This is a genomic window from uncultured Bacteroides sp. (assembly GCF_910578895.1).
Classification (GTDB): Bacteria; Bacteroidota; Bacteroidia; order Bacteroidales; family Bacteroidaceae; genus Bacteroides.
The window spans coordinates 1-57,671 of the sequence record NZ_CAJTSC010000018.1 but is presented as its reverse complement, the minus strand read 5'-3'; the positions used below and the strand labels follow the sequence as shown (position 1 = coordinate 57,671).

Here is a 57,671-nt window from a genome sequence, read left to right as displayed (position 1 = left end):
CAACTGCTCTTCGTACGATGCCAAGAAATACGGCGCTTACTGGGCTGCCTACGATGTTCCCCGGCACTTGTGGCATTTCACCCCCGATACTATCAACCAATTGGGTTTCAATCATGGCTTTATTCTGACGGAATGCCACCCCATGCCATTCGACGCTTTTTATGTGTCGATGCTGACAGAGAAGAACATGCATCGTTCGTGCCCGTTTGTACGCGGAATGATAACCGGCACGCTGGCGTGGTTTCATGCTTTGGTAAAAAAAGAGCGCAGCAGTTCCATGATTTACGTATTCCGTAAAAAAAAGAGCGGGAATACGATAGAGTGATAAATGTGATAAGGTATTGGCAATGAAAAAGAAAGCTAAAAATAACGCTGTATCCTACTTTGACATGCAGTTCATCACGTCCAGCATAAGCACTACGTTGGTATTGCTGCTGCTGGGATTAGTGGTATTCTTCGTATTGGGAGCTCACAATCTTTCCGTATACGTAAAGGAGAACATCAACTTTTCCATTCTCATCAGTGATGATATGAAAGAGAGCGATATCCTGAAATTGCAGAAAAGGCTTGATAAAGAACCGTTTGTAAAGGAGACTGAGTATATCTCCAAGAAGCAGGCGCTTCGCGAACAGACCGAAGCAATGGGAACAGACCCGCAGGAGTTTCTCGGCTATAATCCCTTTACGGCGTCCATCGAGATTAAATTGCATTCCGGTTACACCAATTCGGACAGCATTGCCAAGATAGAAAAGAAAATCAAGAAGAATACCAATATCCAGGAAGTCCTCTATCAGAAAGACCTGATAGATGCAGTGAACGATAACATACGCAACATCAGCCTGATGCTATTGGGACTTGCCGTTATCTTGACGTTCATCTCCTTTGCACTGATAAACAATACAATCCGTCTGACAATTTATTCCAAAAGATTCCTCATCCATACAATGAAGCTGGTGGGGGCAAGCTGGGGTTTCATCAGACGTCCGTTCCTGAGGCGCAACTTCTGGATAGGAGTTCTGTCGGCAGCCATTGCCGATGCCGTTTTGTGGGGAGCCGCTTATTGGCTGGTGTCTTACGAACCGGAACTAATCAGGGTAATCACCACCGAGGTGATGTTGCTGGTGTCTGTTGCCGTATTGGCATTCGGAGTACTTATTACTTGGTTGTGCGCATTGCTTTCCATCAATAAATATCTGAAAATGAAAGCAAGCACCTTGTATTATATATAAATGGGATTTCAGATGTATGCCATGCGGCGTATGATGAGTTGCAATCGTATCAATTATAAATCAATAAATAAATGAGTAAACAGAAGTTCGCTTTTGACAAGACCAATTTTATTTTACTTGCCGTCGGCATGGCAATAGTGATACTTGGTTTTATTTTAATGACCGGTCCTGTGTCTACACCTACACACTTTGAACCGGATATCTTTAGTGTAAGACGTATTAAAGTAGCTCCGGCAGTCTGCCTGCTGGGTTTTGTATTCATGATATATGCCGTATTGCGTAAACCGAAAGCGGACGAAGAGTAGTTCAGTTGACGAATTGACGAGGGAACAAGTTGACGAGTGGACAAGGCTTTCTCCTTGTACCCTCGTTCCCTTGTCCCCTTGTCAACTCACAAATAAATAAGGAGAAAGAAAAATGGATTGGTTTGAGGCGCTTATTCTTGGGCTTATTCAAGGATTGACGGAATATTTGCCGGTCAGCAGCAGCGGACATCTGGCTATAGGGTCCGCACTGTTCGGAATTCAGGGAGAAGAAAATCTGGCTTTTACGATAGTAGTCCATGTAGCTACCGTATTCAGTACATTGGTAGTGCTCTGGAAAGAGGTAGAATGGATTTTCCGCGGATTGTTCAAATGGGAAATGAATGCAGAAACCCGCTATGTCATCAACATTCTGATATCTATGATACCCATTGGCATTGTAGGAGTGTTTTTTAAGGATGAAGTGGAGAAGATTTTCGGTTCGGGACTGCTTATCGTGGGTTGCTGCCTGTTGCTCACTGCTTTATTGCTTGGTTTCTCCTATTATTATAAACCGAAACAGAAAGAAAAGATTTCCATGAAAGATGCGTTCGTCATCGGACTGGCTCAAGCTTGTGCGGTGCTTCCTGGACTTTCGCGCTCGGGCAGCACCATTGCCACCGGTCTGCTGTTGGGAGACAACAAGGCTAAATTGGCGCAATTCTCTTTCCTCATGGTGATACCGCCTATCTTGGGTGAGGCACTGCTGGACAGCGTCAAGATGATGAAGGGCGAGGACATCGCAGGAGATATTCCGGGTATCTCACTGGTTATAGGCTTTTTGGCTGCCTTCATTTCAGGTTGCCTTGCCTGCAAGTGGATGATTAATATAGTAAAGAAAGGCAAGTTGATTTACTTTGCCATATATTGTGCCATAGCCGGTATCGTTACGCTGGCGGTTTCACAAATGCAGGGATGAAGCAGATGAATTTTAAAGAAGGAGAAGTTCTGTATTTCAATAAACCGTTGGGATGGACATCGTTCAAGGTTGTAGGACATGCACGTTACCACATCTGCCGGCGGATGAAAGTAAAGAAACTGAAAGTAGGCCATGCCGGCACTCTCGACCCGCTTGCTACGGGAGTGATGATAGTATGTACCGGCAAGGCAACAAAACGGATTGAAGAGTTCCAGTATCACACAAAGGAGTATATCGCCACTATCCGGTTGGGTGCCACCACTCCTTCCTATGATTTGGAACATGAGATAGATGCCACCTATCCCACGGAACATATCACGCGGGAATTGGTAGAGGAGACTTTGAAAAGGTTCATAGGTGAGATACAACAGGTTCCGCCTGCTTTCTCGGCATGTATGGTGAACGGCAAGCGTGCTTACGACCTTGCCCGGAAAGGTGAGGAAGTGGAACTGAAACCCAAATTGCTGGTGATTGATGAAATAGAACTGTTGGAATGCAACTTGCCGGAAATCAAAATCCGGGTAGTGTGCAGCAAAGGCACTTACATCCGCGCTTTGGCACGTGACATCGGTGAAGCGCTGCATAGCGGCGCCCATCTTACAGCATTGGAGCGTACCCGCGTAGGAGATATCCGCATAGAAGATTGCCTCAATCCGCTCGATTTCAAAGAGTGGATAGACGGACAAGAAATTGCGGCCAACGAAGAGCCAAGTTGACAAGGAAACAAGTTACAAAGGAAACAAGCTACAAGGAAACGAGTTGACGAAGAAGCAAACAACTAACGAACTAAAAAACTTAAAAACCCAAAAATATGAAACTGTCGCAATTTAAATTTAAGCTTCCTGAAGAGAAGATTGCCCTACATCCTGCAAGATACAGGGACGAGTCGCGTTTGATGGTATTACACAGAAAGACGGGCGAAATCGAACACCGTATGTTCAAGGATATTCTGGAGTATTTCGATGACAAGGACGTATTTATCTTCAACGATACAAAGGTATTTCCCGCCCGCCTGTATGGCAACAAGGAGAAGACCGGCGCACGTATCGAGGTATTTTTGTTGCGTGAGTTGAATGAGGAGTTGCGTTTATGGGATGTGTTGGTAGACCCTGCCCGCAAAATCCGTATCGGCAACAAGCTTTATTTCGGTGAAGACGATTCGATGGTCGCCGAAGTGATTGACAATACCACTTCACGCGGACGTACACTCCGTTTCCTTTACGACGGTCCGCACGATGAATTCAAGAAGGCACTGTACGCATTGGGCGAAACGCCGCTGCCGCACAGCATCATCAACCGCCCTGTAGAACCGGAAGATTCGGAACGTTTCCAATCTATCTTTGCCCGTAACGAAGGTGCGGTGACGGCTCCTACGGCAAGCCTGCACTTCAGCCGAGAACTGATGAAGCGCATGGAAATCAAGGGAGTAGACTTTGCCTACATCACGTTGCATGCCGGTTTGGGCAACTTCCGCGATATTGATGTCGAGGACCTTACCAAGCATAAGACGGATTCCGAGCAAATGATTGTTGCGGAGGAAGCCGTAAAAATCGTAAACCGTGCCAAGGATTTGAATAGGCAAGTATGTGCCGTAGGCACCACGGTGATGCGTGCGATAGAGAGCACCGTCAGCACGGACGGCCATCTGAAAGAGTACGAAGGTTGGACAAACAAATTCATCTTCCCGCCGTATGACTTTACGGTAGCAAATGCGATGGTGTCCAATTTCCACATGCCACTTTCCACCCTGCTGATGATTGTTGCCGCTTTCGGCGGTTACGAACAGGTAATGGAAGCCTACGATATAGCATTGAAAGAGGATTACCGTTTCGGTACTTACGGTGACGCAATGCTGATTACGGATAAATAAAATAGCAGTCGGACCGGACTGTTTTATTGATGTACGTTTACTTTAGTTTAGGAACCAATCTCGGCAACAAGGAGCACAATCTCCGTCTTGCCGTTCAAAAAATAGAAGAGCGGGTAGGGAAATTGATTTCCCTGTCCGCTTTTTATGCTACCGCTCCGTGGGGATTTTCTTCCGAGAATACATTCCTGAACGCGGCGGCTTGCGTGGAGACGCTTCTTCCGCCCATGTCCGTGCTTTATCTCACTCAGGAGATAGAACGCGAAATAGGACGTACGCATAAATCCGTCGACGGGGCATATAGCGACCGGGTGATAGATATAGACCTGCTCCTATACGATGACCGGGTGATGGATACTCCCGAATTGAAGCTGCCTCACCCGTTGATGCACGAACGTCGCTTCGTGATGGAGCCGTTGGTAGAGATTGCGCCGGATTTGGTTCATCCGGTACTCAAGAAAAAGATGATGGACCTGCTATAACAGTTGCATACCTTTCCCCGCGTACGATATTACCATATAATCGTCCTATTTTTATATTTATAATAGTTGCCTGCCCCTATTTTTGCTACTATTCAATAAGGTTGCCGAATGTTACCTTAAAGCCTGTTCTATTTTTGTTCCGCACTATTTTGAAAGCTCCTTTTACAGAGATTCAAAAGAGACCGGATAAGGAGCCTCCTGAAGAAAACTGAAACAGGCTGTCAGTTAAACAAACTGCTATATTCGGCATACTTCAGGAATAATTAATAAGTTTGTTCGACTATTAAAGCAGGCGGTTATATGTATAAGAAATATTTTTCTCTCCTTTTATCCTTCATGGTTACCCTTTCGTTTGCACAGAACATACATTTTCAGGCAATCGGAGTGGAAGATGGCATTTCGCAACCGACGGTGACATCTATCTATCAGGATGAATTCGGAATTATCTGGATAGGAACCAAAGATGGGCTGAATCGTTATAACGGCACGGATTTTTACGTTTTTCGTCCCGTAGAGAACGACAAAAACAGCCTGTACAATAATAATATAGGTACAATCTGCGGCGACAAGCAAGGACATATTTACATCCGTTGCAAATACGCGGTTACCGAATATGACATAAAGAAAAACACTTTCCATACAATTCGCGACAATGACATTCAAGCCATCGCTTACGGCAACGCACGACTGTGGGCTTGTACAAAGGACTCTTTATTCACTTACAACCGCATAACGGATAAGCTCGACTATTACTACAACCTGAATGGCGTACGTATATCCTGTGTGACCGAAGACAGTGACGGCAATTTGTATGTGGGCACCATGAACAATGGTTTATACATGATAGACAGCAATAAGAAATGGCTGAATTATCTCCCAAAGAAAGATATTACATGTGTCTACGAAGATTCCAAGAAGAGCATCTGGGTAGGAACGAAAAACGACGGACTTTTCCGCTTGGATAGAAACGGAGGGATAACCGCCTATGGAAGTGCTTCTCATCAGAATATGCTTTCCAGTAGCTATGTCCGCTGCATTGTGGAGGATAACCTGGGGAATTATTGGATAGGGACTTTCAAGGGTTTGGACAAACTGGATGTCACGACCGGCACTTTCACCCATTATAGCAAAGACAACAAGCAATATAGCCTGAGTAACTCTTCCATCATCTGTATGATGAAAGACCGGCAGGGCACTTTTTGGATTGGGACTTATTATGGCGGAATCAACCTGTTCAATCCCGACTATGAGATATACACCTATTACTATCCGGATGAATCAGAAAAAGGAAAACTGACCTCTCCATTTGCCGGAAGGATGATAGAGGACTCCAAAGGCGGCATCTGGATTGCAACGGAAGGCGGCGGAATGAACTATCTCGATAAGAAAACCAGAACCTTTACCGAATACAAGCATGACGCAACCAAAAATTCGCTTGCATCCAATACGGTCCAGAGCCTATTTATGGATGAAGACAACCGGGTTTTGTGGATAGGCACCTTACGGGGCGGATTAGACCGCCTGGACCTGAAAACATACCGGTTTACCAATTACCGCCATAATGCCGAGAAAACAAATTCATTGATTAGCAACATAGTCCGTAAGATTATTCCCTATAAAGGCAATCTGTTGCTGGCTACCCACAACGGAATCGGACTTTTCAATCCTGCTACCGGGGAGTGCATGAAGTTATTGAACGACAGCAGGCTCAACAACAGGCAAATCATAGACATGCTTGTCGACAGGGATAATAACCTCTGGTTTTCTTATCCGTTAGGATTGGTGAAGTATAATCTCGAGACCCGGAAACGCAATGAGTATTTCGTTCCCAACACTTCGAAGCAAGCCATCGGGTCCAATCTTATCAATGTGCTTTTCGAAGACAAGAAAGGCAATATCTGGGCAGGCTCTTCGGGCGACGGCATATTCCTGTACGAGCAGGAGTCCGATACGTTCAAATCGTTCAACTCACACAATTCGGATTTAATCAACGATTATATACTCGATATCAAAGAGTCGCTTTCCGGCTATCTCCTGATAGCCAGCAATCAAGGATTCTCACGTTTCGATATGGAGAGCCAACGCTTTTACAACTACAACAAGCAGAATGGTTTTCCTATGACGGCATTGAATCCTTACGGACTGTTCGTGGCGAGCGACAACGAGATATATCTTTCCGGTCCCAAAATGATGATTTCTTTCTTTGAGAAAGAGTTGAATTCGTATGTAAAGCCCTATCAGCTGAATTTCACTTCATTGGAAGTAAACAACCGGCAAATCCTGCCCAATGACGGCTCGGGCATTCTTACGGAGTCGATTCTATATCAACCGCAGATTACCTTAAACCATAATCATTCCATCATAACCATCAACTTCTCACTATCCAATTATGTATCGGTACTGAAGAACAAAATCTATTACAAGCTGGAAGGCTTCGATAAAGACTGGATGAGTGCGGGCTATCGCAAGGCGATTACCTATACCAACCTCAACCCGGGCAAGTATAAGTTACTGATTAAAAGTTCGGAAGAGTATTCCGGCAAAGAGAGCATCTGTAAAGAGATAGATATTATAGTAAAGCCTCCTTTCTATAAGTCCGCTTGGGCATATTGGATTTATATCATTGCCGGTATCCTGTCCGCCTATCTGATAATGAGCTTCTATTCATCGAAACTGAAACTGAGGGCTTCGCTGGAGTATGAAAAGAAAGAAAAGAAGCAGATAGAAGAACTGAACCAGTCCAAACTCCGCTTCTTTACCAATATATCGCATGAATTCCGCACTCCGCTCACATTGATTGTGAGCCAGTTGGAAATGCTGATGGAAAGAAACGACATCCAGCCTCTGGTATATGGCAAGCTTGTGAATATTCATCGGAACACACTGCGTATGAAACGCTTGATAACCGAACTGTTGGACTTCAGGAAACAAGAGCAAGGTTTTGAAAAGTTCAAATACAGCAAGCAGGATATTTACGCTTTCCTGGATGAAATCTACCTCTCTTTCAAAGAATATGCACGGGGCAAGCAGATTAATCTGGAGTTTCTGAATAAAGACAAGAATCTGGAAGTGTGGTTCGATGTGGTGCAATTGGAAAAGGTGATTTACAATTTACTGTCCAATGCTTTCAAATATACTCCGTCGGGTGGCACCATTTCACTGTCCGTACAAGAATATGGCAATAGTGTCCTGGTCGCGGTATCGGATACAGGAGTAGGCATTGCCCAAGAGAGCCTGGATAAGATATTCGACCGCTTCTATCAAGCAGACAGCATGGACAACCAGAAAGGTACGGGCATAGGCCTGGCACTTGCAAAGAGTATCATAAAAGCCCATCAAGGAAAAATCAGTGTACGGAGCATGGAAGGCAAGGGGACGACTTTCGCGGTCGAACTGCCTTTGGGAGACGGCCACATTGCCGATTCACAGAAAATAGCCACTCCCGACATCGATTCATCGTGCATTTCCGAACTTACGGTATATGGTCCGCAAATGACAACCGACATGGCGGATGATGAAAATACAGACAACCGCCCGGCAGAGGCAAGGAGCAAGATTCTTATTGTAGAGGACAATGAAGAGCTCAGAAACCTGTTGGCACGTTTGTTTTCCAAAATATATGCCGTTTACGAGGCTCAGGATGGCGAGGAAGGATTTGAAAAGACCAAAGAAGTGCAACCCGATATCGTGCTGAGCGATATCATGATGCCCAAAATGTCCGGCATAGAAATGTGCAGGAAGATAAAGAGCAATTTCGAGACCTCCCACATTCCCGTGATATTGCTAACGGCACAAACTGCCGAAGAATATACCATGCAAGGGTTAAAAATGGGAGCGGATGACTATGTTACCAAACCTTTTAACGTGAAACATTTGTTTATGCGTTGTAACAACCTGGTGAACAGTAGAAAGCTGTTGCAACAGAAATATGCGAAACAAATGGATAACAATGTCGATATACTTGCCACCAACAGTGCGGACTATCAGTTCATGGAACAATGTGTGGCCTGCGTCGAACAGAACCTGGATAATCCGGATTTTGACGTGAATATGTTTGCCCAAACCATGAACACAGGGCGTACCAAACTCTTCCTGAAAGTGAAGGGCATTACAGGGCAGACTCCGAATGACTTTATTCTGAACATCCGCCTGAAGAAAGCGCAGATGCTCCTCAAGCAAACGGATACGAAAACCGTCTCGGAAATAGCGTATGAAGTGGGCTTCAACTCTCCAAGCTATTTCATCAAGCGTTTTAGAGAGCTGTTCGGAATGACTCCCGCCCAATACCAGAAAGGTGAAGAATGACTCGTTCGCTCTTTTATGAAGAGCAAAACAGACCGGAAAGAAAGTCAAAAGAAGCTGAAGAAAAACTTTTGAAGAAAATTCAAACAGTCCCTAAAACTTTATCCGAAGCTGCATCTGCACATCCGCCTTCTTGTTTCCCGCTATCAAGTCATTGCCGGAACCAATCGTTTCGCGATTGAAATAAACCGTTTGTCCGAACTTGACAAGAAACATAAACGCTTTGCTCAAATCATAGCGCACACGGGCGGAATAACGAAGCCCCTTGCCATAGAAAGAGGGAGTATAAAAGGTATAAAGCAGACCTTTCTCGGAAGCATAAATCCGCGAATCATAATCGTCCGTATGGAAATAAGTGCCTTGTGCGGATATCGCCAAAGGCACTCCGAAACCGGAAAAGGTATAGGCGCAAGACTGGGTGCACTGCCATCCCTGCCTCGCCTCGAACACATATCCTTCCCCGTTCTGCTGGCGAAAATGATTGTAGTCAATCGTAGTACGATACGAGAAATCTCCCGGCGTGTAAGCAAGCCTGCAACGGAGTTTGTGGTGACGGACCGGCAATGTGACCTTCCCGCCCGTTGCCGTCACATCCCTCTCCTTCCGTTTATAACGGTAGTCAAGATATACCGACAGGTTCTCTTTCGGAGAATACGTAGCCCGGAACATGCCGTCTGTCCCTTGCGAAGGCATACTGACGCGATATCTCCACCAAGGGAAAGAGAACAAGTCCAGCGAAGCGAAAAACCTCCAATGCGCCCAAGGAGCGGCTTCCGCAGCCAGATACCAGCCGTTTTCGTTTTGCAACGTGCTGCCTTCCCCAAACGACCGTCCGAAGAAAGACCAATAATCATGAGCGTAATAACGATGAATTAACAGCAGTTGATAACCTGTTAATATATTATATTTCAATTGGTTCAGCAAAGCATATCCCTGTTTGCCAACCGCTCCCTCTCCCGTCCATGCCAACTTGCCGAAACGATATTTATAGTCTATTCCCACATTGTAAAAATCATTCCCGTGCAGGTTATATTTCGCATACTTCCTCAAATCGGGTTCATAAGGGTGATTGAAAAAATAATAAATGCCGGTCACTCCCATTCTCAGCCTTTTTCCCTCGTAGGTCAGGTTGCCGCCCATCGCCTGCATGGCAAACACATTCATCTTGTCCGCTTCTTTCTCCGTGCGATGCAACCCCGTCTTGTAGACAGAGGTGATTTTCCCGTCTTCTATCACCCCGTCCATCGAACGGTGCGAATAGAAGGCGGAAAGTTCCAGGAAACGAAAAAGTTCCACCGTAGCAGCCATCCCGCGGAAATAATTGTATTCGTCCGTAGAGCCGTGTTTCCGGATTTTCCCTGCACGATATTCCGATGCGGACATGGAGTAAGTCTTGCCTAAACGGAAATCGGTGCCGAGCACCAATCCTTCGCCGAAACTCAACTTATAATTGCCCATCGCCAAAGCCTTCAGCCGTCCCCGGTTTTTGAGCAGGCAGTAAAAAGAATAGTAATCATACCCTTTCCTGTCGTGCAGGGCGAAAAACGGTTCGCCGGCATCTTTCTCTCCCGTTATTCCTGCCTGAAGATAATCTCCGTAGCGAAAGGCATAGCGCAACGAATGATATACAGCCGGACCCAAATAGCTTTTCCCGTATCCTTTACGGGTATACAGCGGAACATCCATGCGCATCAATACTTCCTGCCTGCCGTCTTTCAACATCGTTTTCAAGGACGGACGGCGGGAACCGCCATCAACCGCCTTCACACAAACAAAAGGCAGCAGCATGCCGATGGTCCGCTTATCCATCGCTTCCACCAGTTGCAACTCATAAAGGGTCTGCATTTCTCCATGTATATACACATACGCCAGAATATTCTCTATTTGAAAATCGGTCAGGAAAGGAAATTCTTCCAATTGCCGTTTGGTAGCGGCATTGAGGTTGACCGGTTCTTGCAGACGGTTGGAAAGTTCTTCCAGTTCATCTTCCCAGTTCTTCTCTTCCTCGTCCGTGGAGAGTTGTTCGAAATTCTCTTCCCACAAGGATAACGCTGCGTTTTGAGCTACAAGCATAGGAGTTATTAACAACATACTTATAAAAACTCCTATCTTGATTATTGCCATCTATGATAATAGGGTGTTTACGGATTATGGTTAACAAAACTACGCAAAATCTTCGGAAAAAGGTTAATAACTTGTTTAATTTTTCTCCGGAATGCCACGGCTTTTGCATTTATGGAAATCAGAGGAGCAGGTCCGTGTCATGGTTAAGTATTAACCCTGCCCGCCATACTTGCAGGCAAGGCGGGGAAACAGGCAGCCTAAGGCGTCAGGCAACGGTTGCCTGTTTGTTCCCAGCTTGTTGGGAACAAATTCCCACCCTCTTGGGAAAACGTTCCCAACAAGCAGGGAACACTTTCCCAACGGGGTGGGAAAAACAGAAAAGGAAAAGCCGCACCGGGCTGCCAATGCTCCGTGATTAGCTTAAATTCGTTAATTGAACAAGGAAAAACAAAAGCGATGCAACAACATTACACGGAATGGTGTACTTTTGTGGTATGGACAAGCGGTTTAATATAGCAATACTCATCGTATTCCTCTCAATGGGAAGTCCGGCATGCCATGCCCAGCAACAATCCCGTACCGCCGCATCCAAAAGCATCTACCTCACCCCTATGTGCGTGTACGACGGCGATACCATCCCTTACGTGAAACTGCCTACCGTCTATATCTTCAAGCCGCTTAAGTTCAAGAACAAACGCGAAATGTCAAAGTACTACAAACTGGTTCGTGACGTGAAGAAAGTGCTTCCCATTTCAAAGGAAATCAACCGGGCGATTATCGAGACTTACGAATATCTGCAAACCCTTCCCAACCAAAAAGAACGGCAAAAGCACCTGCAAGCGGTAGAAAAAGGATTGAAAGAACAGTATACCCCCCGGATGAAGAAACTCTCCTTTGCCCAGGGAAAGCTGTTGATAAAACTGGTGGACCGGCAGACCAATTCCACCACTTACGAACTGGTGAAAGCATTCATGGGACCTTTTAAAGCCGGATTTTACCAGACTTTCGCCGCATTGTTCGGTGCCAGCCTGAAGAAACAATACGACCCGGAAGGAGACGACGCACTTACCGAAAGGGTTATTTTAATGGTGGAAAGCGGACAACTCTGATGCCGATACGGGAAACCGGGCGCTAATGCAGTTTCTTGAACAAGTCCCAGATTACGATACCTGCCGTCACCGATACATTCAAAGAGTGCTTCGTACCGTATTGCGGGATTTCAATACATCCGTGCGAATGGTCGATAACTTCCTGTTGAACACCTTTCACTTCGTTTCCCATAACCACGGCATACTTCTTGTTTCTGTCTAAAGTCAACTCGTTCAACATAATACTGCCTTCCGCCTGCTCTACGGAATAGACCGTATAGCCCTCATCCTTGAGGTTATCAACAACTTCAACAGTGTTATCAACATACTTCCAGTCGACAGTAAATTCCGCCCCCAAAGCCGTTTTGTGCATTTCGGGGTGGGGAGGAGTCGCCGTAATGCCGCACAGATAGATGCATTCAATACGAAAAGCATCCGAAGTACGGAACACGGAACCTATATTGTGCAAACTGCGGATATTGTCCAACACAACTACAAGCGGCAACTTCTCCGCTTCCTTAAATTCCTCTGTGCTAATGCGATTCAGTTCGGTTATCTTCAGTTTTCTATTCATAATCAAGATGTGTTACAAGATACAAGCAATTCTCAATTTATTCCTTTGCCAGCTATGCGCCACAAAGATACTTCTTTCCGTTCACATCCCTGTTAATAACCGTTGAAAAGGTGTCAATAGCCTATGGAAAGATTTTTAAAAATAAAAGTTGCATTATTCAAAGTAACGCATAATAGGCTTGCACAACGAACAAACCAAAAAAGTTAGCCTAAACTTTCAAAGGCTGTATAAACACATTTTTAAGTAGTATTTAGCTGATTAATCCCTCTAAAGTTATTAACTTTGCGGTTTATCAACAAGATGTTAATGAAGTGAGTTTAGGGTAGAGTAGAAAGCTTATTATCAGGAGATATGACTTTGATTTCTTACGTTAATAACCTAAGGATAAAGTTTTGCCTTGCACTAATAACTTCATGGGCAAGAAAAACAGGATTTATTTGTCCACACTATTAACCGCCTATTATCACTATCAAAAGGATTTTTAGAAAAAGAAGAGAAACTAAAATTATTATTATGGATAATCTGATAGAAGCTATCAAGCAGCTGAAGAAAGAGAAGAACGCGGTCATTCTAGGACACTATTACCAGAAAGGCGAGATACAGGACATAGCCGATTACGTGGGCGACAGCCTGGCACTGGCGCAATGGGCGGCAAAGACGGAAGCCGACATCATTGTGATGTGCGGGGTTCACTTTATGGGTGAGACGGCAAAGGTGCTTTGTCCTGAAAAGAAGGTGTTGGTTCCCGACATGGCGGCGGGCTGTTCGCTTGCCGACAGTTGTCCGGCAGACAAGTTTGCACAGTTTGTCAAAGAGCATCCCGGGCATACGGTGATATCCTACGTGAATACGACGGCTGCCGTAAAGGCTGTTACCGACGTGGTGGTGACTTCCACCAATGCCAGGCAGATTGTTGAAAGCTTTCCCAAAGATGAGAAAATAATTTTCGGTCCCGACAGGAATCTGGGAAATTATATCAACTCCGTTACCGGCAGGAATATGTTATTATGGGACGGAGCTTGCCATGTACATGAGCAATTCTCGGTTGAAAAGATTGTTGAAATAAAAAGGCAGCATCCGGGTGCGGTGGTGCTGGCACATCCCGAATGCAAGAGCACGGTTCTGAAGCTGGCGGATGTGGTAGGTTCTACGGCTGCATTGTTGAAGTATGCGGTGGCGCATCCCGAAAAGGAGTATATCGTTGCCACGGAATCGGGCATCTTGCATGAGATGCAGAAGAAGTGTCCGCAGACGAAGTTCATTCCGGCTCCGCCCAACGACAGTACTTGTGCCTGCAACGAATGCAACTTCATGCGCTTGAACACATTGGAAAAGCTTTATGATTGCCTGAAAAACGAGTCTCCTGAAATCAAGGTGGATGCGGAAGTGGCGGAAAAAGCGGTGAAACCGATCAAGAGGATGTTGGAGATTTCTGCAAAATTGGGATTGTAGTCCGTTCCGTTTCCTGTTATTCTCCTTTACGGAAGTTAGAGGGAGAAAGAGAAGGAGTCAAGAAGGTGTGTCGGAACACCTAAAATATAGAAATTCCCCCTGTCCCAGATATGAAGTGCCCCCAAAAAGTTTTATGTCTAACTTTTTGGGGGCACTTCATATCTGGGACAGGGGAGATTTGGTTAATAAGAGAGTTTTGATATCTTCTCTTTATCACTTTGACAGGAACTTGCAAAGTTTGTTCGTCGCCACTGCCCGGTGGCTGATTTTATTCTTCAGTTCGTTCCCCATTTCGGCATACGTCTGCGTATATCCTTCGGGAATGAAGACGGGGTCGTATCCGAAACCGGAAGTGCCGTGCCTGTATTTCGTTATTTCGCCTTTTACGATGCCTTCGAACAGATGTTCCTTGCCGTCGACGATAAGGGCAAAAACGGTACGGAATCGGGCTTTACGGTTCTCTACGCCTTCCATATCCTGCAACAGTTTCTGCATATTGGCTTCCGAATTGTGCGCATCGCCGGCATAGCGTGCCGAATACACGCCGGGCGCCCCGTCCAGGGCTTCCACTTCCAGGCCCGTATCGTCGGCGAAGCAATCCGTTTGGTAATTCTCAAAGATATATCTTGCCTTCAGCAGAGCGTTTCCTTCGAGCGTGTCGGCTGTTTCGGGGATGTCTGCATGGCAATCGATGTCTTTCATGCTGAGAAGCTCTATCTTGTCTCCTAAGATAGCGGTCACTTCTTCCAGCTTATGGGCGTTGTTGGTTGCAAATACAAATCTCTTTTTCATTTTCCTTTCAATTTATCGAAACCTTCTCCATACACGCCGATGACGGAACTTTGCGAGATAAAGGCATTCGGGTCGATATCCTTCACCAGGCGGAATATCTCTATGGACTGGCGTTTATAGGCAAGCACCACCAACACTTTCACGTTGCGCTTGCTGTACCAGCCTATGCCGTCCAGCACGGTTACGCCGCGGTGCGTCTCTTTGGTGATGCGGTCGGCAATCTTTTCGTACTCTTTGGAAAAGATGAAGAACTGCACCGACTGGCGTGCACCGTTTACGATATAGTCCAGTACAATGCCGATGACGAACAGCGTTACAAAACCGAAGATGACCCGCCGCCAGTCGTTGAATATGAAGTAGCAGGAAGTGATGATGACAACATCGCAAATCATAATCATACGGCCCAAAGTGACGTCACGGTATTTGTGGATAATGGCGGCGATGATATCCGTACCGCCCGTGCTGCCGTTGCAGTTGAACACCACGCCCAACCCTACGCCGCACATGGCGGCGCCTATCAGGCAAGCCATGAAGTCCTGTCCGGGACCCAATACCAGTGGCGGCACTCCGTCCGCCCCGTTCACCAACAACTGGAAAAACCAGAGAAGGAACGTCAGCATAAAGATTGCATACGTGGTCTTGATGCTGAATTTGGGTCCGAGGAGCTTGATGGCAAACGTCATCAAGACCGCATTGATGATGAAATACGACCACTGGATGGGAAATCCCGTGGCATAATAGATGATGGCTCCGATACCTGTAGTACCGCCTGTCGTAATCTGGTAGGGGATAAGGAACGCAGCCCATCCCATCGCATAGGAGATTAATCCGAAAGTGATGAAGATATAGTCTCTCAACTCTCTCGTCACTTCTGCTTTGGTCGGTTTCTTGATTTGCATCCTCTTCATAACTTATAAACTTATTTGATAACAATGTTTACAATCTTCTTGGGCACTACGATTACCTTGACAATGCTCTTTCCGTCTATCCATTTCACGGAACGTTCGTCTGCCAGCACAGCTTCCTGGATGGCGTCCGATGCCGCATCGGTGGGGAACTCCATGTTGAAGCGCGCCTTTCCGTTGAATGAAATGGTATAGTTCACCGTATTTTCCACCAGATACTCCTCGTTGTATGCAGGCCATTGTGCGTCGCATACCGATCCCGCATTGCCCAATGTTTCCCACAACTCCTCGCATACGTGCGGGGCGAAGGGAGCCAGCGTCACGGTGAGCAGGTTCAATATCTCCTTTTTGCTGCATTTCAGTGCCGACAGCTCGTTGACACAGATCATAAAGGCGCTGATGCTGGTGTTGTAAGAGAATTGTTCGATGTCTCCCGTCACCTTCTTGATAAGCTTGTGCAGCGATTTCAATTCCTCTTTACTTGCAGGTGCATCGGTCACCAGGTAGTTGCCGCTACGGTCGTAGAACAGCGACCAGAACTTCTTGATGAAGCGGTGCACGCCGTCTATGCCGTTCGTATCCCACGGTTTGGATTGTTCTACCGGACCGAGGAACATTTCGTACATACGCAACGTGTCTGCGCCGTATTTCTCTACAATCATATCGGGATTGACCACGTTGAACATGGATTTGCTCATCTTCTCGACTGCCCAGCCGCAGATATATTTGCCCTCTTCCAGGATAAACTCTGCCGTGGCATATTCGGGACGCCATGCTTTGAAGGCTTCCGTATCGAGCACGTCGTTGGATACGATATTGACATCCACATGGAGCGGGGTAGTGTCGTACTGCTCTTTCAGGTTCAGCGATACGAAGGTGTTGGTATCTTTGATGCGGTACACGAAGTTGCTTCGTCCCTGTATCATGCCCTGGTTCACCAACTTCTGGAACGGTTCTTCAACGGCAGATACGCCGATGTCGTGCAGGAACTTGTTCCAGAAACGGGAGTAAATCAAGTGACCTGTGGCATGCTCCGTACCTCCTACATAGAGGTCTACGTTGCGCCAGTATTCGTCTGTTTTCTTGTCAATGAGCGCGGTATGGTTGCGCGGGTCCATATAGCGCAGGTAGTATGCGCTCGAGCCTGCAAAGCCCGGCATGGTGTTCAACTCCAGCGGGAAGACGGTAGCGTTATCGATTTTTTCGTTATCCACCACGCATTTGTTCACCGTGTCCCAAGCCCATTTGGCGGCGTGTCCCAACGGCGGTTCGCCCGTTTCCGTAGGCAGGAACTTGGCTACTTCGGGCAGTTCCAGCGGCAGGCAACTTTCGTCAATCATATAAGGCATGCCGTCCTTGTAGTAGACAGGGAACGGTTCGCCCCAGTAGCGCTGGCGCGAGAAGATGGCATCGCGCAGGCGGAAGTTCACTTTTACACGGCCCAAGTTGTGCTCTTTCACATATTTCTTGGTAGCGGCGATGGCTTCTTTGATGGTCAGTCCGTTCAGGATTAAATCGCAATAAGGTTTTACGTCTGCTTTCGGCGAGTTGCACACAATGCCCTCTTTGGCATCGAAACTCTCCTCGCTCACATCGCAGCCTTCCACCAGCGGAACGATAGGCAGGTTGAAATGCTTGGCAAAAGCATAGTCGCGGCTGTCGTGTGCAGGCACTGCCATGATGGCGCCCGTACCGTATCCCGCCAGCACATAGTCGCTGATCCAGATGGGCACTGCTTCACCCGTGAAAGGGTTGATGGCATAGCTGCCCGAGAATACCCCCGTCACGCTACGGTCGGAGATACGTTCGCGTTCGGTGCGTTTCTTGGTGCGTTCCAAGTAAGCATCCACTTCCGCTTTCTGTTCCTCTGTGGTTACTTGCGCCACCAGTTCGCTTTCGGGAGCCAGTACCATGAAGGTGACGCCGAACATCGTGTCCGCACGGGTGGTGAAGATGGTAAATTCCAAGTCGCTGTCCTTTACCTTGAACTGGACTTCGGCACCTTCGCTGCGGCCTATCCAATTCTTCTGTGTCTCTTTCAGCGATTCGGTCCAGTCAATCGTATCGAGTCCGTCCAGCAGACGTTGTGCGTAGGCAGACACACGCAAGCACCATTGGCGCATCTTTTTCTGAACTACGGGGAAGCCGCCGCGTTCCGATACGCCGTCCACCACTTCGTCGTTGGCAAGCACGGTGCCGAGTTGCGGGCACCAGTTCACCATCGTCTCGCCCAAGTAGGCGATACGGTAGTTCATCAGCACTTCCTGTTGCTGTTTTTCATTCATTGCGTTCCACTCGTCGGCAGTGAAGTGCAGCTCTTCGCTGCATGCGGCGTTCAGTCCTTCGTTTCCGTATTTTGGGAAAGCTTCTATTAGTTCTTGAATGGGGCGTGCCTGTTTTTCGTCGTTGCAGTAGTAGCTGTTGAACATCTGCTGGAAAGCCCATTGCGTCCAGTGGTAGTATTCCGGGTCGCAAGTGCGGATTTCGCGGTTCCAGTCGAAAGAGAAACCTATCTTGTCCAGCTGTTCGCGATAGCGGTTGATGTTGTTCACAGTGGTGATTGCCGGGTGCTGTCCCGTCTGTATGGCATATTGTTCTGCGGGAAGCCCGTAAGCGTCGTATCCCATCGGATTCAGGACATTGAAACCTTGCAGTCGTTTGTAACGGGCGTAAATGTCCGAAGCGATGTAACCCAACGGATGTCCCACGTGCAAGCCTGCGCCGCTGGGGTAGGGGAACATGTTCAGTACATAATATTTTTGCTTTGTTTCGTCTTCCGTCACCTGGTAGGTTTTGTTCTCTACCCACCGTTGCCGCCATTTCTTTTCAATCTCTCTGAAATTGTATTCCATAATGGTTCGTTGTTATTATAGTTGAAAACTTGTTTATATGCTTGTTAATACTTGTTGATAATTTGCCTAATCCGGTTTATTTCCTGTTGATTAAACGGTACAAAGTTAAAGGTTTATTTTCAGATTTGTAGTGAAGTGGGGTAAAAAAACACACTCTTTATTTATACTGCAAAATGAATGTGTTTGTATTTGTTGTGTTATCAATCCCTAAAACACAAAATAATAAACCAACAAATAAAATATAGAACATTATACCTCAAAATATTTGAACTATTGCTATTTTTGTATCATATAGATAAATTCATGACGCATGAATAGAGAGTTGAATAAGCTAAAAGGAGTACTTGTTGAAACGAAACGTACCAACGGCTGGCGGAACAATTAGCAAAGATCAAGCAACTGTTTCCAAATGGTGCACTAACACCAGTCAACCGAGCCTTGAGACATTATTCCAAATAGCGGAATATTTAGGCGTTACAGTCCAGGATTTGATTAGTAAGAATAGTACTAAAAACCATGAGTAACATACAGAATATAGATTTGCACATAATAGTAGATGTTGCTGAACGCATTGAACGGCTGGTAGAGGATGCTCGGACGCATGTTGGCAAAATCGTAAACATTACCGAAGTTATTACCAAATATGAAATTGGGCATATTATTGTTGAGGTTGTGCAGGAAGGAAAAGAACGCGCGACATATGGCAAGCAGCTATTAAGGGGTGTATCATCCATATTAACTGACAAATATGAATCCGGTTGGTCAGTGGATACATTGGAAAAGTGTAGGACTTTATATTTGCTTTATTCAAAATCCGCAACAGTGTCTCGGAAATTGGATTCAACATATCCTTTTACTCTATCATGGTCTCATTATTTGATATTGATGCGTATTGAATCCGATGATGAGCGTAACTTCTACGAAATTGAGGCTCAAAAACAAAATTGGAGTGTACGTCAACTGCAACGACAGTACAATTCAAGTCTATATGAGCGTTTAGCTCTCAGTAAAGACAAAGATTCAGTCTTGCGTTTAGCCCAAGAAGGGCAAACAATCAATAAACCGGATGATATTATAAAGAATCCTTTAACTTTAGAGTTCTTAGGGCTAAAACCTGATATTTCTTATTCGGAGACCAAACTGGAAAATGCCATAATTGACAAACTGCAACAATTTCTATTGGAACTTGGAAAAGGATTTTTGTTCGAAGCACGTCAGAAAAGAGTTACCTTCGATGAAGAAAACTTCTATGTTGACTTAGTCTTTTACAACAGGCTTTTACAGTGTTATGTACTCATAGACTTGAAAGTGGATAAACTGGCTCATCAAGATTTGGGGCAAATGCAGATGTATGTCAATTATTATGATCGATATGTCAAGCAAGATTTTGAAAAACCTACAATTGGAATTTTGCTTTGCAAAGAAAAGAAGGATGCGTTAGTTGAACTCACTCTTCCAAAAAACTCTAATATTTATGCGCAGCAATATGCGTTATATCTTCCTGACAAACAGTTGCTACAGAAAAAATTAAGAGAGTGGATAGAGGAACAGGATTAATATAAATAACTTACAGAAAAAAGGCGGAATCAATCTTCGTAAAATTCTGCAAATATGTGGATGAATCTATTTGTCCTATAAGGGCATGATACGGATAACATAGATAATGCAAACGACACGAATAACGCAGATTTTTCTTGATTTATCTGCGCCACCCGTGTCATCTGCGGTTGAAAAATGTGAGTATATAAGCCTTTTATCGTTCCGATACACGCCTTTTGTCAGCCTATGTCCTGAGAAAATTCCGGAACAGGGTTGCTTCGTCTATTCGAGTACGATGTCCGGGCTTGCAAACAATGCGTTCAGGTTCGGGAATGACTTCTTGTAGACTTTTCCGTTATCCTCATACTTGAACTCTATCTCATCGGCATACCAGTTGAAATTATATTCTTTGCGCAAGCGCAATTCATACCTGCCGTCTGCCGTGACTGCCACCGCACCGATACGGTTGTTGTTGCGGGTAAGTTCGAAAGAGACGAAAGCCCTGTTGGGGATATCCACTTCCGAGCCGTCTTCCTTTTTATACCGGAGCGACCCTGTAATCGGCGTGTTTGTCACTTTGAATGTCTTGGCAAGGTAGACCACCATTTCTTCATCGGACGAAACGGTGATGTTGCCGGCACTTACGATGTTCTTTGTTTTGAACGGAAGGCGTTTGCGCTCGCCCGCCTGGTCCACTCTGCCGGGAGAGTTATCTTTGTTTACAACGTCCAGCCCGGAAGCGCCGTATTTGCGTTCGTCGTCACGCTTGGCATCCACCGTATAGATGAAGCGTCCGGGGATGTTGGGATCTTCTTTCAGTTTATTGCCATCAAGGTTGCATGCGCTCAAGCGGCTTGCATCTATCTCCAGCATGGGAGCATCGATGTATATTTCGAACGATTGCCCGAAAGGATCGACAGACTCATACTTGTTTTCATCCGTATTCGGGTCCGGATTGACGTTTTTCACTCCTCTGAAACTGGTGACATCGAACTCGATGTCTACCGGTAGCCCGGGTTCGTAGCTCCATGCCAGGTTGGTCACCGTCTCGGGTGTCTCGGGTGTCTCGCCTGTGGTGGCATCGGTTACGCCTTCGAGCGCTCCGTTGTTCCACTTGACACCTGCCGCAAAACGGAACGGGGCATAGTTGGCAAGTTCGAAAATGGTGCTGCGGTAGGTCAGGCCCTTGTACATGCCGTTTGCAATCGGATTGCCGTCTTCATCCTTATCACTGCCGTTGCTGCCGTCTGCGGACAGTACCGGAGGCATGGTAGGTAGGTTCGAAGCGATACGCACCGTTTCCGCACTCTTGGCTTTGGTGGTATACATATAGATGCGGTATACGCCTTTTTCTCCCGATACGGGATCTTGGGTGCCCCAAGTACGCGGTTTAAACATACATACCTGTCCCATATTGGGTTGCTTGCCCGACCATGCTTCGGCGTCATCGTGGTAGAACCGGCAGTCGAAATCATTTTCTGACTTAAGTCCCGCTTCGGCAAATTCGCTGTCTGCATAGTGGTACAAGTTCTGGTTGTATACCAGGAATTCGTCAAACTCCCCGACATTGATACGCGTTGTAGGTTTGTAGGCTTCATTCATTTCAAACATTTCCATGTAGAACATCACCTTTGCCCTTTTCTTCTGCGGCACCATGCGGTAGTAGATAAGCTCATCTTGAGGACCGGCATCGCCCGTTGCGTTATAGGTTGACAACCGTGGCATGACGATGGCTCTGTTCTTCTGCGAGAAGTAGAAGTCCAACGTCATTGTCTCGAAGTGTTTCGCTTCGATGATTACCTTGCGCTTGTTCATTTCCTCCTGGTTGAGGATACTCTCGAAGTAGATGCGCTGCACGCCGGGAGCTTTCGCGGTATAGACATACTTATATCCCCAATCGTTGTCTTCGCCGTAGTCGGGTTCTCCTTTGTTGATGAGGTCGAGCTTCATGCCCGAGGAGTAACGGATGTCGAGGTCGTTTGCCGAAATCAGCACGCGCATGGGGAAGAGCTCCTGCGGACAACTTTCGGGAATGGTGAATACCGCCGTGGCTTTCGGGCGATTGGTATTGCTGTTGATTGTACCGTAGAGCTGCGCGCCCATCCATGCGGGGGCAAACGACTGCTGCTTCACTGTAATCACCTTGATTTTGCGTTGCAGGCGTTTATACTTCACAAGCAATTCACCCTCCAGCTTGTTGTTGCTGCCCAGCGGCAGCGGAGTGATGGTGACGGTTCCGTTTCCGGTGTTTCCGCTGACGGTAAATTCGTTTCTTATCTCGTTTCGTGCCACGTTGTTCGACAGCCAGGTCACATCGGGTTTGTCGTCAACGGTAATCCGGGTCGTGCCTTTGCCCGTCAGGGTATAAGGCAGGGTGAATGCCGTGCCGGTGGCTTCTTCTGGCAACACATAGTAGGTGCTTTCCACCGTCAGTTTGCGGTTGTTGTCTTCCACCTCTTTCACCTCATCGGAGACGAGGATCCACACGTTGTTGGTGGCAGCGGCGGTAAGTGCCGCTTCAAACGAATCTTGCCCGTAGTTCAGTGCTCCGGCAATCTGCAGGATGTAGTGGTGGTTGCGGCGTATCAGCAGTTGCTCGCCTTCTTCGTCCACCAGCATCACGCGATACCATTTGTCGTCGGCTTCCGTTTCGTTCGGCAGATGTCCTTTGATGATTACGCTTACGGGATTGTCGATGCTGTTTTCGCTCTCGAATACATAATCTTCCGGTGCCGTGTCCACCACCGTCAGGTCGTCTATCTTCGCATCGTTCTTGGGGATGGTGACGAAATCGGAACCGGTAAAGTCTTCCCATTTCATGTCAAAACCCAACTGGGGATGATAGGGTGCCACGGTGCCGAAAGCGTTGGTGTTGACAACGGCGAAGCCTGTCACCTGCAGATGGGCGGTATTCCAATCTGCGATGGATATCATGGCGTGGTTGCGTATCATTCTCACTACATGGTCTTTCAGCTGCTCGGCTATGTTTGCCTCTTTCTCTTTATCGCAAGCGAAGCGTGCCCAGTAAATCATTCTGCCGGACGAGCTTTCGAGCATAGCCATGATTTGTGCTTCGGACTTGTTGCGGAAATCGTCTTCCTTAAAGTCTGTCATGTTCTGGTTGCCCACAAAGTGCACGGTACGGGTATTGTCCGGCACGATGGCTTTGAATGTGCCTTCTGTCTGGCTGTTGCTGTTTATCTCTGCGGTGACGGTAGAGATAAACAGTCCGTAAGTGTCGAAACAGAACAGGGTCATGGTCTGTACGCCCATACCGTCTGCATCTACCGCGCGGGTGGTGACATCCTGCATGGCGGGGATGTTGGTGTTGAAATGCAGGGTTACATAGCCGTCGGGAACAACGGGCGTTTCCAAGTTATATTCGTCCCGGCAGGAGACGAGCGTCACCGATATAGCCAGCAGGGCTATCATGGTATGTATTGCTTTCTTTATCATAAGCGGATGATTAAGTATTTAATAAGATTATCATTAATACTTGGTTGTATATTTGCATACAATTATGGGTTGGCGGGGGTGTCGTTGTAGGCATCGCGGATGCAGCGGATGGCAGTATTATTAGTTCCTTGACCGAGGTCAACTGTTTCCCTTGCACTATAATAATAACGATAGGTAAGTACTACATCCATTGCAGACCCTTCTTTACGTTGGAATTCCGAAATGATTTGTAATTCCGCCGTTGTCGGTAGTCGCCAGTCATTGTATACTTTGCCATTTTTGGCGACTTCTACATACTGTTCGCAATGGCTTGCTGCCATTTCTATACTATTAGCTGTAAAAACAGCTCCTAATTGGGACGCGAGCATAAATGAGGGCGACACTAATTTTGCATTATCCGCTCCCGGATCTGTTTTACCGTTTGTGATACGAGGCTTGCCTAATGTATAATCGCCTGATGAAGCGGTAATCTTTACATGATACATTCGGGCATTGTTAAGTCCATTAATACTTTGCGTTCTAAATTCGGTACTATTTGTTCGATTGTAATAGTAGTATGAAATAGTAGATTTTCCTTTATTATCGCCCGATGTAATTTCTTCCGCGACTTTGGAAGTGAAGAAACCACTTGTACTTGTTGCCGAATAAGTCCATGTTTTTGTATCGCTATTATAGCTGGTTGCACTGACCCGTTTATCTGAGTTTGGAGTTATATTGGGGTTCTCCCAGTGTGTTCCATTGAAGTCATCCCGATACGAATACCACCCCTGTATATTCGTGATATACTCCAACGGATATTGTGCAACCGTCACTTCGCGCGGAGTTGCACCGTCTTCATTCGTCACATTCAGCTTAATGTAGCGTATGGCATTGTTCGTTGGCTTCGGGCTGTAAATCCTGATGCTTCCCGCCAATCCTTTTTCCGGTGTTGCCGTAATTCCTAAGTTGTTGATGTTCACATTCTGTTCCTGCCCGAATTTGTCGATATAGTATGCACGCGTCACGGTTGCCGTTACGGGCGACGACGAGTTGAACCGCAGCGTGGTCTCGTCCGTATCCATATTGTGCATTTCCATTTCCTCTTCGTTCACGTACAGGAACTGCACTTCTTCTTGTTCGCCTCCTACGGAGATAGTCCGCTCTTCCCACGGCACTACGGAATAGTGCAGGTCGGTCAGTTCCGTGGGCTTCGAGGGGTCTACTCCGCCCAAGGCGTTCACCGTTGCCTTTACCTCGTAATAGGTGTTGCGTGCCAACTTCTTGCTTTCGCTTACCGGAACCTGATACCAGTTGTTGCCTTCTTCCTTGGAGTTGTCCGGATTGTTGGGGTCTGTATACTTCAGCGGGATATTGATTACCATACGCACCTTGTTTTGGAAATCGCTTCCCGTTCCCCATTTATGGGCATACGCGTAGGCGGTGACCGTTATTTCGTCCGGTGTCCATTTCAGATAGTCGCCACTGATGCTTTTGGGAGGTATTCTCAGCGAGGGTGTGGCATCTACGCCTGCTATGATGGAAGTGGTATAAGGCATGTTCCGCAAGTAATAAGCCGGTATTTCGTTTCCCGAGCCTTCGTTGAATGTGACTTTGTCTCCTTTGGAAATCCGGACCACAATCTTTGCGGCGGCACGGCGCAAGGTCACTTTCAGGAGCCTGTCGGTGGTGGCATCCTTGTGGAGCACCACTGCGGCGGGAGCAGACGGTTCGTTTGCCCCTTCGTATGCCACGCCGTCCATCAGGAAAGTCATGGGCGCATCCGTCGCGTTCTCGAGTCCGGTTATATGGATGTTCTCGGTGGTCTCCGTCATTCCTCTCAGCGCGTCCAGGTTTGCCAGGTCTGCGAAGACCTGTTCCGCATGGGTACTATTGGCAATGAGGTATACCCAATACTTCGCGTCTTTTGCAAACTCGTCGCTGCCTTTTGTCAAAGTGATGGTGCCCGTATTTGCCCGGGAGTTCACTTTGGCGCGCTCGTGGTAGGCTTTTATGCCGTTTTCCTCGAAAACCAGCACATCGATGTGGCTCACCGCTATTTCCGCTCCGGTGGCTTCCACCGTTGCGCGGCTCACCGGCAACGTTCCCGAAGCTATGTCAATAATGATGTTGTTGCCTGCCGTTTCCGCCTTGCCGGGCATGTCATCGTCACTGTGGCAGGCGGCAAGAAGCAGCAGTGACGCGCAACATGCCGTTAACTTATATATTATCCGTTTCATCATTCATCCGTTTATGGAGGTTAATCAAATCTGTTCGGTTTGTTTTATCACAATTATTACCGGGTCCTCACTTCCTTTCCAAGATGAGGCTCCGGGATGTCCGTTAATCATCAGCAACGAACTGCTCGACGAGTCCTCCCATGAGGGCGTAAACGCGATGCCTAATTTCACCGTTCTGCCCACATTTCCGGGTTTCAGTGCCTTTACCCTGATTTCAAACGGTTGGGGGGAAGCTATCGGGTTGTCTATCCTGTTTCCGTCCTGATACACTTCCACCGTGAAATCGTCTGTGGTGGCATCCAGCAACGTAGCCTGCCATGCCTGCTTGTCAGGACCTGTCAGCGTGAAAGAGAAGCGGAACGTGCCGTCCAGGGAGTTTTCATCGGGGTTGTAGGATACTGTGGGCTGTTCATACGGCGGGTCAACCGTTGTGCCCCACGGCTTCAGCGGATTTACGTACGTGGGATAATCGAATTCAAGATTATATTCAGGTGCCTGTTCCCAGTCCGCCACCTGCATTTCTATCACCAATCCCGCCTTTGTCAGGATGGCGCATACCTGATAGACATTACCTGCATTGAGCGTCACCTTGCCGGTATCGTCCTTGCCTGCAATGGCGGCAGTGTACGTCTTCTCAATGTTGTCGTCTACTTTTACGGTGACGGCAAGTGCGGGCACGTTGTTGCTTGTCTGCTCCTGCACGGTGCGATAGGTGTAGAAACTGCCGCGCAGGAATTTGTCCAGCTGCCAGAGCAGGGCATTGTCTCCTTCGAAGGTTTCCAACGAGGGAGTGTCGCCGGCTTCGGGAGTAAATGTGTTGACGGCGTCGAACTCCGGTGTTCCGGGCAAATCCACCTTGCCCGCCTCATATTTCAGTGTGGTGTTCTTTACACCGCCGTAGAATTCCACTTTGGTGACTTTTACGTCGGCGTCCCAGCCCGGTGTCTTGAATACGAACACATCCACGCGGGCGGCAAGGCGCTTCAGCAACAGGTCTACCACTATGTGCTCGTCCTCGCCGATGCCTTCCTTGAAGGTGAAGCCGGTGGCTTCGCCCGTCATCAGTATGTTGCCGGCTCCTAAAGCGGTTTTTCCTTCCGCATTCGCCACTATTGCCTTGACGGCGGCTTCCGGAAGTCCTTCCTTCAGTTGCTCTTTCAAATCCTCGTAGGCGGCGTAGTTGGCAATTGCCAGCAGTTTCTTTACGTTTATTCCGCAATTGAAGGCGGGAGTGACGTACGTGTTTACCGTTCCTCCCTCCGGCGTAAACGGATAGTGCGCCAGAAACTCTCCTTTTTCGCCGAAGGCATATACAATCAGGCTGCCGAAACGGTCGTCGTCGTCCCGTATCAAGGCATCGTCACCGGTGGCACGCGTGCCTGCGCGGAGTTTCACCGTGACCTCTTCTGCCATGCCGTTCGCCATATTCTCTTCCCCGGTACACGCCGCCAGCATGCCGAGCATGACGAAGAGCAGCATCATGCGCGTCGGGGAATAATTTCTTGCTATATAATTCATGATGATAAATGCTGTTTGCTGATAGGGTTTACAGGTCGGGGTCTATTTTTACCGGTACCCATCCGTTGATGGTGATGGACGCGTTTCCGCTCTGGCTGGTCCGGAACACGAAGTCGTATGTGTCTTCGCGGTCCAGGTCCTCTTGCGTGGTGTACGCTCCGGTTGCTTGCAGGAGTCTTATCAGGTCGGCATCCAGCACGGTTTTCCCGGTATCGTTTTTCTTTATCAGCAGTCGGAGAGGACGGTCGGTCGTCAGACGGAGCAGGTCAAGCTCCGCTACCAGCTTTCCGGCTGAGATATGGGTTTCGTGAGGGATGTTGACAATCTGCCGGCAGTTCTTTCCGAAGCCGTTGCCTGCCAGGTAGCGTCCGTTGGTTGCCGTGCACGTTATTCCGTAGGGCGGTTCCTCCGCACGTGCGGTTTCCGGCACGATGCCTGTGTCTTCTACCGTAACGGTGAGGCGGTTGGTGTTTTTCATCAGTTCTACGGTGGTTGCCTGCACGGGCTGGTAGACGGATGTTACTTCCGCCTTGCCGTGATAGAGCGCGTCCAGCTTGCCCAGCGCCGCTCCGTCTTCTTTTTCCGCTGTCAGCATGAAGTCGTCAATGTGCGTAACCCCTTTTTTCAACCCGCTCTGAAATGCTGTCTCGTCGGCATTTTTCTCGCCCGTGCGATAGGTGCCGAGCGTTCCGCCCCAGGTGACGGTGGTGTAGTTGCCCGCCGGCAAGGGCAGGAACATCTGCCAGTCGTTGGTCAGCCGGCTGCCGTTTTCGGAATAGCTGTCGTAGTATCTTCCCTGCTCGTCGAAGACGTACACGGTAACCGCATCTACTTCCTCTCCGAAGAGGTTGGTGTGTGCCGTATTGAGCGAGTAGTCATACTTCAGCAATACTCCGGGGTTACATTCGGAGCGGTCGTCCTTGATGCAGCCCGAAAGGCAGGCGGACAAGAACAGTGCCGGAAGCATTTTGGTAAATGAATATTTCATCGCAGTGGTTTCTAAAGTATAAATAAGCACTAATGATTAATTGTCTGATTACTGCCTGTCATTCCGGGCGCAACGGAGAACCTCTTCTCTGAAGGCGTAAGAAGAGAGGTGAGAGAGAGGCCAATCTCCTCTCTTTGCGTATATGCAGCGAAGCGATTCTCCGCTGCGCTCCGAATGGCGGACAGCCGGTGGTATAAACCGGTTTTCAACATCTTCTTCCGTTGCTTTACGAAAGGATTATTTGGAGAAGTCGGGTGTGATAGGCACCGACCGCCATGCAAGTACTCTTATCTGTGCAGACACCGTCTTGGTTCCTTCGTAGGGAACGTCCACCAGGTTGGAAGCATCGAAAATGAGGTTGTCAATCTGGTATACGTTGCCTCTTGCTGTTTTATCCAAATTGGTCTCTCCGTCTTTATACTTTTGTACAACAAGGTATTTTTCTTCCTTTTTTCCTACTCCGTCATCATATATGACATCCAGTTTGATTACAAGGTGCGGAGCGTTTCCGGGAAGCAGTTGGTAGCCCCACCATTTATTGGTTTCGGTAGGCTTTGCTGTACAGATGTATGTTTCGTCAACGAGGCCCGTAGTAACGTAAGTGAAGCTGGTGGAAATACCATCATCGCACATATAGCTGAAGTCGTATTCTTTTGTTGTGTTGTTATAGGTATATTCTATAGCTTTATATTTATCGGCACTGTAATTGTCTCGGTCGTTTCCTCTTGCGATGACGTAATGATCCTCAATCTCTTGTCCACTCAAAATCCCCCACGGATAGAAACGGTTTATGTAGATGCCTTTCACTTCGAACGATTTGATTTCGGCTCCTGCCCAGTCTGCGGGTTTTTGCTTTGCCGTAAAGTCTTTCAGTTCGAAACGGCAGGTAACTGGGGTCAGTGTGGCGTTTATCACATCACCTTCTTCTATTTCTCCCGTATCCATGCTGGTCAATGTGCTGTTCAGGCAATCTTTCTGCGAACTTAAGAGAATGTGCGAAGCTTTGGCTTTGCCGATAGAGGACATGTCGATACCTTCTTCATTGCCGGTTTGTGCAGGCTGGTTGGCAACAATATATACCTGAGTGGCATAGTTGGGAACGCCTTTTATCTCAAGCGTGGCCTCATTCTTTTTTTGTAAATCAGTTACCGCCGTCTTAATGGCATCTACATTATCGTACGTGCCGTTCTCGTCCGTGTAAGTATCCGGGATGTCCACATAGTTGCCTTGTGCGTTGTAGAAATTGATCACCAAATCATTTATTTTATTATATTTCGTTGCCACACTCTCGCCCAATCCTCTGGTCTCGGCTTTTCCCAACGACAACCGGATGATTGCCTTGTCCTGTTTCCTTACTTCAGGAACACCTTCTTCGTTGCTACATGCTGCAAATGCCAAACCTGCCAATCCCAGCATAAAATACTTGTTTAACTTCATACTCTGAAAAATTAATTAATATATGGTTGTTTAGTTTTTAGTTCTCTGTACGTATATTATCGCTTCCTACAAGTCCGCCACCACACCCGCCAACTGTTGCAGGTTGGTCTGCGCATCCGCGCTGCCGCCTTTCGCGGCACGCTCCAGCGCATCCTTTGCCCGGTCGTACTGCTTGTCTTTGGCGTATGCCACGCCCAGGATGTTCAGCACGGTGGTGTTCTCCTTCACTTCGCTGTTCTCCAGCAGGGCGATTGCTCCTGCTACATCGCCCTGTTCCATCTTTGTGCGGGCGGCGTTCACCACGGCGGGCACGTTTTTCGGATAGGTGCGGGCGGCAACCGCTACGGCGTCATTGTATCCGGCGCTGCCTTTGCCATACGAGTCGGCAACCATGTAGATTTCCTCCACGCTCAGCAGGTCGGGACGGGTCTTCAGCAGTTTCTCCGCCTCTTCCAGCGTGAAGTTCTTTACATTATATTCTATACGGTATTCGTTGCGGCGCAGGGGGGCGTACACCTCTTTCAGTATGCGTTGATACACTTCGGGAGATACGGCATCGCGGATACGCTTTTCGCAGCGGTCCTTGTCGCCGTCGCACGCATCGATGATTTTCCGTATGTGGTCCATCTGTGGGAAGTCCGGATGCTTCTTCACTTCTTCGCGCAAGCCTTCCCAGTCTTCGCCCGCACCCGTCACGTGCCACAGCGATGCGTCTACCTCCGTGTCCTTCTGTGCGTATGCCGCCAGTGCTTCGGCACGTCTTTCCGAAAGCGTCCGGTTGTAGCTGGCGGAGGCTTCGGGCGAGGCATATCCGGTGATGTAAACGCCTGTTATGCTCAGGTCGGGATTGGTCTTTACCAGTTCGATGGAGCTGCTTACGGTGGACAGTTCCGAACCGTTGTTCTTGTATCCCGGTTCTATCTTGTAGCTGTTTTGGCGGAACTGGAGCCGTGCCACGCGCACCTCGTTGCGCACCTTCACCGTCTCCTTGTCCGGCTGTACGAAAGCCGTAACGTAGCGGGGTTGGAACAGGCGCAGGAAAGTGTCCTTCACCGGTGCTTCCTCGCCCGAGGAGTGTATGCACTCCCGGCATCCCGTCACCTGCTCGCGCAGCACCAGGCGGCTCTGCGCCATCCACGGTTCGTAGGGAAGCGTGGCGGCATACTCCACCACCTGCTGTTTGCCGCTCTTACGTTGCAGCACCATATGTGCGCCGTCGGTTGCCGAAGCGCCCGTCAGTGCCTTTTCGCGTCTGTGCACGCGGCTGCGGGTCTTGCCGTCCACTACAACGGGAGCGAGAAGCAGCTCTTTCGTCCCTTCCTTTGCCACTACTGCCGGATAGAGGTGGAAACTCTCCTGGCCGCCTACTTTCACGTCCGTCAGGTCCAGTGTAAGGCGGACATTCACTTCGCACCCGTTCTTCTTCACCTCTTCATCCAACACTTTTACATTGACAAGCTCTCCCTGTTGGGCATAGCCGAAAGCGGAAATGCCCAGAAGAAATCCTATGGTATATATTGTTCGTTTCATCAGCCGTTCTCCTTACTTTATTAGATAAATCAACGACACCGCCGCTTTCGTCACGCCGAAATAGTTGTCGGTGCTCTTCTCTTTCCATTCGCCGCATTTGGGGCAGTCGTACTTGTCGTAGTGCGCACGCGCGTAGCCCAATCCTAAGCTCGCCTCTATGCTCCAGCGGTTGCCAAGCACCCATTGGTAGCCGTAGGCAAGTCCGGCGCCGTAGTAATAACCCTCGTAGCGGTAGCCCTTTGTAGAGGGCAGGATGCCCAACGGGAACTTGACGTTGCCCACGTTGTATTGCCCTCCCAGCAGGTGAAGACCTACAAAATGGCCGTTGAAGCGTTCGCAGAACCAGTAGCGCGCTTCGGGCTGCGCCATCCAGTGCTTCCACTTCTTGTTGTCCGAAAATTCGAAAGGATTGTAATTGGCAGACAGGTCGAGCGTCCACCGGGGAGCGAGACCGATTTCGGCACCCAGGTTGAAGGTCGCCGTAGCGTCATACAGCAGGTTCGTCTTCACAGCCACCCGCTGGGCGGACAGAGGAATGCCGATGAACAATAGAATAACGAAAAGGCTCTTTTTCATGCTCTTTGTATTTATGATATGTATGTTTTCTCTATTTAGTTTTTGTGAATTAACATTTCCGTTACTTTATAGGTAATGGGAACAGGCTATAGGTTGTCATGCGGAACGCAGTGAAGCATCCCTTCTCCTTATATAATAAGAGGAGTAGATTTTTCACCGCTACGCTTCTCTGAATGGCGAAGTGAAATGATAGCTGGTAGTAGGTCGGATTTTCTTTGTATCAATATAACCTGTTTCGGGCTGTCGGTTGAACCGGGAGGGCACGAGTAAAGTATCCGTGTTAATTTAACATAACACGGTGAGGGGATATCATATATTTTTCTCGATAGGGCAAATGCTCTTATTCAATCCTATACGTGGCATACGCATTCCAGAGGGCTGTTTTAAGCGTTTCTCAAAAAAACTTTTTACTTTTTTTGTATAAATGGATATATATGGCGATATTTACTGCAAATAAGCACTTCCCATTACCTATAAAGTAACAGGATTTTTAACCTTATTTCTTACCTTCCCATTACCTATAAAGTAACGGAAAATCCGCATTGCGGAAACAAGGACTATTTCCTTCTGCAATCCGTTGTTTTACAATTTGTTGCAGAATTCCCCTCGGTAAACACATAAGATATTATCCCTCTGTTCATTTCGTTGATTCTTTCGTTGGTGTGTTTCTTGAAGTAAGTCTCTGTTACTTTCACCGACGAGTGTCCCATCGCATTGCTGATAAGTTCCGGTTGGAAATTCCTGTAGTTGGCAATGGTCGCCCAGCTATGCCGCGCGCTGTAGCTGCTCAGGCTGGCACCGATGTGGCAGCCGAGCAACTTCAGATAGTAGTTGAAGCTGCGCAGCGCGTTCCGGTACTGCCGGTATTCGTCGTATCCGGGGCGGCAGATAAAGGGGAAGAGGTAGGGCGAGCCTTCGTCGCGGCTGCTCAGATGCCGGATGATGGACATGGCTTCGGGCTCTACACGCACTGCCAGCCATGCACCGGTCTTCCGGCGGCGATAGGTCAGGATATCGCCGTTCAGGTCGCAACGGCGCAGGTAGGCTATGTCCACAAAAGGGATGCCGCGCAGCATGAAGAGCAGGACAAACAGCAGGCGGGCGCGCTCCAACCTCTCCGAAGACTCTACGGGCGACTCCAGCCTGCGGAACACGCCTTCGTCCAATGCACGCTTCACGGTGACTTTCGTGCCCGTGTACACCCCCTTGAAAAGCCGGGGATACCACGCGGCAAGCCCCTCGTCCACCGCACGGAAATAGGTGGCGCGCAGCATGCGCATGTAGGTGGAGACCGTGTTCCAGCAGAGCTGCCTGCCCAGCAGGTACTCCTGGAAGTTTTTGAGCCAGGAAGGTGTCAGTTCGTCGAACGCAAGGTGGTTGTGTCCCCTGAATTCGATAACCCGTCTTAATACACTGCGATACACGTGCGCGGTACCATAACGCCGTTCCCTCTCCAGGCGGGAGATAACGGATGCCATGTAGGCAAAGAAGTTTTTGTTGTCCATATTCTATCGGTTTAAAAGAGTGTTTCCGTAATGGGCGGCAAAGGCACGGCTTTTGTATCAAATAAAGAAGTTAACGAAGTGATAACTTCTTTAAATACAAAAGCGGTATTCAATCCGCGTCTAAAAGATAAAAACAAGTTTTCAATGGAAGAGCCGTGTGCGGATAATCATTTTAATTCACTACATTTACGTCCGAAAAACAAAACGAAAACAAAATGACAATGAAAGACACCATCGACTACAGCCCGGTGCCCGCCGGCTATATCCACTGTTTCAACCACGCCTGCCCCCTCGGCGGCAACTGCCTGCGCCATCTTGCCGCGCTGCACGTCCCGAAGACACGGCCATACGTCATGACGGTAAACCCCGCCGCCTATCCTAAGGACGCCGCGCGCTGCCCCCACTTCAGAAGTTCCGAAAAAATCCGCTTTGCCTGGGGGATGACCGCCACTTTCGACCGCATCCCCTACAAGACGGCGGTGCTGCTGAAAGAAAAAATCCGCAGCCTCTATACCAAAACCACCTACTACCGCATACTGCGGAAGGAGCGTTCGATTTCGCCGGCAGAGCAAGCCGGGATTGCCGGCATTTTCAGGCAGAACGGCATCGACGCAACTCCCGTATACGACAGCTACACCGAAGAATACGACTGGGGAGACCGCGCAAACAGGTAGGCGGAAGCGGACAAACAGAAACAGACAGGTGAAGAACAAACTGGCAATAAGCGCTTGGCGGAACGTACCCGTCAGGCGCTTATTGTCAGGTATATACGAGTGCCAGTCCGTTTCTGCGTGGTGGAACTTTATTCCCAGCCCTTTGGAACCGCGTTCCCACCGTATTGGGAATACGTTCCCAACAAGCAGGGAACATGTTCCCAATACGGTGGGAACATCCGGGGAAAAAGAGGCTGCCGGCTGCGGGGCTTTTGCTTTTAAAGTTCGTTAAGGGAGTTACAGGAGTTAGAGTAGTTACAGGAGTTAGAGCCGATACTCTTGTACATGATATTGCTACAAAAGTATCGGCTTTAACTGCTAAGCCGGCTTGGCGGCTGATAACTCCCTTTAACTCCTTCAGCCCCCGACTCCTTCAGCTCCTTTCTTCAATGCAAAAGCCGTGCATGCGAAGGAAATAGGGCGGGAGTGCGTTGTGCGGAAAGCGGAAATGGCGTATCTTTGCGGCGACTTATCCGTGACGTATATGAATGCGAAGAATAACTACATTTATCATCTTATTGCCATACTTGTGGTGGGGGTGTGGGGGCTGACGTTTATCTCTACGAAAGTGCTGATAGGGCACGGGCTCTCTCCGCAGGAGATATTCCTGCTCCGGTTCCTGACGGCTTATGCAGGCATCTGGTTTATCTCTCCGCGCAAGCTGTTTGCCGATAGCCGGAAGGACGAGCTGTGGTTGCTGGCGGGCGGCGTCACGGGCGGTTCGTTCTACTTCCTGACGGAGAATACGGCGTTGGAAATCACGCTTGCCACCAATGTTTCTTTCATTGTCTGCACCGCTCCGCTGCTGACCGCCATCCTGTTCCTGCTGGTTGACAGGACCGAGCGCGCCACTGCCGCGCTGATAGGCGGTTCGCTGCTGGCGTTGGCAGGGGTGGCGCTGGTGGTGTACAACGGGCATTTCGTGCTGAAGATTTCGCCGCTTGGCGATTTCCTGACGCTGCTTGCCGCTTTGTCGTGGGCGTTCTACAGCCTGATTATGAAAAAGCTGTTTGGCAGCTACAGCACGGTTTTCATCACCCGCAAGATTTTCTTTTACGGGGCGCTCACCATTCTTCCAGCCTTCCTTGTCCGTCCCTGGCAGTTTCCGCTTTCCGGGCTTTTGCAGCCGGCGGTGTGGATAAACCTTCTTTTTCTGGGCGTATTGGCTTCGCTAATCTGCTTTGTGGTGTGGAACGTGGTGCTGAAACGGTTGGGCACGATGCAGGCTTCCAACTACATCTATCTCAATCCGCTCTTCACGCTGGCAGGCTCTGCCATACTGCTCGATGAGCGGTTCACCGTAATGTCTGTTGCGGGTGCCGTGCTGATATTGGGCGGCGTGTATTGGGCGGGAAGAAAGTAGAGGGATGCTTGCACGACGCGTACGGGCATAAAAAAAGGAGTACCGCTGTACTCCAACCTTTGTTAACCTTAAATCTAATACTATGAAAAACACATTGCAAAGGTACGGACTTTTGGGAGAGTTCCAAATAAAACAAATAAATAAGTGTGTTTTATAACATGTTTTAGCAAAAATACCCGCTTTGTTAAGGCTTGCTAAGGATTTGAACCCGCTACATGCGTATTTTCTAAAAAAGGATTATCTTTGTCATGCTCTTAATCAGATTACCCGTTAAACTCTAAACAGATACCGCTGTGAACGAAGATATTGTTCTTACCCCGATGATGAAACAGTTTCTTGATTTGAAGGCAAAGCACCCCGATGCTGTGATGCTGTTTCGTTGCGGCGACTTCTATGAAACTTATTCTACCGATGCCATCGTAGCCTCCGAGATACTGGGCATCACCTTGACGAAACGTGCCAACGGCAAAGGGAAAACGATTGAAATGGCAGGCTTTCCGCACCATGCGCTCGATACGTACCTGCCCAAACTGATACGTGCGGGCAAGCGCGTGGCAATCTGCGACCAGCTGGAAGACCCGAAACTCACCAAGAAACTGGTGAAGCGCGGCATCACCGAGCTGGTGACGCCGGGCGTGTCCATCAACGACAATGTGCTGAACTATCGCGAGAACAACTTCCTTGCCGCCGTGCACTTCGGCAAAGGCATCTGCGGAGTGGCGTTTCTGGATATCTCTACGGGCGAGTTCCTCACCGCCGAGGGGACTTCGGACTATATAGACAAGCTGCTGAACAACTTTGCCCCGAAAGAGATACTGTTCGAGCGCGGCAAGCGCCTGATGTTCGAGGGCAACTTCGGCAACAAGTTCTTCACCTTCGAGCTGGACGACTGGGTGTTTACCGAGACCACCGCGCGCGAGAAGCTCTTGAAGCATTTCGAGGTGAAGAACCTGAAAGGGTTCGGCGTGGAGCATCTTAAGAACGGCATCATTGCTTCGGGAGCCGTCTTGCAGTACCTCATTATGACGCAGCACACGCAGATAGGGCACATCACCTCGCTGGCGCGCATCGAGGAGGACAAGTACGTCCGCCTGGATAAGTTCACGGTGCGCAGCCTGGAACTGATGGGCAGCATGAACGACGGCGGCAGCAGCTTGCTCAGCGTGATAGACAAAACCATCAGCCCCATGGGCGCCCGCCTGCTGAAGCGCTGGATGGTGTTCCCCCTGAAAGACGTGCAGCCCATCAACGAGCGGCTGAACGTGGTGGAGTATTTCTTCCGCAAACCCGGCTTCAAGGAGCTGATTGAAGAACAGTTGCATCTGATAGGCGACCTGGAGCGTATCATTTCAAAGGTGGCGGCAGGGCGTGTATCGCCCCGTGAGGTGGTGGCGCTGAAGGTGGCGTTGCAGGCTATCGGGCCGATTAAGGAGGCGTGCATGGCTGCCGACAACGCCAGCCTGAACCACATCGGCGAGCAGTTGAACCTCTGCTGTTCCATACGCGACCGCATCGACCGGGAAATCAACAACGACCCGCCGTTGCTCATCAACAAAGGCGGGGTGATAAAACAGGGCGTGAATGCCGAGCTGGACGAACTGCGCCGGATAGCTTACTCGGGCAAGGACTACCTTCTGCAGGTGCAGCAGCGGGAGAGTGAACTGACGGGCATCCCCAGCCTGAAAATCGGTTATAACAACGTCTTCGGCTACTACATCGAGGTGCGCAACGTGCACAAGGAGAAGGTGCCGCAAGAGTGGATACGCAAGCAGACGCTGGTGAATGCCGAGCGCTACATCACGCAGGAACTGAAGGAGTATGAGGAGAAGATACTCGGTGCCGAGGACAAGATATTGGTGCTGGAGACGCAGCTCTATTCGGAGTTGGTCTACTCCTTGGCAGACTTCATCCCTGCCATCCAGGTCAATGCCAACCAGATAGCCCGCCTGGACTGCCTGCTTTCGTTTGCCACCGCAGCCCGCGAAAACAACTACATCCGTCCCGTAATAGCCGATGACGAGGTGCTGGAGATACGTCAGGGGCGCCATCCGGTCATCGAAAAGCAGCTGCCGGTAGGCGAGAAGTACATAGCCAACGATGTGATGCTGGACAGCAGCACGCAGCAGGTCATCATCATTACCGGTCCGAACATGGCGGGTAAGTCCGCCTTGCTCCGCCAGACCGCCCTGATTACGCTGATGGCGCAGATAGGCAGTTTCGTTCCGGCGGAAAGCGCGCACATCGGCTTGGTGGACAAGATTTTCACCCGTGTGGGAGCCAGCGACAATATCTCCGTGGGCGAATCTACGTTCATGGTGGAAATGAACGAGGCGGCAGACATCCTGAACAACCTCTCTTCGCGCAGCCTGGTGCTCTTCGACGAGCTGGGGCGCGGCACTTCCACGTATGACGGCATTTCCATTGCGTGGGCAATTGTGGAGTACATCCACGAGCATCCGCGCGCCAAAGCCCGTACGCTCTTTGCCACGCACTATCACGAACTGAACGAAATGGAGCGCTCCTTCAACCGCATCAAGAACTACAACGTGTCGGTGAAGGAGGTAGACAATAAGGTTATCTTCCTGCGCAAGCTGGAGCGCGGAGGCAGCGAACACTCCTTCGGTATCCATGTGGCGAAAATGGCGGGCATGCCCAAGAGCATCGTGAAGCGTGCCGGCGGCATCCTGAAACAGCTTGAGGCGGACCACCGCCAGCAGGGTATATCGGGCAAGCCGGCGGCGGAAGCGAAAGAGGGACATGCCGGCATGCAGCTCAGCTTCTTCCAGTTGGACGACCCCGTGCTGTGCCAGATACGCGACGAGATACTGACCCTCGATGTGAACAACCTGACGCCGCTCGAGGCGCTGAACAAGCTGAATGATATCAAGAGGATAGTGAAAGGGAAGTAAATTACTTCCCTTTCTTATTTCAAGGCAGCCGCTATCTGTTCCGCTTTCTTTCTGGCTATTTCGTAACAGAGTTTTGTCATGGAGACGGAGAGGTTGGGGATGTCTTTCATGTCCGTTTTGTGCTTGCGTTCCCATTCGTAGGCGACGTGTTGCCGTGTTTCGCTTTCGGTGGGGAACGTTTTCTGATGTTTGTCCCTCTCTTTCCATTTCACTACGTACTCCACGCGGTAGTTTCCCGTGTATCTGTTCTTTGTCACACGGAGCGAATTGATGTTATAGTGGCATTGGCAGGCACTGATTTCCGCGAAGTAATCGGCAGGTTGCTTTCCTTTGGAGGGATAGCAGGCGGTAATTCCCCGTGCTTCCAGTTCCTCTTTCAGAAGTTGGAGGATTAATACGGGGCTAAGGCTGTCTGCCAACGTTATTTGTATCTGTACACTGTCCTTTTGGGTAAGTAGTTCGCTCAATTTGTCGGTCATTTTATCTTCTTGTTTGACAGGGATGGATTTATTGGGCATCCAAAAAGGATCAATTATTCCTACAGCTTCTTTTCCATACATGTGGAATTTACGTAGATAACCGTTATAGAGGGGTGAGTGGCTGTCGAGGAAACTACTATGATATACAGAGGTATCATAACAATATATTTCTGAAAATATATCCTTGTTTCCCGTTGTATTGAACAGTTTTACTGTACTTTGCCCGGACATTGTGCCATAGCATTGCAGTAATAAAATCGTGATGATAAAATAGATACTCTTTTTCATGCCGATAATGTTTTATGATGGGTTCTTAGTGCTGTTATGCGGATAGTATTTCCTTTTATGAAAGGAGTTAGTCTTCTTTCTTCAAAATAGCGACTGTTTTTTCCGCCTTTTTGGGGGGTGCATTTTGGCAGATTTCATCCGTATGAAATATTATGTGTCAACGATGTTCCCAAATATAGTAAGAAATACTTTAATAAGCAAGTATTGTGTTGATAATTTGATATATACGGCACGGCTTTTTCATTTTATTGTAACTTATGGGAGATATTCCTGTCTTGCGACAGGTTTTGACATTCCTCGTTATGGAACTATAATTCTCCGAACCATAGCGGATGTGCTTATACGATACCTTCTGTCCGCGACGGAACAGCCACAGACAACCATATCGAAGCCCAGCCCCGAAATGCAAAATAACTGTGCGAAGCCAATAATATGAACTGGTGAACAAAATCGCAATAGCTGCTATGATTTTAACTATGAAAATGACTCTATTCTTCATTGCTTGCCTCCTTTCCGCCAAAGGCGAATGAACATAAAAAGGGCTATGAAATAATTGAGCTACAGGGATGTCGACAATGCATCAGCCCTCAGATACATTCTCTCTGTTATATCCGAAATATCGTATGGCTCAACAATATATTTCAAATCCAGATAGGTATTGGCACATAAGAGCAATTCGCAAAAGCCAATCGCTCCAAAGGCAATAACACCTACTATTTTCTGCCACTTATTCATAATTCCTATGTTTCATCTGTTCAATACTGATTTTTTCGGCATGTATGATGCTGTCCTTTCGCTGCACAGAAATAGGGCCTACATATTTATCTCCATAACTCAACCGGCTATCAACGGCTGTGACTATCCACCAAGAATTATTATTCTGCTCAATGATTATTACCGAATCATTCCAACACACATTTCGGACATTTGCGATGAATGACGGTTCATCATTATAACCGAGTTTTGAAACAAATATAGGATAATCCTCTTCACTCTCGCCATATAATCCCTCTCCATAAGTAAAAACAGAGTAATTATCTGTCAGGTCATGTCGATTGTTACAAGAACAAAAAACAGACATAAAAACCAATATTTCACAAAAGACAACCATTGTCTCAAACATCCAAAATCGTTTATCGGTCAGTTTCACCACTTGCATTTTTAATTGGTATGAAAATCGGCAGCCCTACATTTTTAATCGCAATAAAGATTTCCGGTTCCTTATCGCAATTATTAGAGTATCTTATATCATAGCCTTTTGTTGTCATTGATTCGAGATAAGCAAGCAACTCTTTCCTTCTTATCGTTGGAATTTCAGATATATTGGAGATAATCATTGGAAAATCGTCAAAGTCGCAGTTCGGAGTGTGTATGTATAGTCCGATTTGGCATCCTAAATCCTTTTGGAAACATACATATCCCCAAACTTGAAATGGCATACGGATGGTTTCAGAATTGAATTTGAAAACAGCAAGTAGTTTAAACAGCACATCAAGATGCAATCTAATTTCACTCCATTTAGTAAGGGAATATCTGTCTAAATGAATATGCTCATAGTCATATTCGACAACCCCGTTTCTCAATCCGGTAATAATCTGCTCAATATAGCTGCTTTTGTGGAGGTTGCGGTAGTATCTTTTTAATCCTCTTTTTTTCATTGCTTGTCTCCTTTCCAATAGCACAAAAACGACCGACTTTGCGCCCATAGGTTACAGGAGAGAGCAAAGCTAACACACAAAATTAATATCTTATAGAGCATTGCCATACGCAAAGTTACAATGAATAATCGACATTTGATGTGACAAATGTCCCATTAGAGCATGAAAGTTCAAAACGAGATTATTGTCCGTGTCACAAAATTAATACAATTCTCGCTAAAACCATTATTTTATCATACGTAAAGTGCTTGAACTGAATGGAAAAACTGAAATATTATCCTTCTTGAGCGTGATTCTGCTGTTTCAGCCCCATTTCCCTACTTTCCCTTCTATTTTGGCTACTATTTAACGGAGTTTGTACCTCGCTTGTTCCATGAATCGGATATTGCGTTGATTTTCAGCGGAGGTAAGCAATTCCTTGACAATATATTAGAGACTACGCTCTCATATTGGAATGTTGGTAGTAATATTTAATTTGAGTTTACACAAATAGTCTGATACTACTCTCAAATAAAAATCCGATGAATTATCCAATTGTGACATTATAGTGACTTTTTTATGATTATATCCATTTTATAGTTATCTAATTATATCTACTATCTAATTGATTTATAGCAATATGTGTGTGGTTTTAATTAATATTATTATAGAAGCCTAAATCCCTCGCGATAGGTTTAATCCTATCAGGAGGGATTTATAGAGTTGCCGAATGGAGTTTCCGGCAGGCTGAAATGCCGGATGAGGAAACGGTGTGAAACCGACGGTTTCCCGGTTTGAAACTTTTTAGGGCTGCGGGGATGCTATTTCCCTGCCGTTTTCTTCCCGTAGAAGCACATGAAGTAGATACCTACAAGTATGAACGGGATGCTGAGCCATTGCCCCATGTTCAGCGTCATCGTGCTTTCGAAAGCTACCTGGTCTTCCTTCAGGAACTCGATGAAGAAGCGGAAGAGGAATATCTCCGTCAGGCAGAGACCGAAGAAGAAACCACGGTGGTAGTAGGGCAGGGAAGCGCCGGTGTGCGTTGCGGCGGACTTGGCTTTGGCAGCGGTGCTGAAGTCCGTCGCGGGCTTGCTGCCTTGCTGCCGCTTCATCCCGCGCTTGTAGAGCCATGCCATGCCGAGGAAGAAGATAAAGTAGGCGATTGCCTCGTAGAGTTGTGCCGGATGGCGGGGAAGCATATCCACCCGCTCGAAGACGAATGCCCAGGGCACGTCCGCCGGCTTGCCGATAATCTCGGAGTTCATCAGGTTGGCAAGGCGGATGCAGCAGGCGGTGACGGGCGTGGCAACGGCTATCATGTCCAACACATCTATGTAGTGCATCTTTGTCTTGCGGCAGTACATCCAAAGGGCGATAATCAGTCCGAGCGTGCCGCCGTGGCTGGCAAGCCCTTCGTATCCCGTCCATTTCCAACCGCCGCCGGGCAAGAACTTGACGGGCAGTATCATTTCCCAAAAGTGGTTCAGGTAATAGTCCGGCTGGTAGAACAGGCAGTGCCCCAACCGTGCCCCTATCAGGATGCCGAAGAAGCAGTAGAAGAAGAGCGGTTCGAAGGTCTTTTCATCGATTTTCCGGTCGTGGTACTGGCGGTGCACTATCGCATAGGCAAGGGCGATGCCGATTACCCATAGCAGACCGTAATAACGGATGGGAAGCCTGCCGAAAAGGTTGAACAGTTCGGGGTCGGGGTTCCAATGGATGGAGAGGAGAGTTAGCATATTCATATAAGTAAGTGTTTAAAATGGGTTCTCATATCCTGAATTTTTCCGCTACCATTCGGTAGGTAGGGATGTCGATGCCTTGCTCTTCGGCGGCTGCAATCATGTCGAAAAGCAATCCCTGCACTTCGCTCTGATGTCCGCGCGCCAAGTCTTTCTGCATGGAAGCGGTGCTTTCGGGCGCCAGTTTGTCGATGACCTTGAGGTTGTAGGCAACGATGTCCTCCTCGAACTCGATACCCAGTTTCCGCCCCAATGCGGCGCTCTCCTGCGAGAGCCCGATAAAGGTGTCGCGCACTGTGCCGGGCTTCTGTACTTCGCCCATAGGCACGTCGTAGTAGGCGCCGGTGACTGCCATGGCGGAGATAAACGACCATTTGATGAAAGTGTCGCGGTTGATGTCGGAAGAGAGGTCGGCTTTGATGCCGCTCTCTTGCAAGTCGCGTTGCACGGTTTCCAATGTTTCACGGGAAACAATGGTACCTTTGTGTGCCCCGTAGACCAGGCGGAATATCTTTCCCATCTGCGTGATTTCTCCTTTGCCGGAGACGAACCCTACGATGTAGATGCAGCCGTCGAGCACCGTGACGCCGGGCACCAGTCGCTGGATGCGCGGACCTGTGCCGTAGACATTCAGGATGGGGATTACTACCGTGCCTTCGTGTGCGGCACGCTTGATAAGCTCCGTAATGGAGTCTACGGAGTAACCTTTGACGCAGACGAAGATGACGTCTGCCTTGCCGTCTACCGGCGAGGAGGAGGCAAGGGCGGCGTACTCTTCGGCAGTATAGGCGGGTATCTTCAGCGTATGTTCGCCTTTCAAGTCGGAGTGCAGACGCAGCCCGTATTGGCGCAGGGCGGCGAGGTGCTCGCCGCGTGCGATGCAGGTCACGTCTTTTCCGGCAAGTGCCAGAAAAGCGGCTATCGACCCGCCTACGCCGCCGGTGCCGGCGATGAGGTATTTCAGAGGATTGTTTGCCATTTTGTTATGTATGATTAGGAGGTTTATTGCGGGTGATTGATTCTTTCCAAAAGTTCCTGCGGTGCGAAATACAGGCGTAAGAAGGCAAACCATTTCTTTCCGAGGTCTTTCAAGGAGGCTCCGATATGAAAGACCTCGGAATCTATGATGAGGAAACGGTCGTGCGATTGGCGGTACTGGCGCAACTTATATACTCTGGCTTTACACATTAAACCGGAAGTGCATGATGTCTCCGTCCTGCACCACGTACTCCTTGCCTTCCACGCCCAGCTTTCCGGCTTCGCGTACGGCTGCCTCGCTGCCATACTTGATATAATCCTCATACTTGATGACCTCTGCGCGGATGAATCCTTTCTCGAAGTCGGTGTGGATGACGCCGGCACATTGAGGAGCCTTCCATCCTTTGCGGTAGGTCCATGCCTTTACTTCCATTTCGCCGGCGGTGATGAACGTCTCGAGGTTCAGCAGGCTGTAGATAGCCTTGATCAGGCGGTTGCAGCCGCTCTCCTTCAGACCAAGGTCTTCGAGGAACATCTGTTTCTCTTCGTAGGTCTCCAGTTCGGCGATGTCGGCTTCGGTCTGTGCGGAGATAATGATGAGTTCCGCATCCTCACCCTTGATGGCATCGCGCACCTGCTCTACGTATTGGTTGCCGGAAGCGGCACTTACATCGTCCACGTTGCAGACGTAGAGCACCGGTTTCGTAGTGAGCAGGAACATCTGTTTGGCACACTGCTCTTCGTCATCGTTTTGAGGGATAACGGTGCGGGCGCTCTGTCCCTGTTCCAACGCGTCCTTGTAGCGGAGCAGGAGTTCGTATTCCACCTTTGCCATCTTGTCGCCGCCTACCTTGGCTATCTTCTCCACGCGCTTGATGCGGTTTTCCACCGTATCAAGGTCCTTCAGTTGGAGTTCGGTGTCGATGATTTCCTTGTCGCGCACCGGGTTTACGCTTCCGTCCACGTGTACGATGTTGCCGTTGTCGAAGCAGCGCAGCACGTGGATGATGGCGTCGCACTCGCGGATGTTGCCCAGGAACTGGTTGCCCAGCCCTTCACCCTTGCTGGCGCCTTTCACCAGTCCGGCGATGTCTACGATGTCGCATACGGCAGGCACGATGCGTCCCGGATGAACGATTTCGGCGAGTTTCGTCAGTCGCTCGTCGGGTACGGACACTTGCCCCATTTGGGCGTCGATTGTGCAAAACGGGAAATTTGCCGCTTGTGCTTTTGCACTGCTCAAGCAGTTGAAAAGAGTGGATTTCCCCACGTTGGGGAGGCCCACGATACCAGCTTTTAATGCCATAGTGTTATAGTATTTTTGTTATTATCAATCGGTTATATAGTGCTTTATGTCCCCTGTCGGGGGTGCAAAGATAATCAATTTTGGACTAATGCGGTAAACTTCATCCTCTTTATCCTCTTTCCTCGGCACAGCTTTTTCATTTAAGGGAGTTGTCGGGAGAAGGAGTTGGGGGAGTTATCGGGAGTTACGGGAGGGGAGATTCCGATAGTATCGCTATACATCAACAGTGCTGTCGGATTCCGACTCCTGTAAAGGAAAAGGCCGTGTTTCCTCGGTATATATCCGGTGAAAGATGGATTTCAGTCGTTTTTCGTCCGCGATGACGGTTTGTAGTTCCTTCAGCCGTACGGCATTCTTCGAACCGGGCAACCAGAGTTTCAAATAGCCGCCGGGGGCATACTTGTCCATCAGATGCCTGTAGAACCGTTGGTAGTGCCATGTTTCGTCGGCGGCGGGGTTCTGCTTCAGTCCGTACTGCACGGTGCGGCGCAGGGTGATGTCAGGGTCGATGATGCGGTCGGCTTCCGCCACGATTTTACCGTAGATGCTTCGCGGTTCGTGGTTGGCGGATGCCTGGTGGTCTTCCACGGCTTCGCGCATCGTTTGTATCTCTTCCTCTGAAAACCATTGGCGCAGGTGGGCATCTGCCGCTATAATCTCTCCCGAAACAAGATGGTGTGTGGCACGGTCCCTGCAAAGCCCTGTGTCATGATAGGCGGCTATGGTGTAAACAAGGCGTTCGTTGGCTTCGGGATATTGGCGGGCAAGGATAAGGCTCTCGTCAATGACCGCCTGCACGTGTGAGAGGTTGTGCGCCTTGTCGAAGTGGCCGTATTGGGGAATAATCTCTGTTTCGATGTAACGGGTAAGTGCTTGGGGTATCATATTTCTCTGTTTTCTTATTGACAGGCAAAAATACGAAACGAGCCGGAATACGTCTGCATTCCGGCTCGTTAATTATAGAAAGGTTTTGGGTTATTGTTAGCAGTTAAAGTTTATTTAAGAGAGAATGAAATAGATTACATGTTAGGGTTGTCCATCGTCACCGTCATTTCGGGGATAAGGACGTATGTGTTCTTTTTGTTGTTCCATTTATAATAGGTAGTGATGACCGACTTGCCTTGATAAGCATAGCGGATGCACATATCATTGGTCCATGTGTTCTTTACGGCATTCCATTTCAGCGCTTCGTTTTCTGTCATGCGGTTTTGGTCGTCGTACTTGTAGTTGTACTTCATGTAGTTGGCAAGCGTGCCGCCATCCATTTTGTAAACAGTTTCGGCAACCTTTACCCCGTTTACTTCTTCCGAATTGTAAATGAGGTTACTTTTGTTGTCTGCCGATGCACTCATTCCACACACAAAAAGAAAAGAGAATAAAATCAAAGTTTTTAAAGTTTTCATGGCTTTATGTTTTAGAGTTCTACTTGCTATTTTCTATCAATCTGTCATTGATTACGCTGCAAAGGTAGATATTATATGGACATAAATGAAATAATAGGGGAATATTTTATCAATATGTCAGAATAGGGCAGGGCGGCATGCTTTCTTTTTGGAAAGGTTAATGAATAAAAAATATCCGGTAGCAAAGATACCGGATATTCTGGTGAGCAAACTGCTTTTTAAAGCGATTGCTTCCGTTGCTTTCTGATTGTAAGTTAAATAAAGTTATCGACCGGATCAATGGGCTTCCAGCCAGTTCTTTCCCCAGCCGCAATCGGCTTTCAGGGGCACCAGCATGCGATATGCCCGTTCCATTTCTTCGATTACAATTTTTTGTATAATCTCCTTTTCTGCCTTCGGAACGCTGAAATTAAGTTCGTCGTGGACCTGTAAAATCATCTTTGCTTTCAGATTGTTACTTTGAAGGCGTTGATGGATGAGCGACATCGCCACTTTGATGATGTCGGCGGCACTTCCCTGGATGGGTGCGTTGATGGCGTTGCGCTCGGCATAACCGCGTACCACGGCATTTCGGGAGTTGATATCGGGCAGGAAGCGTTTGCGGTGGAAGATGGTTTCCACATATCCGTTTTCGCGTGCTGTCCGGATGCTTTTGTCCATATACTCCTTGACTTGCGGATAGGTCTCGAAGTAGCCGTCTATCAACTCTTTGGCTTCCTGGCGGGAAACATTCATACGTTCTGCCAGCCCGAAGACGGAAATGCCGTAGATGATGCCGAAGTTGGCTGTCTTGGCTTTGCGGCGCATGTCGGCGGTCACGTCGTTGATATCCACCTTATATATTTTAGCGGCGGTGGCGGCGTGGATGTCATCGCCGCTGAGGAAGGCGTCAATCATATTCCTGTCTTGGCTCAGGTGTGCCATGATGCGCAGTTCGATTTGCGAGTAGTCGGCAGAGAAGAATTCGCATCCGTCATCGGGGATGAAGGCTTTGCGGATTTCCTTGCCGTCCTCATCACGGATGGGGATGTTCTGCAGGTTCGGATTGCTGGAGCTGAGCCGTCCGGTGGCGGTCACCGCTTGGTTGAAAGAGGTGTGTATGCGTCCTGTGCGCGGATTTATCAGTTGGGGCAGCGAGTCGATATAGGTGCTGAGCAACTTCTTCAGTCCGCGGTGTTCAAGTATCTTGCCGATGATGGCGTGTTTGCTGCGTAGGCTTTCGAGCACCTCTTCGGAGGTGACGTACTGGCCCGTCTTGGTCTTTTTGGCTTTCTCTGTGATTTTTAGTTTGTCGAACAGCACTTCGCCCACCTGCTTGGGGGAGGCGATGTTGAAAGCCTCTCCTCCTGCCAGTGCGTAAATCTCTTTTTCAATCTCCTGCAGACGGAGCGTGAAGTGTGCGGACGACTGTTTGAGCGCTTCCGTGTCGATGCGCACCCCGTTGCTCTCGATGTGGACGAGTACCGGAACGAGCGGCATTTCGATTTCATGGAAAAGATGTTCGGCGCCCTGTTCCTTCAACTCCTGCTCGAGCACGTTCTTCAGTTGCAGGGTGATGTCCGCATCTTCGCAGGCATAGCGGTACACCTCTTCGGGCGGAAGGTCGCGCATGCTCTTTTGGTTCTTGCCTTTGGTTCCGATAAGTTCGTCGATGTGGATGGTCCGATAGTGCAGGTAGATTTCGGCAAGGTAATCCATGTTGTGCCGTAGTTCCGGTTGCAGCACATAGTGGGCGAGCATGGTATCGAAAAGTTTTCCTTTCACCTGCACGCCGTAGTTCCGGAGGACAATCATGTCATATTTGATATTCTGTCCCACCTTCATGGAATTTTCGTTCTCGTAAAGCGGGCGGAACTCATTTACTATTTTTAACGCTTCCTCACGCTCTGCCGGAACGGGAACATAGTAAGCCCGGTTTTCGGCATCGCTGAAGCTCATTCCTACCAGTTCCGCCTCCATCGGTTCGGTTCCGGTGGTTTCGGTGTCTATTGAGAGAACTTCCGTTGTAAGTAACTTTTGAATAATTTCCTTTCTTTTCTCTTCTGTATCAATGAGTTGATAGTCTACATCAAGCGTTTCCAAGCGCGTGAGAATTGAATTTTCGGCGCCGCCCGTCCCGTTGCCCGCAAAATCGGCAAACAAATCGCCTTGGACGGGACTGCTCTTTTCGGGAGTCGCGCCGCCGGTGGCGGCGGGTTGGGCAAACAGTGTTCCGGCGTATGGGTCGGGCGCGGCGGAAGAAGCGGGCAGGGGAGAGGTGCCCGTTTTTTTCAGGACACGGTCGATGAGCGTGCGGAACTCCAGTTCTTCGAAAATCTTGCGGAGCTGTTCCTCGTCCGGCTCTTCGCGCACGAGAGTCTTCATGTCGAGTCGGATGGGCACATCCGTTTTGATGGTGGCAAGGAATTTGGAGAAGGTTATCATTTCACGGTTTGCCTCTACTTTGGTTTTCAGCGCGCCCTTCAGCCGGTCGGTGTGGGCAAGCAGGTTTTCGATGCTGCCGAACTCAGTCACCAACTTCTGTGCGGTTTTCTCACCCACGCCCGGACAGCCGGGGATGTTGTCGGAAGAGTCGCCCATCAGTCCCAGCATGTCGATGACCTGCGCTGTGGACTGAATGCCGAATTTCGCCTTTATCTCTTCGGTGCCCATCACCTCAAATCCGCCGCTATGCTTGGGGCGATACATGAACACGTTGTCCGACACCAACTGGCCGTAATCCTTGTCGGGCGTCATCATGTACGTCACGATGCCCTGCCGTCCGGCTTCGGTGGCGAGCGTGCCTATCACGTCGTCGGCTTCATAACCGGAAACCTCCAGGATAGGGATGCGGTAGGCGCGGATGATATCCTTTATGACGGGCACGGAGAGGCGGATTGCCTCGGGTGTCTCTTCGCGTTGCGCCTTGTACTGCTCGTAGGCTTCGTGGCGGAACGTCGGTCCCGACGGGTCGAATGCCACCCCTATGTGCGTGGGGTTCTCCTTTTTCAGCACCTCCTCGAGGGTATTTACAAATCCCAATATGGCGGAAGTGTTGAATCCTTTGGAATTGATACGCGGATTTTTGATGAATGCGTAATAAGCGCGGTATATCAATGCGTAGGCATCGAGCAAGAAAAGTTTATCGGTTGAATTCATATATTTATTCCTTTTTTTCATGGTAAAAGTACAAAAAAATACCGTATTAACCGTTTTATTACTATTTTTGTGCTCAAATAATAGCGATGTATGGACAGCATATCCCTTATAAAATCCCCGATTTCTGCGGAGCTGGAAGACTTCAAGAAGCATTTTGACACTTGCCTTTCCGGTTCCAATCTCCTACTGAATAACGTAATTGCCTACATCAGGCAGAAGAATGGGAAAATGATGCGTCCGATGCTGGTGCTGCTTGCGGCAAAGTTGCACGGCGGGGTCTGTCCGGCAACGCTTCACGCCGCGGTCTCCCTGGAACTGTTGCATACGGCAAGCCTGGTGCACGACGATGTAGTGGACGAGAGCACCGAACGCCGGGGGCAACTCTCCGTAAATGCCATCTTTAACAATAAGGTAGCGGTGCTGGCAGGCGACTACCTGCTGGCAACGGCTTTGGTGGAAGTGGGTATGACACGCAACCATGCCATCGTCGATGTCGTCTCCAACCTGGGACAAGACCTGGCGGAAGGGGAGCTGTTGCAGCTTTCCAACGTCAGCAATCCCGAATACTCCGAAGATATCTATTTCGACGTCATCCGCAAGAAGACGGCTGTGCTCTTTGCCGCCTGCATGAAGGCGGGCGCGCTTTCGGCGGGTGCCTGCGATGAAAAGGTGGAATATGCGCGCCTGTTTGGCGAATACATCGGGCTTTGCTTCCAGATAAAGGACGATATATTCGACTATTATGAGAGCAAGGAGATAGGCAAGCCTACCGGAAACGACATGCTGGAAGGCAAGCTGACCCTGCCCGCACTGTATGCCCTCAATTCCACCCACGACGAACAGGCACGGAAGATTGCCGCAAAGGTGAAGAACGGAACGGCGGCACCCGATGAAATAGCCCGTTTAATCGAGTTTTCCAAAGAACACGGCGGCATTGAGTACGCCACGAAAATGATGCTGCAATTTAAAGGGAAAGCGCTTTCGCTCCTGGCTTCGGTAGAAGATACGGACATCAGGAAGGCGCTTGTATGCTACCTCGATTATGTAGTGGAACGCGAGAAGTAATTCTTTGAGAGGAGTTACCGCCCTTCGGGCCGGGAATTAAGAGCCCCCGCTGTGCTCCTCATGAAAACAGAAAAACATTCTCGAAAAGAGGTTCAAAAGAAGGCTGAACGAAATTTAAACAGGCTCTAAAGGAGTTGAAAGGAGTTAGGGGAGTCAAAGGCCGATAGTATCGCCATACATCAACAGAACTGCCGGCTTCCAACTCCTCAGCCCGAAGGGCGATAACTCCCTTTAACTCCTCTAACTCCTTCAATTCCTCTAATTTCTTCAACTCCTCTTCAAACAAGCTTCTTCTACCGAATAGCTTCTTCAAGAAAAGCCTTTAGAAGAACTTCATTTCCTCTCCCTTGATGTCCGAGAGCAACAGGTTTGCCAGGCGGCTGGTTCCCAAGCGGAACAGTTCGTTGTTCAGCCATTCTTCGCCGAGCACTTCCTTCACAATGGTATAGTAAACCAGCGCGTCGTTCACACAGTTGATGCCTCCGGCGGGCTTGAACCCTATCTTGTTGCCCGTCAGCGCGTGATATTCCTTGATGGCCTGGCACATCACGTAGGCGGCTTCGGGAGTGGCGGCAGGCTGCTGCTTTCCGGTGGAAGTCTTGATGAAATCGGCGCCGGCATACATGGACAGGATGGACGCCTTCTTGATGTTGGAGGCGGTTTTCAACGCTCCGGTTTCCAGGATTACTTTCAGGTGATGCTCCTTGCAAGTGGCTTTCAGCTCCTGTATCTCGTCGCATACGGTCTCGTAGTCTCCGCTCAGGAACTTGCCTACGGAGATTACGATATCGATCTCGTCCGCGCCTTCCATGATTGCCATTGCGGTTTCAGCCACTTTTACCTCTATAAAGGTCTGTGAAGAGGGGAACCCTGCCGACACACAGGCTATCTTCACATCCTCCACCTCCAGCGTGTCTTTCACTACTTCCGCAAAGTTGGGGTATACGCAGATTGCCGCTACGTTCTTCAGGTCGGGAAACTCCTCGTCGAATTGGTTTACCTTTTGGGTGAACTTCATGACGCTTTCATCGCTGTCCGTGCTGTTGAGCGTGGTCAGGTCGATGCAGTTGAACAGGAATTTCTTTACTTCCGGCGTGTTGTTTTCGGGCACTTTGCCTGCGATGATTTCGGTTACTTTCGCGGCCACTTCCGCATCGTTCAGGTTGGTGTTGTACTTCGCCAGGGCGGCGTCATACTTGCTCAGTGTGGATTCGTTATTCTCCATGATCAGCTAATTTAGGATTATTGATATGTCTTGCTCGGTCGCGTTTGGTTTTCTTCTCCACGGTGCGTGCAAAAGCCTCGGTGATGTCCACTCCGGTCTGGTTTGCGATGCAGAGAAGTACCCAAAGGACGTCTGCTATTTCTTCCTCAACGTTGTCTTTCTCTCCCTCCTTGAAGGATTGGTCGCCGTATCTGCGTGCCATCACCCGCGCCAGCTCGCCTACCTCCTCGGTCAGTACAGCCATGTTGGTGAGCTCGCTGAAATAGCGCACTCCGTATTTCCTAATCCAGGAGTCTACCTCTTGTTGTGCTTCTTTTAACGTCATTATTCCTTGTTTTTGGTGTCCATGCAGATGGTTACGGGGCCGTCGTTCAGCAGTTCCACCTTCATGTCGGCTCCGAATTCGCCGGTGCCTATCTCCTTGCCCAGTGCCAGGCTCAGCTCTTTGCAGAACTGCTCGTACAGCGGAACGGAAATCTCCGGTTTCGCCGCCCGGATGTAAGAGGGGCGGTTGCCTTTCTTGGTGGATGCGTGCAGCGTGAACTGGCTGATTACCAGTATCTCGCCGTCGATGTCGAGTATGGACTTGTTCATGACGCCCTGTTCGTCGTCGAAGATGCGCAGGTTGACAATCTTCTTGCACAGCCAGTCGATGTCTTCCTTGCCGTCCGTCTCCTCTATGCCTACCAGTATCATCAGCCCTTTCCGGATGGCGGACTTGCACGTGCCGTTGATGGTGACGGACGCGTATGCGGTGCGTTGGATGACTACTCTCATGTTTCGGTTCTTTTCTAAAAATAGTGTTCTTGTAGTTTGCAAAGTTACGAATAAATCCGTGATTGTTGCGGTGGGGAGGGGATTATTTGCGTGTCAGAAAGACAGGAAATCCGCCTTTTTCCTGTCTTGTGTTTTTCCCGCTTTCTTCCGGAATGGAAAAGCATTGCATGGAGCGTGCATGAATATGCTTCTTTTTCCGATGAAAATGCGTTGTTTATGCAGAAACCGGATGTTCCCGCTGTTAGATACAAGTGTTTCCGGCGTTGGATGCAGGTGCTTCAGCCGACAGACATTAACATCTATCGTGAGAGACATTAATGCCGCTCATGACAGACGCTAATGTCTATCACGAGCGGCATTAATATCCCTCGCCACAAACACCGATATCCGGCAAACGGGATGCCTTCACGCGGCATTTCCGATGCTTTTCCGCGCTGGTTGGTTTGTAAGGATTTCGCTATCGGGCTGTATGTGTGCGAGATAACTGTTTTTCGTTTCGTTTTTTCCCGCCAACCGCACCTTGGGTCGGAAATAAACGATTCTAAGGCGATGGGAAATACAGATTGTCAAAATGCCACAAGGCGGGCAGGGGAGAAAGTCTTTACTGCTCCTGTTCCGCCTGCTGCGCCCGGTCGAAGTATTCCTTTATGAGGCGCGCTTTCGCTTCGCCTGCCACTGCGGCGATATCTTTCTCCGGCGCTTCCTTGATGCGCTTCACGCTCTTGAACTCCTTGAGCAACGCGTTCTTTGTCTTCTCCCCGATGCCTTTTATCCCGTCCAGGGCAGAGGCGACCTGCCGCTTGCTGCGCTTGTCGCGGTGGAAGGTGATGGCAAACCGGTGCACCTCGTCCTGTATCTGCGTCAGCAGGCGGAAAAGGGGAGAGTTCTGTTTCAGCCCGACGGTCTGCGGGGGGAAACCGTAGAGCAGTTCCGAGGTGCGGTGTTTCCCGTCTTTGGCAAGCCCGGCGATGGGGATGTCCAGGCGCAGCTTGTCGACAACTTCTTTTACGGCGCTCATTTGCCCCTTTCCACCGTCGGTGATAAGGAGGTCGGGCAGGGGGGTGCTCTCCTCGATGGCGCGCCTGTAACGCCGTTCTACCACCTCTTTCATCGAAGCATAGTCGTCCGCTCCTTCCACGGTCTTGATGTTGTACTTCCGGTAGTCCTTCTTGGATGGTTTTCCCTTGACGAAAACCACGCACGCCGCCACGGGGTCCGAGCCTTGTATGTTGGAGTTGTCGAAACACTCTATCTGCATGGGCAGCCTGTCGAGGTGCAGCTCCTGCTGTATCTCCTTCAGCAGGCGCACCGCGCGCTGTTCGGGGTTCAGCTTTTCCGCTTGCTTCAGGCGGTCCGCCTTATACTGCTTTACGTTGAGGATGGAGAGGTCGAGCAGTTTCTTCTTGTCGCCGCGTTGCGGGATGGTGAAGGTGACATCTTTCAGCTCCATATCCGGCTGGAAAGGCACGATGATTTCGCGCGAAAGGCTCTTGTAGCGCCCGCGCATTTCGATGATGCCCAATGACAGCAGCTCCTCTTTGCTTTCGTTGAGCCGCTTCTTGTATTCGAACGTGAAGGCTTGGTTGACGGCGCCGTTTGTGATGTGCAGGTAGTTGATGAATGCGGACTTTTCGTCGGAGTCTTCCTCGATGGAGAATACGTCGATATTGTGCAGCACGTTGCTTACCACCTCCGACTTGGCGCGGTAGTTCTCCAGCAGCAGGTATTTCTCTTTGATTTTCTGCGCCTCTTCGAATTTCATTTCCGAGGCAAGGTCCTGCATCTGCCGGTAGAGCATCCGCCCCACCTCCTGGGTGTTGCCTTTGAGTATCTCTTTTATTTCGGCAATGTTCCTGAGGTACTCTTCCTGGTTTTGCTTGCCTATGCAGGGTCCTGCGCAGTTCTTGATGTGGTATTCCAGGCATACGTTGAACTTTCCGGCACGGATATTCTCGGGAGTGAGGTTCAGGTTGCAGGTGCGCAGCGGATAGAGGTGCTTGATGAGGTCGAGCACGGCGTTCATGGAAGGGATGTGGCTGTAGGGGCCGTAGTATGAGGAGCCGTTGCGTATGATTTTCCGTGTCTTGAATATGCGGGGAAAGTATTCGTTCTGCACGCAGATGGAGGGGTAGGTCTTGTCGTCTTTCAGCAGCACGTTGTAGCGTGGCTTGTATTTCTTGATGAGGTTGTTTTCCAGCAGCAGGGCGTCCTCTTCGGTGTTGACCACGATATACCGGATGTCGGCAATCTTGCTTACCAGCACGCGCGTCTTTCCCGGTTCGTGTTCCCTGTTAAAGTAGGAAGATACCCGGCGCTTCAGGTTCTTGGCTTTCCCTACATAGATGATTGTGCCCTCGGCATTCAGGTATTGGTAAATGCCGGGGCTTTCAGGAAGGTTCAGAACTATACCTTTCAGGTAATCGGTTGTTTTGAGTTCGTCCATAATGGGGTGGCGTACGGGATTGATGGGACAGGGTACTTTTTGAAATGCGGACGGGGCTACAGCGTCAGTACCGACTCTACGTCTATATCTTTGCTGAATACATCCTTGCCGTGCAGCTCTTTCAATTCGATGATGAAGTTTACGTATACCTTTTGGGGATTCATCTTCTTCACCAGGTTGCATGCCGCCTGCATGGTTCCGCCTGTTGCCAGAAGATCGTCGTGCAGCAATACCACATCGTCAGGCTGGATGGCATCCTTGTGGATTTGCACCGTGTCTTTGCCATACTCCTTGTCGTAGCTCTCTTCGATGGTTTCTGCAGGCAGCTTTCCGGGTTTGCGGATGGGGACAAATCCCGCGCCCAGGCGGGTGGCAAGGATAGGACCCATGATGAATCCTCTGGACTCTATGCCTACTACTTTGGTGATGCCTTTGTCCTTGTACATTTCATACAGGGTGTCCGACAGCTCTTGCAGCGCAGAGGGGCTTTTGAACAGGGTGGTCACGTCGTAGAACAGAATTCCGGGGATGGGGAAGTCGGGGATTTCCCGAATGCTTTTGGCAAGTGTTTCTTTGCTCATAATCAGTTTATTTAATACGTTTATTGAATTGTTTGTTTCACGTGGAACGCCAGCCCTTATCGTCCGCAAAGCACCAGCAGCACGTTGATGTCGCTTGGCGATACTCCCGGGATGCGGCTTGCCTGGGCTATTGTTTCCGGGTCTATCTTCACCAACTTCTGGCGGGCTTCGGTAGAGAGGGATTGGATGGAACTGTAATCGAATTTCCCTTTTATCTTGATGCTCTCCAACCGTGCCAGTTTGTCTGCGATGATTCGTTCGCGTCCGATGTAGCCTTCGTATTTGATAAGTATCTCCGCCGCTTCGATAATCTCCTCTTTTCTGTCCGTAACCTTGTCCAGCTCGCGGCGGAAGGCATTGACGTGTTCTGCCATGTTTTCCAAAGTCACTTGCGGGCGGTTTATTAAATCTACCAGCTTGCATCCCTGGCGGAGCGGGGTGGTGCCGAGCTGTTCCAGCGCCGGATTGATTAGTGCCGGTTTCATCGAATAGCTACGTGCAAACTCTATGATGTTGGCAACGGCTTCGCGCTTGCTCTTCAACAATGCGTAGCGGTCTTCTTTGGCAAGTCCCAGTTTCCAGGACTTTTCGGTAAGTCTCATGTCGGCATCGTCCATGCGGAGCAGGATGCGGTATTCGGCGCGTGAGGTAAACATGCGGTAAGGCTCGTCTACGCCTTTGGTCACCAGGTCATCGATTAATACGCCGATATAGGCTTCGTCACGCGCAAGGGTGAACGGTTCGCCGCCGTGGCAGTTGATGTGTGCATTGATGCCGGCGATGATGCCTTGTCCGGCAGCTTCTTCGTAACCGGTGGTTCCGTTTACTTGCCCGGCAAAGAAAAGGTTCTTGATTTTCTTCGTTTCCAACGTATGTTTCAGTTGGGTGGGGTCGAAGAAGTCGTATTCGATGGCATAGCCCGGACGGTAAATCACGAGGTCGCGGAATGCCGGTATCTTTTTCAGTGCCTCGATCTGTATCTCCATAGGCAGCGAAGAGGAGAAGCCGTTCAAGTAGAATTCTTGCGTGGTCTCACCTTCCGGCTCCAGGAAAAGCTGGTGTTGCTCCTTGTCGGGGAACGTCACGATTTTAGTCTCTATGCTGGGGCAGTAGCGGGGACCGATGCTCTGGATTTGCCCGTTGAAAAGGGGAGAATCGGGCAGTCCTTCGCGAAGGATGCGGTGCGCTTCTTCGTTGGTGAAGCAGGTCCAGCAGGGAAGCTGTTTCAGGTGGCGCACGCCGGTGTCCATGAAAGAGAATTTATGGAAGTCGTTCTCTCCGTCCTGAATGTCCATCTCTTCGTAGTGTACGCTCCGCCCGTCGATGCGTACGGGCGTTCCCGTCTTCATCCGTCCGTATGCGATGCCGTGACGGGCGATGGATTCGGTCAGCCGGTAGGAGGCGGGTTCCGCCATACGTCCGCCGGGCAGCATGGTGCGCCCTACGTGCATCAGTCCGTTCAGGAAAGTCCCGGCAGTCAGTACGACGCATTTGGCACGGAAGGTCACTCCCCACACCGTGGTCAGTCCGGTTACTTCGCCGTTTTCAACGAGGATTTCCTGTACGGTGTCCTGCCAGATGTGCAGGTTGGGGATGTTCTCCAGGATTTCACGCCATGCCCAGATAAACTTGTTACGGTCGCACTGCGCGCGCGGGCTCCACATGGCAGGGCCTTTGGAGCGGTTCAATATGCGGAACTGGATAGCTGTCCGGTCGGTCACCAGTCCCGTGTATCCGCCTAAGGCGTCCACTTCGCGTACAATCTGTCCTTTGGCAATGCCACCTATGGCGGGGTTGCAACTCATCTGGCCTATCTTGTTCATGTCCATCGTGATAAGACAGGTCTTCGAACCCAGGTTTGCGGCGGCGGCAGCGGCTTCGCAGCCTGCATGTCCGGCACCGATTACAATAACGTCATACTTAAACTCCATTCGTTCAATCTCTTTTTAAACACCGCAAAGTTACTAAAAAACCCGTTGGTAGAATTAAGAGCCTGTTTAAATTTTGTTCAGCCTTCTTTTGAGCGTT

46 protein-coding genes and 2 pseudogenes (1 of these 48 running past the window's edge) are annotated in these 57,671 nt (G+C 49.1%); 17 read left to right on the top strand and 31 right to left on the bottom strand.

The features are described from left to right. From QZ327_RS06675 to QZ327_RS06640, 8 genes are all read left to right on the top strand, one after another. Window positions 1-325, top strand: partial view of a class I SAM-dependent methyltransferase gene (locus QZ327_RS06675; protein ID WP_294618161.1) — the 3' portion only. The gene continues 593 nt to the left of window position 1, outside the view; 325 of the gene's 918 nt are visible here — the last part of the coding sequence; the start codon falls outside the window, past its left edge; it ends in the stop codon at window positions 323-325. A 22-nt stretch (window positions 326-347) separates the two neighbouring features. After that, a complete protein-coding gene (locus QZ327_RS06670) occupies window positions 348-1,229 on the top strand; it encodes a permease-like cell division protein FtsX (protein ID WP_294618160.1) in 882 nt (293 codons plus the stop codon). 71 nt (window positions 1,230-1,300) lie between these two features. Continuing rightward, window positions 1,301-1,534, top strand: a complete 234-nt coding sequence (locus QZ327_RS06665) for a DUF3098 domain-containing protein (RefSeq protein WP_294618158.1) — start codon at window positions 1,301-1,303, stop codon at window positions 1,532-1,534. A gap of 112 nt (window positions 1,535-1,646) precedes the next feature. After that, complete coding sequence (locus QZ327_RS06660; RefSeq protein WP_294618157.1) at window positions 1,647-2,450, top strand: undecaprenyl-diphosphate phosphatase; 804 nt, start codon at window positions 1,647-1,649, stop codon at window positions 2,448-2,450. A gap of 5 nt (window positions 2,451-2,455) precedes the next feature. Continuing rightward, the gene (gene truB / locus QZ327_RS06655; protein ID WP_294618156.1) at window positions 2,456-3,166 is read left to right on the top strand and encodes a tRNA pseudouridine(55) synthase TruB; all 711 of its coding nucleotides are present in this window, start codon (window positions 2,456-2,458) and stop codon (window positions 3,164-3,166) included. A gap of 95 nt (window positions 3,167-3,261) precedes the next feature. After that, window positions 3,262-4,320, top strand: coding sequence for a tRNA preQ1(34) S-adenosylmethionine ribosyltransferase-isomerase QueA (queA, locus tag QZ327_RS06650; protein WP_294618155.1), 1,059 nt, complete (start codon window positions 3,262-3,264; stop codon window positions 4,318-4,320). 29 nt (window positions 4,321-4,349) lie between these two features. Beyond that, the gene (gene folK / locus QZ327_RS06645; RefSeq protein WP_294618153.1) at window positions 4,350-4,799 is read left to right on the top strand and encodes a 2-amino-4-hydroxy-6-hydroxymethyldihydropteridine diphosphokinase; all 450 of its coding nucleotides are present in this window, start codon (window positions 4,350-4,352) and stop codon (window positions 4,797-4,799) included. Window positions 4,800-5,099: 300 nt separating this feature from the next. Then, window positions 5,100-9,104: a two-component regulator propeller domain-containing protein gene (locus tag QZ327_RS06640; protein WP_294618151.1), complete on the top strand. Its 4,005-nt coding sequence runs from the start codon at window positions 5,100-5,102 to the stop codon at window positions 9,102-9,104. Window positions 9,105-9,194: 90 nt separating this feature from the next. Here the strand turns inward: QZ327_RS06640 and QZ327_RS06635 are convergent, their stop codons facing one another. Further along, window positions 9,195-11,225 (bottom strand): helix-hairpin-helix domain-containing protein, encoded by a 2,031-nt coding sequence (locus QZ327_RS06635; RefSeq protein WP_294618149.1) that lies wholly within the window; start codon window positions 11,223-11,225, stop codon window positions 9,195-9,197. A gap of 416 nt (window positions 11,226-11,641) precedes the next feature. Here QZ327_RS06635 and QZ327_RS06630 point away from each other — a divergent pair, with 416 nt between their 5' ends. Further along, window positions 11,642-12,274, top strand: a complete 633-nt coding sequence (locus QZ327_RS06630) for a DUF4294 domain-containing protein (RefSeq protein WP_294618147.1) — start codon at window positions 11,642-11,644, stop codon at window positions 12,272-12,274. A gap of 22 nt (window positions 12,275-12,296) precedes the next feature. Here QZ327_RS06630 and QZ327_RS06625 read toward each other — a convergent pair whose 3' ends face one another. After that, a complete protein-coding gene (locus QZ327_RS06625) occupies window positions 12,297-12,827 on the bottom strand; it encodes an RNA methyltransferase (RefSeq protein WP_294618146.1) in 531 nt (176 codons plus the stop codon). A 513-nt stretch (window positions 12,828-13,340) separates the two neighbouring features. Here QZ327_RS06625 and nadA point away from each other — a divergent pair. Then, entirely contained in the window at window positions 13,341-14,279 is a 939-nt protein-coding gene (gene nadA / locus QZ327_RS06620) for a quinolinate synthase NadA (RefSeq protein ID WP_366143331.1), read from the top strand. Between the two features lie 213 nt (window positions 14,280-14,492). Here the strand turns inward: nadA and QZ327_RS06615 are convergent, their stop codons facing one another. From QZ327_RS06615 to leuS, 3 genes are read right to left on the bottom strand one after another with little or no spacing between them, the layout of a single operon-like run. Next, window positions 14,493-15,071, bottom strand: a complete 579-nt coding sequence (locus QZ327_RS06615; protein WP_294618144.1) for a non-canonical purine NTP diphosphatase — start codon at window positions 15,069-15,071, stop codon at window positions 14,493-14,495. Next, window positions 15,068-15,970 (bottom strand): YitT family protein, encoded by a 903-nt coding sequence (locus QZ327_RS06610; protein WP_294618167.1) that lies wholly within the window; start codon window positions 15,968-15,970, stop codon window positions 15,068-15,070. The genes QZ327_RS06615 and QZ327_RS06610 overlap by 4 nt, the downstream gene beginning before the upstream one ends. 20 nt (window positions 15,971-15,990) lie before the next feature. Continuing rightward, window positions 15,991-18,828 carry a leucine--tRNA ligase gene (gene leuS / locus QZ327_RS06605; protein ID WP_294618142.1) on the bottom strand — a complete coding sequence of 946 codons (2,838 nt, stop codon included), beginning with the start codon at window positions 18,826-18,828 and terminating at the stop codon, window positions 15,991-15,993. A gap of 310 nt (window positions 18,829-19,138) precedes the next feature. Here leuS and QZ327_RS06600 point away from each other — a divergent pair. Together QZ327_RS06600 and QZ327_RS06595 are read left to right on the top strand one after the other, a co-directional pair. Next, window positions 19,139-19,352 (top strand): annotated as a pseudogene (locus QZ327_RS06600) (helix-turn-helix transcriptional regulator). After that, window positions 19,345-20,385 carry a PDDEXK nuclease domain-containing protein gene (locus QZ327_RS06595; protein ID WP_294618141.1) on the top strand — a complete coding sequence of 347 codons (1,041 nt, stop codon included), beginning with the start codon at window positions 19,345-19,347 and terminating at the stop codon, window positions 20,383-20,385. The pseudogene QZ327_RS06600 and the gene QZ327_RS06595 overlap by 8 nt, the downstream one beginning before the upstream one ends. 264 nt (window positions 20,386-20,649) lie before the next feature. Here QZ327_RS06595 and QZ327_RS06590 read toward each other — a convergent pair whose 3' ends face one another. The 8 genes from QZ327_RS06590 to QZ327_RS06555 form a co-directional block, all read right to left on the bottom strand. Beyond that, complete coding sequence (locus QZ327_RS06590) at window positions 20,650-23,823, bottom strand: hypothetical protein (protein ID WP_294618139.1); 3,174 nt, start codon at window positions 23,821-23,823, stop codon at window positions 20,650-20,652. 62 nt (window positions 23,824-23,885) lie between these two features. Next, a complete protein-coding gene (locus tag QZ327_RS06585; RefSeq protein WP_294618137.1) occupies window positions 23,886-26,039 on the bottom strand; it encodes a fimbrial protein in 2,154 nt (717 codons plus the stop codon). A 24-nt stretch (window positions 26,040-26,063) separates the two neighbouring features. Continuing rightward, window positions 26,064-27,557 (bottom strand): fimbrial protein, encoded by a 1,494-nt coding sequence (locus QZ327_RS06580; RefSeq protein WP_294618135.1) that lies wholly within the window; start codon window positions 27,555-27,557, stop codon window positions 26,064-26,066. A gap of 28 nt (window positions 27,558-27,585) precedes the next feature. Then, a complete protein-coding gene (locus QZ327_RS06575) occupies window positions 27,586-28,545 on the bottom strand; it encodes a FimB/Mfa2 family fimbrial subunit (protein WP_294618133.1) in 960 nt (319 codons plus the stop codon). Between the two features lie 237 nt (window positions 28,546-28,782). Next, the gene (locus QZ327_RS06570; protein WP_294618131.1) at window positions 28,783-29,982 is read right to left on the bottom strand and encodes a hypothetical protein; all 1,200 of its coding nucleotides are present in this window, start codon (window positions 29,980-29,982) and stop codon (window positions 28,783-28,785) included. Between the two features lie 66 nt (window positions 29,983-30,048). After that, a complete protein-coding gene (locus tag QZ327_RS06565; protein WP_294618129.1) occupies window positions 30,049-31,512 on the bottom strand; it encodes a DUF3868 domain-containing protein in 1,464 nt (487 codons plus the stop codon). Window positions 31,513-31,524: 12 nt separating this feature from the next. Further along, window positions 31,525-32,088, bottom strand: coding sequence for a DUF3575 domain-containing protein (locus QZ327_RS06560; protein WP_294618128.1), 564 nt, complete (start codon window positions 32,086-32,088; stop codon window positions 31,525-31,527). Window positions 32,089-32,645: 557 nt separating this feature from the next. After that, on the bottom strand, window positions 32,646-33,593 hold the full coding sequence (locus QZ327_RS06555) for a site-specific integrase (RefSeq protein WP_294618126.1): 948 nt from the start codon (window positions 33,591-33,593) through the stop codon (window positions 32,646-32,648). A 30-nt stretch (window positions 33,594-33,623) separates the two neighbouring features. Here QZ327_RS06555 and QZ327_RS06550 point away from each other — a divergent pair, with 30 nt between their 5' ends. The 4 genes from QZ327_RS06550 (at window position 33,624) to mutS (ending at window position 38,578) form a co-directional block, all read left to right on the top strand. Next, window positions 33,624-33,812: a hypothetical protein gene (locus QZ327_RS06550; protein ID WP_294618124.1), complete on the top strand. Its 189-nt coding sequence runs from the start codon at window positions 33,624-33,626 to the stop codon at window positions 33,810-33,812. Next, window positions 33,809-34,267: a DUF6078 family protein gene (locus QZ327_RS06545; protein WP_294618122.1), complete on the top strand. Its 459-nt coding sequence runs from the start codon at window positions 33,809-33,811 to the stop codon at window positions 34,265-34,267. Before QZ327_RS06550 ends, QZ327_RS06545 begins: the two co-directional genes overlap by 4 nt. Window positions 34,268-34,790: 523 nt before the next feature. Beyond that, window positions 34,791-35,669 carry a DMT family transporter gene (locus tag QZ327_RS06540; protein ID WP_294618121.1) on the top strand — a complete coding sequence of 293 codons (879 nt, stop codon included), beginning with the start codon at window positions 34,791-34,793 and terminating at the stop codon, window positions 35,667-35,669. A gap of 293 nt (window positions 35,670-35,962) precedes the next feature. Beyond that, the gene (gene mutS, locus QZ327_RS06535) at window positions 35,963-38,578 is read left to right on the top strand and encodes a DNA mismatch repair protein MutS (protein WP_294618119.1); all 2,616 of its coding nucleotides are present in this window, start codon (window positions 35,963-35,965) and stop codon (window positions 38,576-38,578) included. Window positions 38,579-38,592: 14 nt separating this feature from the next. Here the strand turns inward: mutS and QZ327_RS06530 are convergent, their stop codons facing one another. The 11 genes and pseudogenes from QZ327_RS06530 to polA form a co-directional block, all read right to left on the bottom strand. Beyond that, a complete protein-coding gene (locus QZ327_RS06530) occupies window positions 38,593-39,345 on the bottom strand; it encodes a hypothetical protein (protein WP_294618117.1) in 753 nt (250 codons plus the stop codon). Between the two features lie 558 nt (window positions 39,346-39,903). Next, a complete protein-coding gene (locus QZ327_RS06525; RefSeq protein ID WP_294618115.1) occupies window positions 39,904-40,080 on the bottom strand; it encodes a hypothetical protein in 177 nt (58 codons plus the stop codon). Further along, the gene (locus tag QZ327_RS06520; protein ID WP_294618113.1) at window positions 40,073-40,495 is read right to left on the bottom strand and encodes a hypothetical protein; all 423 of its coding nucleotides are present in this window, start codon (window positions 40,493-40,495) and stop codon (window positions 40,073-40,075) included. Before QZ327_RS06520 ends, QZ327_RS06525 begins: the two co-directional genes overlap by 8 nt. Further along, a complete protein-coding gene (locus QZ327_RS06515; RefSeq protein ID WP_294618112.1) occupies window positions 40,479-41,003 on the bottom strand; it encodes a hypothetical protein in 525 nt (174 codons plus the stop codon). Before QZ327_RS06515 ends, QZ327_RS06520 begins: the two co-directional genes overlap by 17 nt. Window positions 41,004-41,803: 800 nt before the next feature. Next, the gene (gene lgt, locus QZ327_RS06510; protein WP_294618165.1) at window positions 41,804-42,724 is read right to left on the bottom strand and encodes a prolipoprotein diacylglyceryl transferase; all 921 of its coding nucleotides are present in this window, start codon (window positions 42,722-42,724) and stop codon (window positions 41,804-41,806) included. Between the two features lie 31 nt (window positions 42,725-42,755). Then, the gene (locus QZ327_RS06505; protein WP_294618110.1) at window positions 42,756-43,706 is read right to left on the bottom strand and encodes a ketopantoate reductase family protein; all 951 of its coding nucleotides are present in this window, start codon (window positions 43,704-43,706) and stop codon (window positions 42,756-42,758) included. A 23-nt stretch (window positions 43,707-43,729) separates the two neighbouring features. After that, window positions 43,730-43,891, bottom strand: a pseudogene (locus QZ327_RS06500) (DNA-binding protein); the annotation flags it as partial. Window positions 43,892-43,907: 16 nt separating this feature from the next. Further along, window positions 43,908-45,011 (bottom strand): redox-regulated ATPase YchF, encoded by a 1,104-nt coding sequence (ychF, locus tag QZ327_RS06495; RefSeq protein ID WP_294618108.1) that lies wholly within the window; start codon window positions 45,009-45,011, stop codon window positions 43,908-43,910. A gap of 213 nt (window positions 45,012-45,224) precedes the next feature. Continuing rightward, on the bottom strand, window positions 45,225-45,896 hold the full coding sequence (locus QZ327_RS06490) for an HD domain-containing protein (protein ID WP_294618106.1): 672 nt from the start codon (window positions 45,894-45,896) through the stop codon (window positions 45,225-45,227). Between the two features lie 134 nt (window positions 45,897-46,030). Continuing rightward, complete coding sequence (locus QZ327_RS06485) at window positions 46,031-46,414, bottom strand: DUF3836 domain-containing protein (protein WP_294618105.1); 384 nt, start codon at window positions 46,412-46,414, stop codon at window positions 46,031-46,033. Window positions 46,415-46,690: 276 nt separating this feature from the next. Next, entirely contained in the window at window positions 46,691-49,552 is a 2,862-nt protein-coding gene (gene polA / locus QZ327_RS06480) for a DNA polymerase I (protein WP_294618104.1), read from the bottom strand. A gap of 90 nt (window positions 49,553-49,642) precedes the next feature. On the opposite strand from polA, the gene QZ327_RS06475 reads away from it, so the two are divergent. Continuing rightward, complete coding sequence (locus QZ327_RS06475) at window positions 49,643-50,617, top strand: polyprenyl synthetase family protein (RefSeq protein ID WP_294618102.1); 975 nt, start codon at window positions 49,643-49,645, stop codon at window positions 50,615-50,617. Window positions 50,618-50,675: 58 nt separating this feature from the next. Here the strand turns inward: QZ327_RS06475 and QZ327_RS06470 are convergent, their stop codons facing one another. From QZ327_RS06470 to mnmG, 7 genes are all read right to left on the bottom strand, one after another. Beyond that, window positions 50,676-50,930: a hypothetical protein gene (locus QZ327_RS06470; protein ID WP_294618100.1), complete on the bottom strand. Its 255-nt coding sequence runs from the start codon at window positions 50,928-50,930 to the stop codon at window positions 50,676-50,678. Between the two features lie 9 nt (window positions 50,931-50,939). Then, the gene (gene deoC / locus QZ327_RS06465) at window positions 50,940-51,842 is read right to left on the bottom strand and encodes a deoxyribose-phosphate aldolase (protein WP_294618098.1); all 903 of its coding nucleotides are present in this window, start codon (window positions 51,840-51,842) and stop codon (window positions 50,940-50,942) included. Continuing rightward, entirely contained in the window at window positions 51,832-52,167 is a 336-nt protein-coding gene (locus QZ327_RS06460; protein ID WP_294618096.1) for a nucleotide pyrophosphohydrolase, read from the bottom strand. Before QZ327_RS06460 ends, deoC begins: the two co-directional genes overlap by 11 nt. After that, window positions 52,167-52,619 carry a D-aminoacyl-tRNA deacylase gene (dtd, locus tag QZ327_RS06455; protein WP_294618094.1) on the bottom strand — a complete coding sequence of 151 codons (453 nt, stop codon included), beginning with the start codon at window positions 52,617-52,619 and terminating at the stop codon, window positions 52,167-52,169. Before dtd ends, QZ327_RS06460 begins: the two co-directional genes overlap by 1 nt. Window positions 52,620-53,220: 601 nt before the next feature. Beyond that, entirely contained in the window at window positions 53,221-55,062 is a 1,842-nt protein-coding gene (gene uvrC / locus QZ327_RS06450) for an excinuclease ABC subunit UvrC (protein ID WP_294618092.1), read from the bottom strand. A 56-nt stretch (window positions 55,063-55,118) separates the two neighbouring features. Further along, window positions 55,119-55,643, bottom strand: coding sequence for an adenine phosphoribosyltransferase (locus QZ327_RS06445; RefSeq protein ID WP_294618090.1), 525 nt, complete (start codon window positions 55,641-55,643; stop codon window positions 55,119-55,121). Between the two features lie 56 nt (window positions 55,644-55,699). Continuing rightward, window positions 55,700-57,574: a tRNA uridine-5-carboxymethylaminomethyl(34) synthesis enzyme MnmG gene (mnmG, locus tag QZ327_RS06440; RefSeq protein WP_294618089.1), complete on the bottom strand. Its 1,875-nt coding sequence runs from the start codon at window positions 57,572-57,574 to the stop codon at window positions 55,700-55,702. Window positions 57,575-57,671: the final 97 nt, after the last annotated feature.

Coding starts and splice junctions, on each gene's coding strand:
- mnmG (WP_294618089.1), bottom strand. CDS start 57,574: ATGGAGTTTAAGTATGACGTTATTGTAATCGGTGCCGGACATGCAGGC.
- QZ327_RS06445 (WP_294618090.1), bottom strand. CDS start 55,643: ATGAGCAAAGAAACACTTGCCAAAAGCATTCGGGAAATCCCCGACTTC.
- nadA (WP_366143331.1), top strand. CDS start 13,341: ATGGATAATCTGATAGAAGCTATCAAGCAGCTGAAGAAAGAGAAGAAC.
- QZ327_RS06635 (WP_294618149.1), bottom strand. CDS start 11,225: ATGGCAATAATCAAGATAGGAGTTTTTATAAGTATGTTGTTAATAACT.
- QZ327_RS06525 (WP_294618115.1), bottom strand. CDS start 40,080: ATGAATAAGTGGCAGAAAATAGTAGGTGTTATTGCCTTTGGAGCGATT.
- QZ327_RS06505 (WP_294618110.1), bottom strand. CDS start 43,706: ATGGCAAACAATCCTCTGAAATACCTCATCGCCGGCACCGGCGGCGTA.
- QZ327_RS06585 (WP_294618137.1), bottom strand. CDS start 26,039: ATGAAACGGATAATATATAAGTTAACGGCATGTTGCGCGTCACTGCTG.
- polA (WP_294618104.1), bottom strand. CDS start 49,552: ATGAATTCAACCGATAAACTTTTCTTGCTCGATGCCTACGCATTGATA.
- QZ327_RS06550 (WP_294618124.1), top strand. CDS start 33,624: ATGGGCGGCAAAGGCACGGCTTTTGTATCAAATAAAGAAGTTAACGAA.
- lgt (WP_294618165.1), bottom strand. CDS start 42,724: ATGCTAACTCTCCTCTCCATCCATTGGAACCCCGACCCCGAACTGTTC.
- QZ327_RS06670 (WP_294618160.1), top strand. CDS start 348: ATGAAAAAGAAAGCTAAAAATAACGCTGTATCCTACTTTGACATGCAG.
- QZ327_RS06615 (WP_294618144.1), bottom strand. CDS start 15,071: ATGAAAAAGAGATTTGTATTTGCAACCAACAACGCCCATAAGCTGGAA.
- deoC (WP_294618098.1), bottom strand. CDS start 51,842: ATGGAGAATAACGAATCCACACTGAGCAAGTATGACGCCGCCCTGGCG.
- QZ327_RS06580 (WP_294618135.1), bottom strand. CDS start 27,557: ATGAATTATATAGCAAGAAATTATTCCCCGACGCGCATGATGCTGCTC.
- QZ327_RS06630 (WP_294618147.1), top strand. CDS start 11,642: ATGGTGTACTTTTGTGGTATGGACAAGCGGTTTAATATAGCAATACTC.
- truB (WP_294618156.1), top strand. CDS start 2,456: ATGAATTTTAAAGAAGGAGAAGTTCTGTATTTCAATAAACCGTTGGGA.
- folK (WP_294618153.1), top strand. CDS start 4,350: ATGTACGTTTACTTTAGTTTAGGAACCAATCTCGGCAACAAGGAGCAC.
- QZ327_RS06515 (WP_294618112.1), bottom strand. CDS start 41,003: ATGAAAAAAAGAGGATTAAAAAGATACTACCGCAACCTCCACAAAAGC.
- queA (WP_294618155.1), top strand. CDS start 3,262: ATGAAACTGTCGCAATTTAAATTTAAGCTTCCTGAAGAGAAGATTGCC.
- QZ327_RS06545 (WP_294618122.1), top strand. CDS start 33,809: ATGACAATGAAAGACACCATCGACTACAGCCCGGTGCCCGCCGGCTAT.
- QZ327_RS06555 (WP_294618126.1), bottom strand. CDS start 33,593: ATGGACAACAAAAACTTCTTTGCCTACATGGCATCCGTTATCTCCCGC.
- QZ327_RS06460 (WP_294618096.1), bottom strand. CDS start 52,167: ATGACGTTAAAAGAAGCACAACAAGAGGTAGACTCCTGGATTAGGAAA.
- QZ327_RS06485 (WP_294618105.1), bottom strand. CDS start 46,414: ATGAAAACTTTAAAAACTTTGATTTTATTCTCTTTTCTTTTTGTGTGT.
- QZ327_RS06540 (WP_294618121.1), top strand. CDS start 34,791: ATGAATGCGAAGAATAACTACATTTATCATCTTATTGCCATACTTGTG.
- QZ327_RS06530 (WP_294618117.1), bottom strand. CDS start 39,345: ATGAAAAAGAGTATCTATTTTATCATCACGATTTTATTACTGCAATGC.
- QZ327_RS06660 (WP_294618157.1), top strand. CDS start 1,647: ATGGATTGGTTTGAGGCGCTTATTCTTGGGCTTATTCAAGGATTGACG.
- QZ327_RS06595 (WP_294618141.1), top strand. CDS start 19,345: ATGAGTAACATACAGAATATAGATTTGCACATAATAGTAGATGTTGCT.
- leuS (WP_294618142.1), bottom strand. CDS start 18,828: ATGGAATACAATTTCAGAGAGATTGAAAAGAAATGGCGGCAACGGTGG.
- QZ327_RS06575 (WP_294618133.1), bottom strand. CDS start 28,545: ATGAAATATTCATTTACCAAAATGCTTCCGGCACTGTTCTTGTCCGCC.
- ychF (WP_294618108.1), bottom strand. CDS start 45,011: ATGGCATTAAAAGCTGGTATCGTGGGCCTCCCCAACGTGGGGAAATCC.
- QZ327_RS06490 (WP_294618106.1), bottom strand. CDS start 45,896: ATGATACCCCAAGCACTTACCCGTTACATCGAAACAGAGATTATTCCC.
- dtd (WP_294618094.1), bottom strand. CDS start 52,619: ATGAGAGTAGTCATCCAACGCACCGCATACGCGTCCGTCACCATCAAC.
- QZ327_RS06610 (WP_294618167.1), bottom strand. CDS start 15,970: ATGCAAATCAAGAAACCGACCAAAGCAGAAGTGACGAGAGAGTTGAGA.
- QZ327_RS06570 (WP_294618131.1), bottom strand. CDS start 29,982: ATGAAGTTAAACAAGTATTTTATGCTGGGATTGGCAGGTTTGGCATTT.
- QZ327_RS06565 (WP_294618129.1), bottom strand. CDS start 31,512: ATGAAACGAACAATATATACCATAGGATTTCTTCTGGGCATTTCCGCT.
- QZ327_RS06590 (WP_294618139.1), bottom strand. CDS start 23,823: ATGATAAAGAAAGCAATACATACCATGATAGCCCTGCTGGCTATATCG.
- QZ327_RS06560 (WP_294618128.1), bottom strand. CDS start 32,088: ATGAAAAAGAGCCTTTTCGTTATTCTATTGTTCATCGGCATTCCTCTG.
- QZ327_RS06625 (WP_294618146.1), bottom strand. CDS start 12,827: ATGAATAGAAAACTGAAGATAACCGAACTGAATCGCATTAGCACAGAG.
- QZ327_RS06475 (WP_294618102.1), top strand. CDS start 49,643: ATGGACAGCATATCCCTTATAAAATCCCCGATTTCTGCGGAGCTGGAA.
- QZ327_RS06665 (WP_294618158.1), top strand. CDS start 1,301: ATGAGTAAACAGAAGTTCGCTTTTGACAAGACCAATTTTATTTTACTT.
- QZ327_RS06640 (WP_294618151.1), top strand. CDS start 5,100: ATGTATAAGAAATATTTTTCTCTCCTTTTATCCTTCATGGTTACCCTT.
- uvrC (WP_294618092.1), bottom strand. CDS start 55,062: ATGGACGAACTCAAAACAACCGATTACCTGAAAGGTATAGTTCTGAAC.